The sequence below is a fragment of the Helicobacter fennelliae genome, assembly GCF_900451005.1.
Lineage (GTDB): Bacteria > Campylobacterota > Campylobacteria > Campylobacterales > Helicobacteraceae > Helicobacter_B > Helicobacter_B fennelliae.
Genome location: NZ_UGIB01000001.1, coordinates 631,385 through 689,055 on the forward strand (window position 1 = coordinate 631,385; position 57,671 = coordinate 689,055).

51 protein-coding genes, 2 tRNA genes and 1 pseudogene (2 of these 54 running past the window's edge) are annotated in these 57,671 nt (G+C 38.0%); 27 read left to right on the forward strand and 27 right to left on the reverse strand.

Annotated elements, in window-relative coordinates; translation table 11 throughout:
- The 3 genes from purH to DY109_RS03090 form a co-directional block, all read left to right on the forward strand.
- On the forward strand, positions 1–967 hold the 3' portion of the coding sequence (purH, locus tag DY109_RS03080) for a bifunctional phosphoribosylaminoimidazolecarboxamide formyltransferase/IMP cyclohydrolase (protein ID WP_023950145.1). 563 nt of this gene lie to the left of the window's left edge; 967 of the gene's 1,530 nt are visible here — the last part of the coding sequence; the start codon falls outside the window, past its left edge; the stop codon is at positions 965–967.
- Between the two features lie 51 nt (positions 968–1,018).
- A complete protein-coding gene (locus tag DY109_RS03085) occupies positions 1,019–1,591 on the forward strand; it encodes a YceI family protein (protein ID WP_112058158.1) in 573 nt (190 codons plus the stop codon).
- Between the two features lie 506 nt (positions 1,592–2,097).
- On the forward strand, positions 2,098–2,541 hold the full coding sequence (locus DY109_RS03090; RefSeq protein WP_023947405.1) for a hypothetical protein: 444 nt from the start codon (positions 2,098–2,100) through the stop codon (positions 2,539–2,541).
- Positions 2,542–2,656: 115 nt separating this feature from the next.
- Here DY109_RS03090 and DY109_RS03095 read toward each other — a convergent pair whose 3' ends face one another.
- The 5 genes from DY109_RS03095 to DY109_RS03115 are packed head-to-tail and all read right to left on the reverse strand — an operon-like array spanning position 2,657 to position 5,632.
- The gene (locus tag DY109_RS03095) at positions 2,657–3,505 is read right to left on the reverse strand and encodes a glycosyltransferase (protein WP_244916628.1); all 849 of its coding nucleotides are present in this window, start codon (positions 3,503–3,505) and stop codon (positions 2,657–2,659) included.
- The gene (locus DY109_RS03100) at positions 3,450–3,869 is read right to left on the reverse strand and encodes a glycosyltransferase (protein WP_115737761.1); all 420 of its coding nucleotides are present in this window, start codon (positions 3,867–3,869) and stop codon (positions 3,450–3,452) included. Before DY109_RS03100 ends, DY109_RS03095 begins: the two co-directional genes overlap by 56 nt.
- The gene (locus tag DY109_RS03105; RefSeq protein ID WP_023947401.1) at positions 3,866–4,246 is read right to left on the reverse strand and encodes a dihydroneopterin aldolase; all 381 of its coding nucleotides are present in this window, start codon (positions 4,244–4,246) and stop codon (positions 3,866–3,868) included. Before DY109_RS03105 ends, DY109_RS03100 begins: the two co-directional genes overlap by 4 nt.
- Before the next feature lie 18 nt (positions 4,247–4,264).
- Positions 4,265–4,921, reverse strand: a complete 657-nt coding sequence (gene plsY, locus DY109_RS03110; RefSeq protein ID WP_023947399.1) for a glycerol-3-phosphate 1-O-acyltransferase PlsY — start codon at positions 4,919–4,921, stop codon at positions 4,265–4,267.
- Between the two features lie 27 nt (positions 4,922–4,948).
- The gene (locus DY109_RS03115) at positions 4,949–5,632 is read right to left on the reverse strand and encodes a lysozyme inhibitor LprI family protein (protein ID WP_023947397.1); all 684 of its coding nucleotides are present in this window, start codon (positions 5,630–5,632) and stop codon (positions 4,949–4,951) included.
- 244 nt (positions 5,633–5,876) lie between these two features.
- On the opposite strand from DY109_RS03115, the gene DY109_RS03120 reads away from it, so the two are divergent.
- Positions 5,877–5,952 (forward strand) — tRNA-Lys (locus DY109_RS03120).
- Positions 5,953–6,021: 69 nt separating this feature from the next.
- On the opposite strand, the gene cysS is transcribed toward DY109_RS03120, so the two are convergent.
- Together cysS and murJ are read right to left on the reverse strand one after the other, a co-directional pair.
- Positions 6,022–7,461 (reverse strand): cysteine--tRNA ligase, encoded by a 1,440-nt coding sequence (gene cysS, locus DY109_RS03125; RefSeq protein ID WP_023947395.1) that lies wholly within the window; start codon positions 7,459–7,461, stop codon positions 6,022–6,024.
- A gap of 29 nt (positions 7,462–7,490) precedes the next feature.
- Positions 7,491–8,936: a murein biosynthesis integral membrane protein MurJ gene (gene murJ / locus DY109_RS03130; RefSeq protein WP_023947393.1), complete on the reverse strand. Its 1,446-nt coding sequence runs from the start codon at positions 8,934–8,936 to the stop codon at positions 7,491–7,493.
- A gap of 63 nt (positions 8,937–8,999) precedes the next feature.
- Between murJ and DY109_RS03135 the strand changes: the two genes are divergently transcribed.
- Positions 9,000–10,859: a hypothetical protein gene (locus tag DY109_RS03135; RefSeq protein ID WP_023947391.1), complete on the forward strand. Its 1,860-nt coding sequence runs from the start codon at positions 9,000–9,002 to the stop codon at positions 10,857–10,859.
- Entirely contained in the window at positions 10,859–11,434 is a 576-nt protein-coding gene (gene ruvA, locus DY109_RS03140) for a Holliday junction branch migration protein RuvA (RefSeq protein WP_023947389.1), read from the forward strand. Before DY109_RS03135 ends, ruvA begins: the two co-directional genes overlap by 1 nt.
- 167 nt (positions 11,435–11,601) lie before the next feature.
- Here ruvA and DY109_RS03145 read toward each other — a convergent pair whose 3' ends face one another.
- The 4 genes from DY109_RS03145 to dnaA all read right to left on the reverse strand — a co-directional run bounded on the left by DY109_RS03145 (position 11,602) and on the right by dnaA (position 16,882).
- On the reverse strand, positions 11,602–11,853 hold the full coding sequence (locus tag DY109_RS03145; RefSeq protein ID WP_023947387.1) for a superinfection immunity protein: 252 nt from the start codon (positions 11,851–11,853) through the stop codon (positions 11,602–11,604).
- Positions 11,854–11,855: 2 nt separating this feature from the next.
- Positions 11,856–14,174 carry a DNA topoisomerase (ATP-hydrolyzing) subunit B gene (gyrB, locus tag DY109_RS03150; protein WP_023947385.1) on the reverse strand — a complete coding sequence of 773 codons (2,319 nt, stop codon included), beginning with the start codon at positions 14,172–14,174 and terminating at the stop codon, positions 11,856–11,858.
- 82 nt (positions 14,175–14,256) lie between these two features.
- A complete protein-coding gene (gene dnaN / locus DY109_RS03155) occupies positions 14,257–15,357 on the reverse strand; it encodes a DNA polymerase III subunit beta (protein WP_023947384.1) in 1,101 nt (366 codons plus the stop codon).
- A 199-nt stretch (positions 15,358–15,556) separates the two neighbouring features.
- On the reverse strand, positions 15,557–16,882 hold the full coding sequence (gene dnaA, locus DY109_RS03160) for a chromosomal replication initiator protein DnaA (RefSeq protein ID WP_023947382.1): 1,326 nt from the start codon (positions 16,880–16,882) through the stop codon (positions 15,557–15,559).
- A 132-nt stretch (positions 16,883–17,014) separates the two neighbouring features.
- On the opposite strand from dnaA, the gene ruvC reads away from it, so the two are divergent.
- Positions 17,015–17,494 (forward strand): crossover junction endodeoxyribonuclease RuvC, encoded by a 480-nt coding sequence (ruvC, locus tag DY109_RS03165; RefSeq protein WP_023947380.1) that lies wholly within the window; start codon positions 17,015–17,017, stop codon positions 17,492–17,494.
- A gap of 14 nt (positions 17,495–17,508) precedes the next feature.
- On the opposite strand, the gene DY109_RS11850 is transcribed toward ruvC, so the two are convergent.
- The 6 genes from DY109_RS11850 to DY109_RS03195 form a co-directional block, all read right to left on the reverse strand.
- Positions 17,509–17,790 (reverse strand): DUF5989 family protein, encoded by a 282-nt coding sequence (locus tag DY109_RS11850; RefSeq protein WP_034549434.1) that lies wholly within the window; start codon positions 17,788–17,790, stop codon positions 17,509–17,511.
- Positions 17,791–17,966: 176 nt separating this feature from the next.
- Positions 17,967–18,398: an SxtJ family membrane protein gene (locus DY109_RS03175; protein ID WP_023947374.1), complete on the reverse strand. Its 432-nt coding sequence runs from the start codon at positions 18,396–18,398 to the stop codon at positions 17,967–17,969.
- The gene (locus tag DY109_RS03180) at positions 18,395–19,657 is read right to left on the reverse strand and encodes an SGNH/GDSL hydrolase family protein (RefSeq protein WP_023947372.1); all 1,263 of its coding nucleotides are present in this window, start codon (positions 19,655–19,657) and stop codon (positions 18,395–18,397) included. The genes DY109_RS03175 and DY109_RS03180 overlap by 4 nt, the downstream gene beginning before the upstream one ends.
- A gap of 16 nt (positions 19,658–19,673) precedes the next feature.
- Entirely contained in the window at positions 19,674–20,051 is a 378-nt protein-coding gene (locus DY109_RS03185; protein WP_023947370.1) for a hypothetical protein, read from the reverse strand.
- Positions 20,038–22,269, reverse strand: a complete 2,232-nt coding sequence (locus DY109_RS03190; protein WP_023947369.1) for a carbamoyltransferase family protein — start codon at positions 22,267–22,269, stop codon at positions 20,038–20,040. Before DY109_RS03190 ends, DY109_RS03185 begins: the two co-directional genes overlap by 14 nt.
- Positions 22,226–22,471 carry a carbamoyltransferase N-terminal domain-containing protein gene (locus DY109_RS03195; protein ID WP_023947368.1) on the reverse strand — a complete coding sequence of 82 codons (246 nt, stop codon included), beginning with the start codon at positions 22,469–22,471 and terminating at the stop codon, positions 22,226–22,228. The genes DY109_RS03190 and DY109_RS03195 overlap by 44 nt, the downstream gene beginning before the upstream one ends.
- Before the next feature lie 295 nt (positions 22,472–22,766).
- On the opposite strand from DY109_RS03195, the gene DY109_RS03200 reads away from it, so the two are divergent.
- The gene (locus DY109_RS03200; protein WP_023947367.1) at positions 22,767–23,102 is read left to right on the forward strand and encodes a hypothetical protein; all 336 of its coding nucleotides are present in this window, start codon (positions 22,767–22,769) and stop codon (positions 23,100–23,102) included.
- A gap of 129 nt (positions 23,103–23,231) precedes the next feature.
- On the forward strand, positions 23,232–23,540 hold the full coding sequence (locus DY109_RS03205; protein ID WP_023947366.1) for a hypothetical protein: 309 nt from the start codon (positions 23,232–23,234) through the stop codon (positions 23,538–23,540).
- A 355-nt stretch (positions 23,541–23,895) separates the two neighbouring features.
- Here DY109_RS03205 and DY109_RS03210 read toward each other — a convergent pair whose 3' ends face one another.
- From DY109_RS03210 to DY109_RS03220, 3 genes are all read right to left on the reverse strand, one after another.
- Positions 23,896–24,663, reverse strand: coding sequence for a hypothetical protein (locus DY109_RS03210; protein WP_147291161.1), 768 nt, complete (start codon positions 24,661–24,663; stop codon positions 23,896–23,898).
- A 10-nt stretch (positions 24,664–24,673) separates the two neighbouring features.
- Complete coding sequence (locus DY109_RS03215; protein WP_023949317.1) at positions 24,674–25,501, reverse strand: prephenate dehydrogenase; 828 nt, start codon at positions 25,499–25,501, stop codon at positions 24,674–24,676.
- 255 nt (positions 25,502–25,756) lie between these two features.
- Positions 25,757–25,833, reverse strand: a tRNA-Arg gene (locus DY109_RS03220).
- Positions 25,834–25,990: 157 nt separating this feature from the next.
- On the opposite strand from DY109_RS03220, the gene rpsU reads away from it, so the two are divergent.
- Entirely contained in the window at positions 25,991–26,203 is a 213-nt protein-coding gene (gene rpsU / locus DY109_RS03225; protein ID WP_023949316.1) for a 30S ribosomal protein S21, read from the forward strand.
- Between the two features lie 385 nt (positions 26,204–26,588).
- Here rpsU and thiD read toward each other — a convergent pair whose 3' ends face one another.
- From thiD to DY109_RS03255, 6 genes are all read right to left on the reverse strand, one after another.
- Complete coding sequence (thiD, locus tag DY109_RS03230; protein WP_023949314.1) at positions 26,589–27,419, reverse strand: bifunctional hydroxymethylpyrimidine kinase/phosphomethylpyrimidine kinase; 831 nt, start codon at positions 27,417–27,419, stop codon at positions 26,589–26,591.
- A 242-nt stretch (positions 27,420–27,661) separates the two neighbouring features.
- Entirely contained in the window at positions 27,662–28,180 is a 519-nt protein-coding gene (locus DY109_RS03235) for a hypothetical protein (RefSeq protein WP_034550184.1), read from the reverse strand.
- 129 nt (positions 28,181–28,309) lie between these two features.
- Complete coding sequence (locus tag DY109_RS03240; protein ID WP_023949311.1) at positions 28,310–29,830, reverse strand: restriction endonuclease subunit S domain-containing protein; 1,521 nt, start codon at positions 29,828–29,830, stop codon at positions 28,310–28,312.
- Positions 29,831–29,929: 99 nt separating this feature from the next.
- A complete protein-coding gene (locus DY109_RS03245; RefSeq protein WP_023949310.1) occupies positions 29,930–30,580 on the reverse strand; it encodes a hypothetical protein in 651 nt (216 codons plus the stop codon).
- 96 nt (positions 30,581–30,676) lie between these two features.
- Positions 30,677–32,788, reverse strand: a complete 2,112-nt coding sequence (locus DY109_RS03250) for an N-6 DNA methylase (RefSeq protein WP_023949309.1) — start codon at positions 32,786–32,788, stop codon at positions 30,677–30,679.
- Between the two features lie 84 nt (positions 32,789–32,872).
- On the reverse strand, positions 32,873–34,834 hold the full coding sequence (locus DY109_RS03255) for a saccharopine dehydrogenase family protein (RefSeq protein WP_023949307.1): 1,962 nt from the start codon (positions 34,832–34,834) through the stop codon (positions 32,873–32,875).
- A gap of 152 nt (positions 34,835–34,986) precedes the next feature.
- On the opposite strand from DY109_RS03255, the gene ileS reads away from it, so the two are divergent.
- The 13 genes from ileS to DY109_RS03315 all read left to right on the forward strand — a co-directional run bounded on the left by ileS (position 34,987) and on the right by DY109_RS03315 (position 50,730).
- Positions 34,987–37,782, forward strand: a complete 2,796-nt coding sequence (ileS, locus tag DY109_RS03260) for an isoleucine--tRNA ligase (RefSeq protein ID WP_023949305.1) — start codon at positions 34,987–34,989, stop codon at positions 37,780–37,782.
- A gap of 159 nt (positions 37,783–37,941) precedes the next feature.
- The gene (gene hisH / locus DY109_RS03265) at positions 37,942–38,559 is read left to right on the forward strand and encodes an imidazole glycerol phosphate synthase subunit HisH (protein ID WP_023949303.1); all 618 of its coding nucleotides are present in this window, start codon (positions 37,942–37,944) and stop codon (positions 38,557–38,559) included.
- A 123-nt stretch (positions 38,560–38,682) separates the two neighbouring features.
- Complete coding sequence (locus DY109_RS03270) at positions 38,683–40,302, forward strand: hypothetical protein (RefSeq protein ID WP_147291162.1); 1,620 nt, start codon at positions 38,683–38,685, stop codon at positions 40,300–40,302.
- A 118-nt stretch (positions 40,303–40,420) separates the two neighbouring features.
- A complete protein-coding gene (locus DY109_RS03275; protein ID WP_023949299.1) occupies positions 40,421–41,014 on the forward strand; it encodes an HAD family hydrolase in 594 nt (197 codons plus the stop codon).
- A 312-nt stretch (positions 41,015–41,326) separates the two neighbouring features.
- Positions 41,327–42,580 carry a hypothetical protein gene (locus tag DY109_RS03280; RefSeq protein WP_023949295.1) on the forward strand — a complete coding sequence of 418 codons (1,254 nt, stop codon included), beginning with the start codon at positions 41,327–41,329 and terminating at the stop codon, positions 42,578–42,580.
- Positions 42,573–43,091 (forward strand): hypothetical protein, encoded by a 519-nt coding sequence (locus tag DY109_RS03285; protein ID WP_023949294.1) that lies wholly within the window; start codon positions 42,573–42,575, stop codon positions 43,089–43,091. Before DY109_RS03280 ends, DY109_RS03285 begins: the two co-directional genes overlap by 8 nt.
- 25 nt (positions 43,092–43,116) lie before the next feature.
- Positions 43,117–43,449: a hypothetical protein gene (locus DY109_RS03290; RefSeq protein WP_034550182.1), complete on the forward strand. Its 333-nt coding sequence runs from the start codon at positions 43,117–43,119 to the stop codon at positions 43,447–43,449.
- Complete coding sequence (gene mshL, locus DY109_RS03295; RefSeq protein ID WP_023949292.1) at positions 43,446–45,032, forward strand: pilus (MSHA type) biogenesis protein MshL; 1,587 nt, start codon at positions 43,446–43,448, stop codon at positions 45,030–45,032. Before DY109_RS03290 ends, mshL begins: the two co-directional genes overlap by 4 nt.
- 23 nt (positions 45,033–45,055) lie before the next feature.
- On the forward strand, positions 45,056–45,739 hold the full coding sequence (locus DY109_RS11855; RefSeq protein ID WP_023949291.1) for a hypothetical protein: 684 nt from the start codon (positions 45,056–45,058) through the stop codon (positions 45,737–45,739).
- Between the two features lie 322 nt (positions 45,740–46,061).
- Positions 46,062–47,120 carry a GspE/PulE family protein gene (locus DY109_RS03300; protein WP_235148597.1) on the forward strand — a complete coding sequence of 353 codons (1,059 nt, stop codon included), beginning with the start codon at positions 46,062–46,064 and terminating at the stop codon, positions 47,118–47,120.
- A gap of 154 nt (positions 47,121–47,274) precedes the next feature.
- Positions 47,275–48,207 carry a glycosyltransferase family 9 protein gene (locus tag DY109_RS03305; RefSeq protein WP_115737763.1) on the forward strand — a complete coding sequence of 311 codons (933 nt, stop codon included), beginning with the start codon at positions 47,275–47,277 and terminating at the stop codon, positions 48,205–48,207.
- 189 nt (positions 48,208–48,396) lie between these two features.
- A complete protein-coding gene (gene nrfH, locus DY109_RS03310) occupies positions 48,397–48,870 on the forward strand; it encodes a cytochrome c nitrite reductase small subunit (RefSeq protein WP_023949287.1) in 474 nt (157 codons plus the stop codon).
- Positions 48,871–48,900: 30 nt separating this feature from the next.
- Entirely contained in the window at positions 48,901–50,730 is a 1,830-nt protein-coding gene (locus tag DY109_RS03315; RefSeq protein WP_023949286.1) for an ammonia-forming cytochrome c nitrite reductase subunit c552, read from the forward strand.
- 136 nt (positions 50,731–50,866) lie between these two features.
- Here DY109_RS03315 and DY109_RS03320 read toward each other — a convergent pair whose 3' ends face one another.
- The gene (locus DY109_RS03320) at positions 50,867–51,544 is read right to left on the reverse strand and encodes a hypothetical protein (protein WP_023949284.1); all 678 of its coding nucleotides are present in this window, start codon (positions 51,542–51,544) and stop codon (positions 50,867–50,869) included.
- Positions 51,545–51,824: 280 nt separating this feature from the next.
- On the opposite strand from DY109_RS03320, the gene DY109_RS03325 reads away from it, so the two are divergent.
- The 4 genes and pseudogenes from DY109_RS03325 to DY109_RS11865 all read left to right on the forward strand — a co-directional run.
- The gene (locus DY109_RS03325; protein WP_023949280.1) at positions 51,825–52,520 is read left to right on the forward strand and encodes a Bax inhibitor-1/YccA family protein; all 696 of its coding nucleotides are present in this window, start codon (positions 51,825–51,827) and stop codon (positions 52,518–52,520) included.
- Positions 52,521–52,676: 156 nt separating this feature from the next.
- A complete protein-coding gene (locus tag DY109_RS03330; protein ID WP_115737764.1) occupies positions 52,677–53,702 on the forward strand; it encodes a restriction endonuclease in 1,026 nt (341 codons plus the stop codon).
- A 46-nt stretch (positions 53,703–53,748) separates the two neighbouring features.
- A pseudogene (locus DY109_RS12315) lies at positions 53,749–53,973 on the forward strand (DEAD/DEAH box helicase family protein); the annotation flags it as partial.
- 81 nt (positions 53,974–54,054) lie between these two features.
- Positions 54,055–57,671 carry the 5' portion of a type ISP restriction/modification enzyme gene (locus DY109_RS11865; RefSeq protein WP_244916629.1) on the forward strand. It continues 532 nt past the right edge of the window, so 3,617 of the gene's 4,149 nt are visible here — the first part of the coding sequence; its start codon is at positions 54,055–54,057; its stop codon lies beyond the right edge, outside the window.

The following is a 57,671-nucleotide window of genomic DNA, read 5'->3' on the forward strand; positions in this document are numbered from 1 at the left end:
GCGATTTTACGGTGGATTTGGTGAGGAAGTCTTTATCTCCGGAAAAAAAGTATTTCAAACGCGATATGGCGAGAATCCTCATCAGCAAGGGGCGTTGTATGAGTTTGGGGATTTTTGGAGACATCTTGATGTGCTTAAAGGCGAGCTAAGCTTTAACAACCTCACAGACATCAATGCCGCAATAAAAATCGCAAGTAGTTTTGGGGACGCAAAAGCGACTTGTATCATCAAGCACGCTAATCCATGCGGGTTTGCGATCAAAGAGAATCTAGTAGAATCCTACAAGCACGCCCTTATCTGTGATAGCATAAGCGCGTATGGGGGCGTTGTAGCGGTAAATGGAATCATTGATAAAGATTTAGCACTTGAAATCAACAAAACATTTATTGAAGTTTTAATCGCTTGCAATATCACAGAAGAAGCCCTCAAAGTCTTTGAGGACAAAAAACGAATCAAAATCTGCATAACCAAACAGCCCACACTTAAGCTTCCTGATGATATGTATGACTTCAAGCACATTCAAGGTGGCTTTGTGTATCAGCAAAGTGATACTATCAGTGATGAGGAGCTATCAAACGCCCAAAACAAGGGCACACACAAAGCAACCCCAACCCAACAAAAAGATTTAGAAATCGCTTACAAAATCGCCGCGCTTACAAAATCTAATTGCGTGGCGTATGTGAAGGATTCTGTGCTTGTGGCGATTGGAATGGGTATGACAAGCCGAGTTGATGCCTCAAGAGCGGCATTAGCCAAAGCCAAAGATATGGGTATTGATATACATGGTGCTGTGCTTGCAAGTGAGGCATTTTTTCCATTTAGAGATAGTATAGATTTGGCTGCCAAAGCTGGTATAAGTGCTGTGATAGAGCCGGGCGGAAGCTTAAGAGATGAGGAAGTGATACAAGCTGCAAACGAGCATAATATAGCCATTTATTTTACTCACACTCGACATTTTTTGCATTAGTTTTTTTAGGTTATAATAGTAGAATCTCAAATTTAAAAAAAAGGAAAAACAATGAAAAAGGCATTTTGTATATTATTCGTTTTTATGGGACTTTTGGGGCTTAATGCTGCGACAATAGACACAGCTGGAGCAAGTGCTGGATTTAGTGCGTTTAAAACAGCAAAAAAACTGAAAGTCGATGGCACTTTTGATAATATCACTTTCAAATTTGGTAAGAAAAATGACTCGATTGCTTCGACATTAGAGGGCGCGAGCGCGACAATGGAAGCGATGAAAATCAACCTCAATGATGAAGCCAAAAACACAAGCCTTAAAAATTCTTTTTTCTCTCAATTCAAAAAAGACAAAAAAGGCAGACAGCTGATAAAAGTTACTTTTAGAAATGTGATAGAGGGTGAAAACACAGGAACTATACTCGCTTCAGTTTCTATGAATGGCAAAAGCCAAAAAATCCCTATGCAATACACTATCCAAGATGGCAAAATCATGGCTAAAGGTGTGATTGATGTGCTAGATTTTGGGCTTAGTGAAGCATTTGCCAAGCTTGCAAAAGCATGCAAAGATCTCCACGAAGGGCTTACTTGGACGCAAGTAGAGATTTATTTCACTGCACCTGTGAAGTAATAATCACACGCTAGAATCTAGAATAGATTCTGGTTTGATTCTTTAGACTCTTCGCTAATGCTTAAGACATGACGGGTAAGAGTGCGTCAAAACAATAAGAATCTAGACTCTACGCAAACACAAACAATATCATAGAATCTAAACCTATCTCAAATGTAGCTTTGAAGCTCTGCACAAATCGCGGTCATCAAAAAAAGCATAAAAAATTTTAGATTTTATTCTAGATTTTAAAGGAGATTTTGAGGTTTTGCGAGGTTTTGGCTAGCAAGTGCAAAGATAAGCCAAAAGCTCTCATCGCACAAATAAGCCAAAAGCAATTCCGCAAAATTTGCCAAAAAGCTAGGATTTAGATTCTAAAGATAAATCTTACCAACTAACTCTCCAAAACCTATAATCTAGCCTCATAATCCTCAAACCCAAAACTACTCTGTTAAAAATGCGTCCAAAAAAGCAAATTTTTGTCTTATTTTTGGTATAGTTGCATATTTATTTTACAAGGAGCGTTTATGCTTGCAACATTTTACCCTTATATCCTTACGTTGCATTTGTTTTGCGCAATCTTTTTTGTAGGCTTTTTGTTTAGCGATGTTGTAATTATTAGTGCGGTATTGCGCCGTCTAAAGCCTGAAATGGCAAATGAGGTGCGCAAGATTCTAGGAAGTCTTGAAACTAAAATTATGCCCCCTTGCTTTTTGCTTCTGATTTTAAGCGGTGGTATGCTACTAAGCAATTATGTAGGTGGCGATCATGGGTGGTGGCAGAGCACTTTTCAAAAGCTACTTTTACTCAAAGTCGGGGTTGCTGGCTGTATCTTTTTGCTTGTAACGTTTTCGCTTAGTATGTTTTTTGTGTTTAAAAAGCCAAACCCGCTTGGCAAATACACACACCCTCTTGTCTTTACTCTAGCGTGCATTATTGTAGTGCTTGCTAAATTTATGTATGTTTTTTAGCTTTATTGTCTCTTACTAATTATCAAAGCGCACGACAATAGCGAGCCTAGAGCTAAGTTTGCAGTTAATTTGGTTTGGACTGAAAACAAGAATCTAAAAATCCAAAAGCAAAAACTTAAGAGCGAGAATCTGAAATAACCTCCTCGATAAAATACCGCGGACGCTTTTTGGATTCTAGATAAATCTTGCCGATGTACTCTCCCATAATCCCCAAACTCAAAAGCTGCACCCCGCTAAAAAAGCACATCAAAATCAATGTCGAAGCCCAACCATAAATAGCCTTTGTCGTAAAAATTTTGATAAACAAAACATACCCGCCAAAGCACGCAGACACCATGAAAAACAAAACTCCAAGCACGCTCACTATACGCAATGGCGTGATGCTAAAACTTGTGATTCCATTCCACGCAAAAGAGAGCATTTTTTTCAAAGAATATTTTGAAGTGCCAGCCAATCGTTGCTTCACATCAAAATACACCTTATCCTGCTTCAAGCCCATTTGAGCAATAATCCCGCGCAAAAATAAATTACTCTCATTATATTGTCTTAGACTTTGTAGTGCCTTTTGACTCAAAAGCCTATAATCAGCGTGATTTTTGATAATCTCAATACCCATAAGATGCATAATCTTATAAAATCCTAAGGCTGTGTATTTTTTGAATACAGAATCTGTGGCTCTATCGTTTCTAATACCAAAGACAATATCCGCGCCAGATACAAATTTTTGGATAAATTCATCGATTTTTTCTTCATCTTGTTGCAAATCCCCATCAATGCTTATCACGCAATCACACCGCTGATATGCAAAATTTAACCCCGCAAGAAGAGCATTTTGATGACCGCGATTTGTGCAGAGCTTCAAAGCTACATTTGAGATAGGTTTAGATTCTATGATATTGTTATTGCTTTTAACGCGTTTGGGGGGGGGGGCTATAAGAATTAGAATCAAAATTAAAAGAATCATTATAACCCAAAGAATATACACCAAAATAATTATTTTCATCATTATGTGCTTTTGTTTGCGTGTGTAGATTTTGGATTTTGTGTGCCTGCTCTTTTGTGAGAGTTTGGTTTGTAGGGGTTTGAGGCGATATGAGTCGCTCTAAAATACTCCAAGTAGAATCTTTGCTTCCATCATCGACAAAAATACAAAAACTATCTTCTTGAATCAAACAAGAATCAATCAATCTCTGAAGCTTGGCATTAAGCGTGTGATAGGTTGTTTCTATGATTTCTTGCTCGTTATAGCAAGGCACGACAATGGCAAGCTTTGGGACTACTTTTAATTTTATCGCTACTCTCAAAGCTTTATTTGAATGCTTTTTCATCTTTCTTTATCCTTTTGTTCTTTGCTATTTTTGCTTCTTTGTCTTTTGGTATATTGTCGTATGTCTTTAATGCCTACAACACAATCTTTGAGTATGTCAGGTTTTTTTAAGGTGAGCTTGATTTTAATTACTTCTTTAAATTGCGCAGAAATCGCACTCGCAACTGCTTCAAACGCCTCTTCTAAAAGATAAAATTTACCACAAAGCAATGTAGTGCTTATAATGTCTTTAAGCTTGACATAGTCCAAAAATGTATCGTTGTATTCATAAGTTATGGCTGCTTTTATCTGAAGGCTTTGTGCATTCTCACGCTCAAAATCTAACATACCAATAATTGCTTGCAAAGTGAGATCTTCTATCACGATTGTATATTTCATTATCTTGCCTTATTTGCATTAAAGCACTTTAGATTCTTGTCCTTTAAACAAACGCATAATATTTGGAATATGCGTATAAAGGATTATAATGCCAATGATAATTAATGGCACATGACTATGGATTTGAGCGATTACATTGATAGAATCTGGAATCGGCAATGTATAAGGCACGATAAATGTCAAAGCTATCCCGCTTAGCACGCCAAGCAAAGATGAAAGTGAAGAAACCTTAAACACTTTCCCTACGATCCCCCACACTATAAGCCCCAAAGCCCCCTCGATAGGTATAAGCAAAATCACTGAACCAATCGCTGTGGATACACCCTTCCCGCCTTTAAATCCCAAATATGGACTATAACAATGCCCAATAATTGCCAAAATCGCTATCATCCATTGCGCGCCATAAGTAAGCCCGCAAATCTTTGCTGCCAAAACGACAAGCATTCCTTTGATCGCGTCCAAAATCAAAGTCAGCAAAGAAAACACCTTTGCATTTTTTGGATCTTTATCTTTGAGTGCTCGATATACATTTGTAGCACCGATACTTCCTGAGCCGACTTTTTGTAAATCAATCTTATAAAATATCTTTGTAAGAAGCACCCCAAAAGGAATCCCCCCAACCAAAAAAGCCACAACATAAAATACAACATTGATGTAATTACTTAGTATTTCCATTTATTCTCCTTATCCTTGTTTTGTATTTTATTCATTTTCGCATTCTGCGCAATACTGATTCTCAAGAGCTGTTATCCGCTCTATATAAGCTTTATTTAAGCATTCTAAATCAGTTTCGCAATCATCTAAAGCCCGTAGCCAATCTTGCTGCTGCTGCTTGAGAATCTTTCGTTTTTTGTAATCAAGATTTTTCATAAGCTCATTATATAAATCATTTAGCACAATATCATAATACGCTATACGCACATCATCAGCGTTATTGCAAATGATAGTTTCATTTGGGTTTTTGGCTTTTTTGCAATCAAAAGTCGGATACACTTTATTTTGCTGATAGAGTGCTTCATCATTGATTTTGTCTTTATAGCAGGTGTTTTGCTCTACAAACAAATACGGCGTCTCGTAATTTTGGATATTTCTTTGCTCTGTCTGAAAAATAAGCTCACAATCCTTATTCAAAGCTTGCGCTTGCGTATAGCTTAAAAGTTTTAATGTAGTTTTTGCCTCTGGCAGAGATTCTCCAAACTTCATAATCTCCAATTCGCACAGATTTTCCTTGCAATTTGCAATACTCAAATAATAATCCCCAAAACTCACCCATCGCCCCTGCCAAGCCGAGCGGAACTGCACATCGCCATACAAAAGCCCACAAAACACAAAAAATATGAAATATATTTTTTTTATTCTTATCATTTTTTTTATCTTGTTTTTCATCTTGCCCTCATATTCACAAAGGTGCTTATATTAGCATAAACTTACTTTAAAGATTCTATCTTTTGATGATTTACTTTTAAATGATTTGTGCTACTTGGCTTTATGTGCGATAGATGCAAGACATTTTAATTATACCCTAGAATCTAATCAAACGCCTTTCACTTTGCCATTTGAACTCATGCCACAAAATCACACAAAAGATTTTATCCTACTTTCAACTTCTCTTGATATAATTCTTTGGTTTGGATGCGTAGCTCAGCTGGTAGAGCAACTGACTCTTAATCAGTGGGTCCAGAGTTCGATCCTCTGCGCATCCACCAATACACTTATACACTTTCTATTTCTACAATTACAATACCATAATGTCATAAATTCTACAATCCACGCGTTTATTCGACTTTTTCCCAAATGCACCCATCAATCGTATCGCTAAGCGCAATCCCTTGCGTATAAAGCTCCTCACGGATAGAATCTGCAAGAGCGAAGTCTTTATTTTTCTTTGCTTCTAATCGTTTGTTGATAAGATTTTGGATATATTGCTTTTGCTCATCGCTTACACCATGCTGAAAATACAGCACCTCATCACCGCCACCTATACCGAGCAATTCTTCTACAAATTTGATATTGTCTATAATCTGATTTTTGAGCTGTTTGTCTTTTGGTGCAGAATCTAGCTTTGCATTTGCACTATTTAGCATTTCTTCCAAAATACTCAAGGCTTTAGAGATATTCAAATCATCACTCATCGCTTCTAACATAGCATTTTTGAAGCTTTCATCTGCATAAGATTTTGCGTGAGATTCTGTGTTAGATTCTGCTTTGGATTCTGTGCTTTTGCCTACGCGTTTTTTGAGGCGGTAGATTTTGTCAAGTCGTTTTTTGGAAGCGATCAAATCCTGCTCGTTAAAATGCAATATCGCACGATAATGCACGCCCAAAAGATAATTTCGCAAAATCTCACCACTATAAGCTTTAAGCGCATCTTTAATAAAAAAACTATTGCCTAATGATTTACTCATTTTTTCGCCATTGATATTAACAAACCCATTATGCATCCAATATTTTGCTATTTCTCTATCTGTCGCACAGCGCGTCTGAGAGGCTTCGTTTTCATGATGAGGAAAGAGCAAATCAGCTCCTCCAGCATGAATATCAATGCTAAATTCTGTATCTTTATATGCCAAATACTCCTCAATCATCGCTGAACACTCAATATGCCAGCCCGGACGCCCTTTGCCTAAAGCACTTTCATATCCTATATCATCTGCGCCTTTATATACCTTCCATAATACAAAATCCCGAGAATCTTTTTTATGTTCATCATTTTGGATTCTCGCTATATTTTCATCATCAATCCCCCTTCCGCTAATGCTTCCATATTTGTCATCTTTTTGGACATTTAAGTAAATATCGCCGTTTTCAAATGTATAGGCAAACCCTTTATCAATAAGCTTTTGGATTAAAGTTGTGATTTCAGCGATACTTTTAGTCGCCTCTGGTGCAATATCTGGCTCTTTGACTTTGAGACTAGCCATATCATGCAAATACGAAGCCATATAATGCTGTGTAAGCTCTTGTATTGGGATTTTGGTTTGGATTGATTTTTTGATGATTTTATCATCAATATCTGTAAAATTTTTGACAAAAATCACCTCATAGCCACTCAAAACAAACACTCTACGCAGTATATCAAATACTATCGCGCTTCTAGCATGCCCTAAATGCGCATCATCATAAACGGTTGGACCACAGACATAAATCCTAACTTTTTTTTCTTTGATAGGCACAAAATCTATTTTTTGTTTCAATCGACTATCATAAATTTTCATCTCTATCCTTTATCCTTGCTTTTGTTGCATTATCTTGGGATCTTTACAAACATAAGCCAAATGCTTAAAATCACTATCTCTAGCAACGTCGCGCACAAAATAAGAATAATGAATTTTTGAGCTTTGAGTATGTTATAAAACTTCGTTATACCAAATGCTTTTATTGTAAGAAAGAATAACACAAATCCACTTAAACTTCCAGAAATAGCCAGCCCAAAAGCACCAAATGGATACATCAAAATAAGTGAGAAAATCACCCCAACAAAAAGCGAAATCGCTGAAATCTTTGCGGCTAGAGTTTGCTTCATATACGAATACAAATAAAGTGAAAAAATGCGAGAAAGCCCAAAAGGCAAAAGTCCGATCATATACGCGCTAAAAACTTTTGCTGTGATAGCAGTATCTGAACGACTAAATTCGCCATGCTCATACAAAAGCCAAATGATTTGCTCACTTAGCATAATCCCGCCAATCGTGCAAAATAAAAGCATAGCAAATAAAAACCAAAACGACTTTTTCATCGCTTCTAAGGCTTTGTCCTCTTGCTTTGCTTTGATCATTTTTGCCACCATCGGAAAAAGTGCGCTAGAAATAGCAATAGCAAAAATCGCCAAAGGAAGTTGAAAGATTCTGTTTGAATAATACAAATACGAAATCGATCCGCTTGCAAGAAATGAAGCCAAAATCGTATCGATAAATGAAGCAAGCTGTGCTGTGGAGCTTCCTATCATCGCCGGAAAAAATTGCTTAAAAAAACTTTTGAGATCATTTGTGATTTGTGAGGCTAGAATCTTAGATTTTGCTGAAGTCTGAAAAAAAGCCAATCGCAACTCTTTGAAGCCACAATAAAACAAACGAAAAAACCCTAATGTATAAAGCGGATAAAAATGCAAGCACACTTGCGCGACACCACCGACAAGAACCCCATAACTCAAATAATACACAACTTGGAGCGAGTCTTTATCTTTGGCAATAAATAGCGCGCTAATCATAGCGATATTAAGCAAAGCTGTATTATACGCACTCACCCAAAAACTATGCTTATACTGCAAAAGTGAGCTCAAAAAAGTAACAAAAAAAACAAGTATCAAATACCAAAAATTAATCACGACAATGGGTTTTGCCATCTCTATCATAGAATCTGAAAATCCCCAAGCTAAAAGCTTTGTAAAAAACCCGCTAAATATCACGACTAATCCACTCAAAATAAGCAAAATCATCGTAAATATCATCAAAACAACAACGCTAAATGCACCTTTTTTCGAGCTTGCGATGAAATTTGGCAAAAAGCTTTGTGTAAAAGCCCCCTCACCAAAAATCCGCCTAAAAAGATTAGGAAATTTAAATGCTGCAAAGAAAATATCACTATACATTCCAGCCCCAAGAATGTAAGCAGTGCTTAAATCTCGCAAAAATCCAAAAATACGTGAGCAAAAAATACCACTACTATTGGTTAAAAATATCTTTTTTAGCAAGTTATTCCTTGAATATTTTTTTTAAAATACTATACTTAATGAATTTTACCTAGAGAGAATCTAATGGCGGATTTTACACCTTTTATGATTCAAGATTGTTTAAATATATCTGATGAAATCCAAAAATTCTGCAAAACCCAGAATTTAAATCCCAGCCAAATTGATTTCAAACTTGAAACGTATAGAATCTACCTCAAAATAGATTCTGTGCCAGCCACCCAAAACAAAAACCAAAATAACAACACTCAAAATAACCAAAACGCCCAAAATAACACTCCAAACACGGCTTTAAGCGAGCAGGAATTAAAACAACTTGATCAAGATATGCAATTTAATCAAACAGGATTTGAAATTAAACAGCATTGTGATGTGTATTTTTTTCCTAAAACGATCCAATACTTTGTCCATATAGAAGTCTCGCCTGATTGCGATAAGGTTTTTTTGAGCTTTGATGATGCGTTTATTTTCGTTGATGATCCAAAGTTTTTGCTCCAAATCCATAATGTCATAGAATCTCAAATGGCATATCATGGAATAATCCTGCGCCAAATAGAGCAACAACGCGCACTTGTAGAAGAGATTTTGCAATCAATCAAGCAAGATCCTAAAAAGAAAAAAGAAAAATTTTGTATCAAACAAACATCTGTTTTTAAGCCGCTTAAAGAAGCGTATTTTGAATTTTTACTTCTGAATAAATGGGAATCCACTTATGGTAAATCTCCCCAAAATAGCGCATTTGCCATAAATATAGATGATGTGATAGGAATCTATCATAAGCAAGATTCTGGAGTAAATGGTAGAAATCTCAAAGGAGTGTATATCAAAAACATACCCGCTCAAATCAATCAAGAAATCGTGCAACACGATACACAAACCATACAAATCAAGCAAAGTGCAAGCAAAATCGAGTATGTCGCTAAGATTCAAGGCTATGTGAGGCTTTATGAAGGGAAATTATTTTTCTGGACAAATAGCTCACAACCAATGACTATAAATAATACACCTTGCTTGCTTGGCGGTATAGAATCTGGAATGACTCTTGAAATCAGCACACAAAGCGATCATGATGATGCGCTTGGCGAAAATATGCATATCGAGGCAAAAGAGATTAAAATCACAGGCTGTATTGGCAGGAATACATTTTTGCGCGCAGAAAATGTATTTATAGATGGCTCAACACATCAGACTTCACAAATTTTTGCCCAAAGTGCAAAAATCTTTACACATAAAGGAAAATTAGAATGCAATGAATGTGTGATTAAAAATTTAGATTCTGGAATCATCAAAGCAAATAGCATAAAAGTCTTTCGCTCTAATGGTGGCAGAATCCATGCAAAACAAATCATAGTCGGAATCCTAAAAACAAATAATAAAATTTTCTTCTCCCAACTTTTGCAAATCCAAAAAAACGAAGGCGAAAAAAATGAACTCACAATTTGCATAGACGGCGATAAACAAAGACAGCAACTCATAAAAGATATACTCTATCGTATCCGACACAAAAAAATCACCATCAAAGCACTCACTGCAAATTTTGAATATTTCAAGCAAGAATACGACAGAAACAAGAGCTTTTTACACAGCCTTGAAGGACTTTCTCAAGAGCAAAAGAAAATGTTTTTAAAATACCCAAAAGCCCTCGAGCAATTACATTTATACCAATATCACATCGGCATATTACAAGCACTCAAAACACAAATTATCCTCACCAAAAAATATATTTTAAAGCTTGAGCAACAACTCATTGAAGTCGAAAATCATCTAAAAAATGCTAAAATTCTCACTTTATCAAAGTGGAATTATGATAATTACGCGATTTTAAAAACCCACTTTCCCAAAAAAATAGATAGATTTCTTTTTTCATCAGGAACAATCCAAAATTTAGGTGTCGATGAAGAAAGATCGTATTTAAAGGTATTATGATGATTTGTGGATTAAAAGGCATTGTTTGCAAGCTTGAGCCAACGCGCATTGAGCTTGATGTCAATGATGTGATATATGAACTTGCTGTGAGTTTGCAAACAAGCTCAAAACTCAAACTTGATGATAAAATCCATATCATAACCACGCAAATTATCAGAGAAGATGCACATTTGCTATTTGGATTTTTAGATTCTGTCGAAAAGCTTACATTTGAGCGACTCCTTAAAATAAATGGCGTAGGTCCTAAGGTCGCTTTGGCGATTTTGAGCACATATAAGGCAGAATCTTTTGGCGAGATTGTGCGTAATAAAGATTTGCAATCACTCCAAAAAGTGCCGGGTGTAGGAAGCAAAAGTGCTGGAAAGATTCTGCTTGATTTGGCGGGGTTTTTTTCAGAGATTTTAGATTCTACGCAAAGCACACAAGATAAACAATCACAATCAAATATCCACAAAGACGCCATACTCGCGCTAGAGAGCTTAGGCTATAAAACAAATGACATCAAAAAAATCCTCCCTCAAATCAAATCCACCCAAACAAGTGAAATCATCAAAGAAGCATTGAAATTATTGTGAGATAAGATTTCTAATCAAGACTATAAAGTAGCCTACATAGAATCTAAAAGCTAAAAATTCATACTCACTCCACTTTTAAATTGTATATTTTGCTTACTTTCATAATTTCATACATATTAAAAAGCCAAAAGAAGTATTTTAGAGAAAAATACATTTATTTTTTATCGTTATTTTTTTATCGCCATGATTAATGCCACACACCAGCCTAAAATACTCCACCCAAAAAGAAAATTCACCAAAAACACTGCAAGTTTGTCTGTGCTTTTGCGGATAATAGCAATACAAAATGGCATAAAATAAATAAATATACCGAGCAAAGCACACAATACAAAAACAAACACAGCACCATAATCAGTTGTATTTGTAAGGATTTCTACGCCATCTACAACGATAACTTTTGTCGTCTCAAAATTTATCATTTTTATATATCAAGATGTTTGACATCTTTTGCGTGAAGTTGGATATATTCGCGTCTTGGCTCGACTTCATCGCCCATAAATAGCATAAAAATTTTGTCCGCTTCCTCATCACTTGGTAAAGTTACGCGTAATAACGTGCGATTTTGAGGGATCATTGTCGTCTCCCAAAGTTGCTCTGGATTCATCTCACCTAAGCCTTTATATCGCTGAATGTCCGCTCCTTTTTTCGCTGATTTTTCTACTTCTTCTAGCAAAGTGAGAGGATCTTTATTTTTTAAGAAGTTCAAATCTCTTTGTATGATTTTGTTATAAATATACTGCGCTTCCTCAAAAAAGTTATTTGTAAATAATTCCTCATCGATTCTAATTTCAATTAAACCTGTTTTTGTCTGAATATATAAAGTAATAGAATCTGTTTGGATAACTTTGCTTAAGATATTGCATTCAATAGTTTGCAAGAAATTCTCTATTTTTTCATACATTTGCTCAAAGCTAAGCGATACATAATCTGGATTCTCGATTAATAATCGAATAATATCAATCATTGCATATCGTTTCTCAAGCTCTTTGAGGACAGTGCGATAATGCGAAATGTATTTTAAAATCTCTAATAATTCTTTTGTGCCTAGTCCTTCAAAGGTAAAATTCTCTATACCATTTTCGATCAAATACTCACTCAAAGCTTTTTCATCTTTGAGATAGATTTCTTTTTTGCCCTTTTTGAAGCGATAGAGTGGAGGTTGCGCGATGTAAATATGTCCATTTTCAATCAATGGCTTTAAATAGCGATAAAAAAATGTCATCAAAAGCGTTTGAATATGGCTTCCATCGACATCAGCATCAGTCATAATGATGATTTTGTGATAACGCAATCGCTCAAGATTAAATTCCTCTCCAATCCCGCACCCAAAAGCCGTAATCATATTTTTGATTTCTTCTGATTTGAGGATTTTATCAAGTCGCGATTTTTCTACATTTAGGATTTTTCCTCGCAATGGCAAAATCGCTTGATATACTCTATCTCTTCCTTGTTTGGCAGATCCACCAGCAGAATCTCCCTCAACAAGATAAATTTCAGATTCTAGAGGATCTTTACTTTGACAATCCGCTAATTTACCCGGAAGTGTGCCAACTGAAAAATTTTCTTTTTTGCGTGTAAGTTCGCGAGCTTTTTTCGCTGCTTCTCGCCCGCGCGCTGCCAAAAGAGCTTTTTGCATAATAATTTTTGCTTCATTTGGATTCTCTTCAAAAAACTTTGTAAGTCGCTCAAATGCGAGCTTTTGGACGATTGGCTTGATAAATGAACTTCCGAGCTTGCCTTTTGTCTGCCCTTCAAATTGTGGATCGATAATTTTTGTTGAGACAATCGCAATAAGCCCCTCGCGGACATCATCACCAGTGATTTTTGTATCTTTTTCTCTTGCATTTGCGTTTGCATCGATATAGTTTATAATCGCCCGACTTAGCCCCGCTCGAAATCCAGCCTCATGAGTCCCTCCATCGGGTGTTCTGATATTATTGACAAAGCTTAGGACTTTTTCATCAAAGCCTTCATTATACGCAAGCGCGATTTCAACTTCTGTCTCTTGCTCATTACCTTTGAAGCTCAAAATAGTCGAGATAAAAGGCTTTTTATTGATATTTTCAATAAATTGCACCAAGCCATTTTCAAAATGATAGCTTTCCTCAAATCCTGTCCGCTCATCTTTAAAATCAATCGTAATGTTTTGATTCAGATATGCCATTTCTTTGAATCGAGTGATAAGCGTTTCATTATTGAAGTCCAAAACCTCCATAATCTCGCCATCAGGAAAAAACTCTATCGTTGTGCCTCGCTCATTTGTCTCACCGATAATCTCTAAATCTGAAGTTGGAATACCCTTTTGAAACTCTTGGCGATAGATTTTGCCATTTTTTTTGATTGTCATAATCAAATGCTTTGAGAGCGCATTAACGACAGAAACACCAACCCCGTGCAAACCTCCTGATACTTTGTAAGTATCATTATCAAATTTACCACCTGCATGAAGAATAGTCAAAACAACCGTTGCTGTTGGAATATGCTCTGTGGGGTGCATATCAACCGGAATCCCGCGACCATTATCCTCGATAATCACGCTTCCCTCACTTGTGAGCGTGATTTTTATCCTATCACAATACCCAGCCATTGCCTCATCGATAGAATTATCCACAACTTCATACACCATATGATGCAATCCATTGATATTTGTATCTCCGATATACATTCCCGGACGTTTTCTAACAGCCTCAAGTCCTTTTAAAACTTTGATATTTTGCCCGGTATATTGTTTTTCTTCCATTTATTTCCTTTAAGATTCCTTTGATTTTAATTACGCACTTATTTAAATATTCAAATCAATTTTGAATTGTTTGAAGTAGAATCTAGCACAATACAGGCATAATAATCGTTGAGTAATTATTATCTTTCAAAAGAAAAGGTGTATTTGGCTCATTGATAAAAATACTAAATTCACTCGAATCTATATGCGCGAGAAAATCTAAAATATATTTAGAATTCATACCAAGTGTAATAGGCTCTGTGATACTAAGTGGAAGTTTGATTTGTGTGTTTGCAGATTCTGATTCATCAATATTCATTGATTCAAATGTGATTCCCTCACTTGTGAACGTGATTTTGACATTTGTAGAGAGTGAATTAATAAGTCGTATAGATTCTATGATTTCTGTTTTTGGAAATTTAAGCTCTATTTTGAAATCTTTTGGAATGATTTTTTCATAATCTGGATATTTGCCATTGATGAGCTTTGTAAAAAATATATAGTTATGAGATTTGATAAAGAGTATTGTTGTAGAGAAATAAATCTCAAAATCTTCATAAAAGAGTTTAAAAATCTCGCCAATGGCTCTTTTTGGAATGATAATTGAGAGCTGAGAGCCGATAGATTGCGTATCATGGTGGATAATAGCCAAACGTCTTGTATCTGTTGCGACAAAATTACAATGATAATCTTTCACATCAATGAGCGTTCCTGTAAGCTCCATTTTTTGGTTATTTGTATCAGCAGCAACGGTTACTTTTTTAAGTGAATGGATAAAATTTTGCGAATCAAGATTGATTTTTGTTTCGTTTGAAGATATTTCAGGAAATTTTGTAGAGCTATTAAATTCAGCAGCATTGAATGTTTTGAGTTTAAACTTTGCTTCTCGTGGGTGTGTTTGCTTGACTATGAGCTCGCTTTTTTCATCATTTGTTTCTAAGATTATCTCGCCTTCTTTGAGGTTTTTGACGATGTCTAGGATTTTTTTGCCTTCTACTGTTGCAATTCCGTCTTCTATTTTGTTAAGAATGTCGATTTTTGATTGGATTCCGATTTCATAATCTGTGGCTTTAAGGAGTAATTTTTCGTCTATGGTTTCAAGGTAGATATGTGAAGTGATATTTGTTGCGTCTTTTTTATCTAAAAATGATTGAAAATTATTAAGGATAACTTCAAAGTTACTTTTATTGAGTGTGAGTTTCATAGATTCTCCTTTTTTATAAAATTTTAGTATGTAGTAGTAATTGATGTGAAAAAGTGAAAAATCTCTTAAACTTCGTATTGGACGAGAAACAAAGAGTATTTATTTTTTCATTTATTTTTCACACGACTTCACGATTTTGCGTTTGATTCTGTCAATTTGAAGTTTGTATTGTAGCAAAACTTCAATAAATTTATATAGTTTATGCTTCATTTTGCTCATTTTGTATTTTGTTTTTCAAATCATTGACAAGTCGTTTGAGGTTTTCATCGTTTTTGATTTTTTTGCTGATTTGTGTGTAGGCTTTGCTTATGGCACTATGGTCTTTCATATTGAGCTTTTGGGCTAGGATTGCCATTGAATTCACCGCTGAAGAAAGCGTGCGTGTGAGGTAGATTGTGATATGTCTTGCTTGTGCGATTTTTGATACTCTTGATTTGCTTGTGATTTCGCTTGGTTTGATATTGAGCTCTCTGGCGATAATGTTTATGATTTTTTCGAGTGTGATTTCTTCGGAATGCTCTTTTTGGATTTCTTTAAGTGCGTTTTTTGCCATTGGTATGTCTATGGGTTGGTTTGCGATTCCTGCGTTGAAATTAAGCTTTCCTATGATACTTTCGATTTGTCGCACATTTTCGCTGATATTTTCTGCCAAAAAATTAATCACATCCTTATCCATATTGATTCTATTATCTTGGCATTTTTGCATGATGATCCGAATTTTTGTCTCAATTTCTGGTGGGGTGATTTCAATAAGCATTCCACCCTCAAATCTCGATCGCAGACGTTCTTCTAGCCCGATGATTTGCTTTGGGGCTTTATCGCTTGTCATTACGATTTGTTTTTGGGTTTTGTATAATGCATCAAATGTATTAAAAAACTCCTCTTGAAGCTGGTTTTTACCTCCCAAAAACTGAATATCATCAATAAGCAAATAATCACAATTTCTATAAATATCTCTAAAAGTATCCATTGTGTGGGTGTGATGAAGATGTTTGAGGTAATCATTCATAAATTCCTCTGTCGTGATGTAGATGACATTTTTATTATGCGCATCGACATAATTTCCAATGGCATTTAAAAGGTGCGTTTTGCCAAGTCCTGTCCGCCCATAAATAAGCACTGGATTAAAAGCTTTTCCTTGTATTTGGGCTACTTTTTGAGCGACGATAAAAGCGTGATTATTGCTCTCCCCTACGACAAAATTATCAAAAGTGTATTGCGTGAGAAGCAGGCTTTGCTTTTTTGTTTTTGAGTTTTTTGTTTTTGAGTTTTTCACATTATGCTTATCTTTGGTGATGTTGATTCTGATTTCAGGCTTGATTTTTGTAATGGTTTCAAAGATGTGAATAATTTTTTCGGCGTATTTGGATTGTATCCATTGAGCGATATAAATATTTGATACAAAAAACACTGCTAAATCCGTCTTTGACGAGTTTTCATCATATATCATTTGTGATATATAGGTATCAAAATCATACGGAGTTACCTCTTCTTTTATGCGGATAAGCACTTCGTCCCAAATCATTTCAGCTCCAAAAGTTTTTCACATTATGAGTGATTGTGATGTGAAAAATATGTGAAAATATGATATTCAATCATTTAAGATAAAATTATGATTCTAATAAAAAGTACATTAAAAAACATTAAATGGACGCAGATGAATATTTTGGGTATCGATCCGGGAAGTAGAAATTGTGGATATGCAGTGATCTTAAGTGAGGGCAGGACATTAAAGCTTTTAGAGGCTGGGTTTATTAAGATTAAAGAGAGAGATTTACAAAGTCAGATTCTAGAATTTGTCGAAGGCATTGATTTGGTGCTCCAAACGCACAAAATAGATTCTGTGGCGATTGAGGATATATTCTTTGCTTATAATCCTAAAACCGTCCTCAAACTCGCACAAATGCGCGGGGCAATCAGTTTAAAGATTTTGCAAGAGATTGGAAATTTTTATGAATACACGCCATTGCAAATCAAAAAATCACTCACAGGAAAGGCAAAAGCTACAAAAGCCCAAGTTTCATTTATGGTGAAGCGATTGCTTGGGATCAAAGGTGAAATTAAGCCGCTTGACATTACCGATGCAATCGCTGTGGCGATCACACATTCACAGCGAATGAATTTAAAATCACATTAGAATCTAAAATAATCTTAGAAAATTGTGTAAATAAATGGCGCGACTGCACTGCCTTGCGCTAGCACGATGAGCGCACCAAGGAAGAGCATTACTAAGATAAGCGGAAAGAGCCAAAATTTCTTACGCATTTTTAGAAAGCGCCAGAGTTCTTTGACGAGGTTCATTTTTACTCCTTTATGTTTGGTTAAAAGTGCTTGGCTTTTTGCGCGCTTTTGCGGAATTGTGCGCAAAGATTCTCGGTCACGGACGGCTAAAGTCCGCTTCCTCAATCTTTGCTTCAAAACCCACAAAATCATCGCAAAATCCTTCGCACTTGAATCCTTTGCAAAATATAATTTTGCGCGCAGATTCTTAGAATCTTAAGCCGTCAATGACAAAAATACATAGATTCAGAATCTGCGTGTTTTTAGCGTAAGTGATCGACGCAAAGCTGTAGCAATCGCCAAATTTAGCCAAAAAGACAATGCATTGGTTAGAATTGTTCCCGCATTGAGTGCATCTCTCCCTCTTTCCTATCAATAAAATAACTCTGCGCGTCTAGCTCAAAGTGCTGAGCTAAGCAATCACGTCTCATTACTCGAAACACAAGCCCAATTGGCGTGAAAATCCCAAAAAACAGCACAAACAAAATAGTGCGCGAAATGCAAAAGCCCATAATCTCGCCAAAGATGAGCCACGCGCGATACAGCGGGCGAAGCGGGGCAGGATAAAATAAACAAGCTACGCATAATCCAAAAAGCACAAGAAGCCAAAGACGTACCTGCGCACCTTTGAGTAATGGCGTGAGCGCGAAAACAAGGCAGATCCCAGCCCAGATTCCTAAAAACATACGCAGATCTTTTACACTTACATTTTTGTGCCAGATCTGCGCAAAATGGTTTTTCATAGCTTTTAGCGCGCTCATTGTGAAATCCTTGAATTAGATTCTAAATGTGTAGAATCTAAAACGCCAGAATCTGCGCTAGATTCTATAAATTGTGCGAGTGATTTTGCAAAGAGGCTATTCATCAGCGCATTTGGGTGCAAATCGCAAGCGTGAATGGCGTATTTTAAGCGATTTGTCGCAAAATCATTTATCATAGAGCTTGCAAAAAAGTAAGGAAAATCTTGATTTTTGAGCCACTCTTTTATCGCTCGCTCATCTTGTTTTTCACGTTCATCGCTTAAATTATGAGAATCTATGAGGATAAAGTGCAACCTTGTGCCTAATTGCTCTTGCAATGTTTTATCCATCTCACTTAAAATCCCAAAATATAAGTCATTGTAAGTTTTTTTGGGCTTGTAGCGAGGTTGTAGATACATAAAGAAATAGCTTTTTTTGAGTTGATAAAAGAGCTTGTTTTTGAGTTTGCTCCAAAGATTTTTTTCTTTATTTATCCATTCAATCTTGCCATCGCTAAGGCGGAATCTAGGGGCATTTCTATCCTCCCAAGGGCTAAATCCATTTGCACGCTCAATGTGTTGTGGAATACTCTCATAAAAAGCTATGATTTTTTGGCAATCGTTTGTCTGCTCTTGCACTGCAGTGCTTTGTAACAACGCAAGGGCTTGATGAGGTCCATATCCGTGGAATCCAAGGTTAATGATTTTGTGTGAATGCTTGAGATATTCATTGAGGTAAAATCCAAGTGTTTCATCGCCTTGCACGCCCTCACCAGTAGTAAAACTATCTCCAAAAAGCACGATACATTTTTGCGAATTAGCATTTGAATTTGGCGTTTTGCGATAGCCATTTTCTCCACTCTCATATATCACATCATAAATCACTTCATCTCCGCTCATTCTTTTTGATTGGGCTTTTGTATTTGGGTTTGCTTTATAGCCTGTGATAAAATCGCGTGCTACATAATCAGTATTGTAGTTTCCAAAGGATTGCATTTGGCATTTATTGGTGCTTTGTGGTTGGTGAAAATACCCCCAAATCTCGCCTATACACAAACATAATGGAATAATGCTTATATATGCAAAGAAAAGTTTATGTTTTTTTGCACGCAAAAATGCAAGGATTATTACCACAAATAAACAAAGCTCAATCCAAAAATAAGGAATGATAGAAAACTCATAATTGCGCAAAAGCACGCCATCGAGTTTGAGTATTACCGCACTGAGTGGCACAAGTAAAATGAGCCAAAAAAGTGGGTTTTTGAGAAGTGATTTTTTCATGTTAGAACTCCTTAATTTAATGCAATTTAGCTTTTTGGTATAGCGCTTGCCTTTTTGCGACTTTTTGTGGAGCTCGCAAATTTTGCGCTACGATAGACTTCATTGTCTTATCTTGCGCCAAATTTGCATCACAACCCCAAAAATTCATTAAAAATTCTTCGCGCTTTGTGCTTGGATTCTCAGGATTTACAGAATCTAGCAATTCCTTATCACAAATCTTGGAATCGCCTTGTGTGCTAGGAATCTGTGTTTTGTCATTGCGAGCGGACTTGTCCGCGTGGCAATCCATTTTTTGACTTTTAGATTCTGTATTTTGGATTGCTTTGGCGTTGCCTCGCAATGACAAACTTCCCGCGTCGTTGTGAATCCAAAAATCACCCCTAATCCAGCTCATACGATTCCTTCAAATCACGATATTTGCGCACGTTTGCCTCGCTTTGATTTTCCTTATACAGCACAAAGTCTTCAATCACAAGCATATCCATTTCACAGCCCATAAAGCACGCAAAACTATGCTCAGGCGTGCAGACAATGGGCTCTCCACGCACATTAAAGCTTGTATTGACGAGCACAGGGCAGTTTGTGAGCTTGTAAAACTCACTCAAAAGCGCGTAGTAGCGTGGGTTTGTCTCCTTATGCACGCTTTGAATGCGTGCTGAATAATCCACATGCGTAACGCTTGGAATCTCGCTGCGAATGCAGTTTAGCTTCTCAATCCCAAAGAGCTTTTGCTCCTGCTCGCTAATCTTTTTGCGCTTAGATTCCGCCACAGGCGCGACAAGCAGCATATATGGCGAAGTGCAATCAAGCTCAAAATATTCGCTCAAATGCTCGCTCAGCACGCTTGGAGCGAAGGGGCGGAAGGATTCGCGGTATTTTATTTTGAGATTCATCTGCTTTTGCATTGTGGTGTTGCGCGCATCGCCGAGGATCGAGCGCGCGCCCAAAGCGCGAGGACCAAACTCGCTTCTACCCTGATGCCAGCCTACCACCTTACCTTCACTTAAAGCCTTTGCGGTGCGCTCTAAAACTTGTGAAAATGGCAGGCGCTCGTATGTAGCACCAAGGGAATTTAGCGCACTCTCTACTTCATCGTTATTGAAAGAGAGCCCTAAATATGCGCCGCGCATAGAGTCTGCCAAATGCAATTCAGCTTTGCGCGATAAATCACCACGCATCGCTTCTGCTTCACTGCGGCGCACGCCCAAATGCGCCTCATTCGCAGAATCTCTTTGTGGCAATTTCTCATCGCAAATCTTGGAATTGCTGTCCTCACGCGCTTTATTAATCTTTGTTTTAAAAAGCATCGCAGATTCTATGCTGTCTACGTCATTGCGAGCGGACTTTTCCGCGTGGCAATCCATTTTTTGACTTTTAGATTCTGTATTTTGGATTGCTTTGGCGTTGCCTCGCAATGACAAATCTACCGCGCCATTTTTGCTATAATCCACACCCCCGCAAACCCCTTGCTCGCGTAAATTTTCATAATAAAACCCAAGCGCGCAGCCTATCGCACTGCCCGCATCGCCGCTTGCAGGCTGTATCCAAAGCCCCTCAAGCACGCCCTCACTCTTTAGCGCCTTATAGATTTTGCCATTGCCCACGCAGTTTAGCGCCACGCCTCCGCTAAGGCAGAGATTTTTAGAATCCGCGACTTTTAGCGCAGTGCGCGCGAGTGCGAGCATTATCTCCTCAGTTACCGCCTGAATGGACGCGGCTAAGTCCATATGCTCTTGGGTGAGCGTGCCCTCACTATCGCGCTTTAGGTGCGAGAAAAGCGCATCAAAGCGCGCATTAGTCATCTTTAGCCCATAAGTGTAGGAAAAATACTTCATATTGAGGCGGAAGCTGCCATCAGGCTTGATATCGATAAGCTCACGTTTGATGAGCTCGGCATACTTGGGCGTGCCATAGGGTGCAAGTCCCATTACTTTGTATTCGCCAGAATTGACCTTAAAGCCCGTGTAGTAGGTAAATGCAGAATATAAAAGCCCCAGAGAATGCGGAAAATGCAACTCTTTTAGAATCTCTATCTTTGCACCCTCCCTCACTTTTTCGCCTTTGGCGATACTTGTCGTGCTCCACTCACCCACGCCATCGATGGTAAGTATCGCAGATTCTGCAAATGGGCTTGGATAAAACGCCCCGCTAGCGTGGCTAAAATGATGCTCGCTAAAGCGCAGACGCTCGATCACTTTTGCTTTAAACGCCTTGAGCTCTTGCTTGCTCTTGTGCGGGTAGAGCTCCGCATACAGCGCACTTAGCTCGCGGCTCAAGGTTTCTTTTAAAAACAGCTTTTCCTTAAGCCACACAGGAATTGCTCTAATAAAGCTAGCAAAGCCCCTTGGCGCGGTGGTGAGATAAGTCTCAAGCAGACGTTCAAACTTCAAAAATGGCTTATCATAAAAAACGAAGTAGTCGATAGAATCGAGTGAAAAGGCAGAATCTTTTGTAGAATTTGACTTGGATTGTGAGATGTGAAAATTGTTTGCAGAATCTGTGTTTATGGATTCTGCTTTTATAGGATTTGCTTTGGTAGAATCTTTTGAAAAATTGTTAGATTCTAGGCTAGATTCTGGACTTTTCTGCCCCCCCCCTAATTGGGTTTTCACACTTTAAAGCTAAAAAATCTAATGCACTTTTGAGAGCGAGCTTTGGGAAAGATTCATCGCCTTTTTTGCGAGAGAGTCGCTCTTCTTGGAGCGCGAAAAGTATCTCATCATCGCGCAAAATACACACTGCGCTATCATGATAGTAAGCAGAAATCCCTAAAATAAACATACGCACCTCGCAAATGTCAAATAAAGCCCGCATTATAGCACAGAATCAATGAATATTTGAAATGATTTGAGGATTTGTATTTTAGGTATTTACAGCAAATTTTAGGATTTAGATTCTAGTGTGGGTGAATTGAGTGAAAATGCTAAGAGAAAAATTATGTAAGCAAAAATGTGCTTTAAACTTACAAATAGCTTAATTTTTTATAAAATTGTTTAAAAAAGCTACATAGACAAAAAAACACTATTTTGATAAAAATGCTTTGCGACTAGAGGTGCGCTGTGTTATAAACTAAATTTGATTTTTGAATTCAATCAAGTAAGGAAAGATTATGAGAAAGTTACTTTTAGGGAGTTTGATATTTGCTGGAATGCTTAGTAATGTCGCGTATGCAGAAAATCAAGCGGGGAATCAAAATAATAAATCTAGCGTGCAAATAAATCAAACAAATGCAGATAAAAGCGGATTCTTAGGGTTTTGCAAAGGCAAATATCAGCTCACAGGGTGCTTTATCGGTGCGGAAGTGGGATTAGCATTTGTGGATAATAGTTTTTGGCTTGATTTTGGAAGTGGTGGTTATGGATCAAAATCAAGCATAGCCTTTCCTGTAAATCTTAACTTTGGGTGGCAAGTGGTATTTTCACGATTATCAAGGAAGTGTTCATAGTTTTTCAGGTTTGAGACTTAAAGCAAATATAGGCTATGCAAACTATAATACAAAGATTCCATTTATTGCGTATGGCAATGGTTCGGGAGATAGATTCAACAGTGCATGCTTTGTAATCATGGAGTTAATTTGAGCTATTTGCTTGATATAGTTCATGGAGGGAATCATACCTTTGGTGGTGATATTGGATTTGGAGTTGAATTGACAAGTATTTTTGGGGCAGATAATGTTAAAACTACGAATTCAAATAGCCCAAATCTAGATATGATTACATCAGGTTATACACAATTTGCGACAACTTATAGTGTTGGGTTACATTATTTTTATAAGATTCATCATCAATTCTTTTTGACTTATCAGTATAGATTTTATAGAAATAGTTCAACAATGGATATAAAAACAACAGATTTTAATGGTGGTTCTAATTTAATAAAATAGGCACACTTGCTGTAACTCCACACAATACAATTTTGCTTTCTTATGCGTATAAATTTTAGAATCTAGAATCCAAATTCTCTCTTTTTGCTTCTTTTTGCAGATTGCTTCGTTTGGCTTATCTTGTGTTATTTTGGCGACGCACGAAAAGTAGCGACTCACTTGGTTTTATCTTGCGCCAAACTTGCAAAACTACAAAAATAAGCTAAAAATAGAGAATTTCTTAATGCTTGCTTGCGTTTGCATAGAATCCTAGATTCTAGAATCTGGATTATCTAAATTATTTTGGTTTTACCTCGCAATGACAAAAAACAACACAGAATCTAGTTTGGATTTTGGGATTTTTTGTTTGCTTCACTCATTTAAGTAATGACGAAGTAGATTCTGGATTGTCGTGCTTTAGGGAGTCTTGGGTTATTAATGTATCAAATGCTTTTGAGTGTCTTAGCATTTCTCTTATGCTTGCGTGGTGGAATGGCGCACAAAGCGCGGTATTAGAATCTGCTAAGGGTATGGATTTTCGCGCACCGCCGATGAGTGCTGAAATATTTGGGCGATTGAGATGTTTTAGGTGATCTTGTATGTAGAGATTCTCCCAAAATTCTATACCTTGTGGTCGATGAATCGCATTGCGCCCGACAGGATCGAGCGTGATAAGGGCGCGAATGTGATTTGAGTCAATCGCGCAAAGTGCCTTGATGATATTATTTGCCCCCCAGCTGTGCGCGATGATAGTAAGAGAATAGCGCAATGGATAGATTCTAGGAAGCAGCTGCACCCAAAGCTGTGTAGAATCATAAGTGCTATAAAGCTTGATCGCCCCTTTGGCGCGAAAGGAGAGAAAGTTTTTGAATACGCATTGATGTATAGAATCCATAAACCCACCGATAAAAATCACGATGTGCTGCACTTTATTGGGAGAATCTAGATTCTGCATAGAATCTAAAGAATCTAAATGAGAATCTAAATCCACAGAATCCAAACATTGCGCATTTAATGCGTGACTTTGTATGTAATTTAGATTCTGCGTGCTTTGCAGGATTTGCGTCAATGGCAAAAAGCAAGGCGGAAATACAAAAATCGGCTTATACAAATACTCAAAACAACGCCACATCGATAATCTCAAATCCTAGAATCTACAAAAAATCATGCAAAGTATTTGCCTTTGCCATCCATTTGACAAGCTCTTCCCAATCCTTGTTTTGCAAGAGAGTTTTTGCTCGCGCGATTTCTTTTTCAAAGCAATCAATGCAATCAAGCAGATTCTCTTTGTTTTGGATAAACACATCACGCCACATGATAGGCGAGCTTTTGGCAATCCTGCTCATATCTTTGAAGCCTCCGCCAATGAGCGCGAGAATGTTTTGAGGCTCTTCTTGCGATAGGACGGTGTTTGCCAACGCAAAAGAAATAATATGCGGAAGATGAGAGATGAAAGCGATATGTTTGTCGTGATCTTTAGAATCCATTTTGATAATCCGCATACCGATTTCTACGAAAATCTGCTTTGCCAAAGCGACTTGAAATTCGCCGCTTTGCTCAATGTCTGTAAGGATTACGATTTTTCCGTCAAATAGCCCTTGAAGTGCGGCATTTGGACCGAAATTTTCAGTGCCACTCATCGGGTGAGCGCACACGAAATTTTTTCTAATTTTTTTGGGAATGGACGCGATGATTTTTTCTTTTGCGCCACCTAGATCGATAATTGTCGTGGTTTTGGCGATGGTTTTGAATTGTTTGATGACTTGTATCATCGCTTCAAGTGGTGTCGCAAGAAAGATTACATCGCATTCTTGGATCTGATTAAAATCCACGCATTCATCAACAAGCCCAAGAGAAAGTGCCTGCTGGCAATGCAGAGGATTAATATCAAACCCAAAAATGCGCTTAAACATTTTTGTCTCTCTTAGTGCCAATCCCATACTTCCGCCGATAAGACCAAGCCCAATGATGCCTGCTTGCATGATTGCTCCTTTTGATTTTTGTTTCAATTCTCGTTTTATGACGAAAAATAGATTCTAGATTCTGATATTTTCTATACACAAATATACACAAAGGGGTGCAAAAGGTTTAGATGTAGAAAATTATAGCAGAATCTAAAATGCGCGATTCAAATAATAAGACAATGAAGTGAGGCAAAATAAGCAAAATAAGAGTTCAAAATATAGAATCTTTAAATAGGATTAATGTATAGAGCGGACGGAAAACAAAGTGAAAAATGGCGTGCTCGGAGGGATTCAAACCCCCGACCTACAGGACCGCAACCTGTTGCTCTATTCAGCTGAGCTACGAGCACAAATAAATCATTACACATAAAATAAATTGTATGCTGATATAAAGCTAAAGATTCTAGCCAAGAATGCTTTAAAATTAATTTAAAATTTATAAAAATTGCTATAAAATAGCGTGCCTTTAGGATAAGGTAAATATTTTTAAGAAAGTAGGTGATGAGAATGCCCGGCATTAAGGTGAGAGAAGGCGAATCTTTTGATGAGGCGTATCGCAAATTCAAAAAGCAAACCGATAGAAATTTGGTTGTAACTGAATGCAGAGCGCGCAGATTTTTTGAGAGCAAAACAGAAAAGCGCAAAAAACAAAAGATCAATGCCAAGAAAAAAATGCTCAAAAGACTTTATATGTTGCGACGTTACGAGTCAAGATTATAATAAATGCCCTTTTTGGGCGTTTATGGATTGCTTCTATTTTATCTATTCAATTTATTCATTAGCTTACGCATACATTATTTTGATATTTATACATTTCAGATATTTTTGGCAGATGTTTTGGTGTTGTGGATATTTTTATACATTTTGTAAGACAAAAACGATTAAATACACAAAAATCAACTAAAGATAACATTTAGACTTATTTTAATGTTTGTTATAGTGCAGATTGTAAAGCTTTGTAGCCCTTTGTGGAGTTACCGCTTCACAAAGGGAATCACTTCGCCGAAATTCACCGAAAGTAGTAACGATTTATGTTTCATAAGGCGACGCACGCAAAGTGCGACTCACTCGTTCGTTTTGCAAAACCCCAAATTTATTCAAAATTCTAGAAGTTCTTTACGCTCTTTTTATCTCCATAGAATCTATAAAAATGATTTGTCGGACCATTACCCTTGCCAAGGTTAAGAGAGTGCAAAATTGCTCCAAATACATATTCTTTGGCAAGTTTAATGGATTGTTTATAGGATTTTCCAAGGGCGAGATTTGAGGCGATTGCGCTACTGAGCGTGCAACCCGTGCCATGAGTGTTTTTGGTGGCGACCTTTGGAGCAGAAAATATATGAAACTCCTTGCCATCGTAAAATACATCATCAGCATTGCCTTCTTTGTGTCCGCCTTTGATGAGGATTGATTTTGCGCCCATTTGGTGCAAGGTGAGCGCAGCTTTTTTCATATCATCGATCGTGCTGATCGCAAATCCGCACAGCTCACTTGCTTCGGGTAGATTTGGCGTGAGAATATCAGCAAAAGTCAGCATAGAGGACTTAAACTCTGCGCGTGTAGATTCTGGCATAAGCGGGAATCCATTTTTGGCAAACATCACAGGATCGATGACGATGTTATTTGGCTTGTAGGTTTTTAGATTTTGAGCCACGCATTGAATGATCTCACTTGAGCCTAGCATACCGATTTTGATAGCTTGTGGGGGGATATCCTCAAATACCGCCTCAAACTGCTCGTCAATGGATTTTGTCGGCACATCAAAGCTAGAGATCACGCGAACGGTGTTTTCGGCAACGATGCTTAAAATCACGCTCATACCAAAGAGATTGTGCGCGCTAAAGGTTTTGAGATCGGCTTGCACGCCCGCTCCTCCGCTACAATCGCTTCCCGCCACGGTCAAAATCGGAATAAGCTTTGTCGTCTGTGCGTTCATTTATTATCCTTGTTTTTATGTTTGTTGGATTTGTTTGTTTGGGCTTTTAGGCGTTTTTGCGCGATTGTAGCAGATTTTGGCTTAATAATACGCAAAAGCGTGAGAATTTGCAGAATCTTAAGCCTTGCAAGAATCTAAAAGATGCAGGTTTGGTTGCTAGATCGTTGCTAGAATCTTAGTTGATTTGTTAATCTGCAATAATGCGCCAAGATTCTAAAATCTTAGCAAAGCTATATCTTGCATTAGCTGGGCTTGTTGAGGGCAGGAAGTGGATTTGCAGGGGGAGTAGAATCTAGTTTGTGATTTTTGTCATTATTGTAAGCAAAATTATGAGCAAAAGTGCGGGCTTTGTGTGGCGATAGAGAATCTAAAACAAGCCCCCTCATTTTGCAATATTTTAAAAATAGCTCTTTAGCCTTTGTGCCATTTAGCGCAAGCGTGCGGATATTTGAGGTTTTTGAAAGTGGGCGCACGGAAATGTTTAAATGCGGGTATTTGGTGGCTATGCACCCTATGTTGTCATTCTTGTGGAGTGAAGAATCCATATTGTCATATTGAACGTTAGCGAAATATCCACACTTTGATTTTTTGGATACTTCGCTACGCTCAGTATGACAAGGGGAAGGCTCGTTATGGCAAGCTGTTTTATCATTGCGAGCCGACTTGCCCGCGTGGTAATCCACCACGCCGTCATTGCGAGATTCTGCGGTAGCAGAATCGTGGCAATCTATTTGGTCTTTTGGATTGCTTCGACTTTTCAAAGCCTCGCAATGACAAATGAGATTTCCCCTCTCTTGCGGATGGGATTAAGGGTGTGGGTTTCTTTTTTGTTATATTGAGGTTTTGTAGAAACCAAAATATATAGCAATCCAAAATGTAAATTCTAGATTCTACGCTTGGTTTGCAGGGGTTTGTATGTTTTGCTCGACTTTGACTTTGGCGTATTCTAGTAAATCTTTTGATTTTGCGCGCAAAGTAAAAGATTTTTGAATTTTTAGGGCGATTTGTTCTTGCGTGGCGGGATTTATCTTGGGGATTAGGATATTTAAAATATCATTGCTTGAAATATTTGTCTGCACTCCACCTGTGCCGATTCTCTCAAATTGCAATTTGCAAAAAATAGAATTTAAAAGCAAAACTAACACATCGCCACTAAAATCTTTGATAGAAATTTTTAAAATTCGCTGATTTGTCATTGCTTCTATATTTTCTTTAATTAAACAAGAAAGTCCTATACTACCAGACATTGAGATTAAAATATCGCCTTGCTTTACTTTATCTTTTGGGCTTAATTTTTCGCATTGTTTTTTAAGATAAACAGCGTTACTCATATCTAAATCTGCGTTTTTAATATTATTGATTCTAATGAGTGCTAAATCTCCATTTTCTAAATAATCATCACTAGAAAAAGCAAATCCACCAGAATAATTTAAAACCAAATTTTGCAATTTACAATATCCGCCTTTATAGTCTTTGATTTTAGTTTCCATTAAATCATATTTGCTTTGATAATACTCGCTATCTAAACGCCCGCTTTTATAGAGGCTTTTTGAAAGTGGGCGCACAGAAATGTTTAAATGCGGGTATTTTTTGCTTATGTCGTTTATGTTTGCTAGCTCGCTTGGCTTTTTTGCTTGCAATGATGATTTTAACAAGGATTTGAGTGGATTTTTAAAATCTAGCTCTAATTCTTTATACAAAAGCTCTTGCGCCTCTTTGTAAAGCCTTTTGGAGTCTTCTAATGCCTTATGTGAATCTTGGACTAACTTTTGGATTTCTAATTGAAAATCTTGCGAAAATTGCGGGATTAAAAAATTTTTTATGGTTGGCAATGAATTATAATTGATGATATTGTTTGCAACTTCCCTTACTTTTTGAAATGTAAAATATTTAGTCATCATAAAAACATATAAAAAAGCGGGATTTATATTTTTAACTTGCAACTTAAAAACAGAGCCATTAAAAATCATTTTTTCGCTTGGTTCTTCACTGATAAACAAAACACTATCAGCATCATCCACATAACCTTTTACCAAAAATAAAATGTCATTCTTATGAATCTGATAACGCTCTTGAAAATAATCATAAGGCACTTTTACTAAATTTGAAATTTCAAGGCTAAACTCTCTTATATCTTTACCTCTCACCAAAGATAAACCATTTTCTAAATAATCATCGCTTTTTGGTAAAATTCCATAATATCCACTTGTCATTAAATTTTCTAATTTTGTAGAAATTTTGGACAATAGATTTATTTTCTCTAAATACTCTTTTTTAAAATACTCACTATCTATGCGTTTGCTTTCGTTGTCTTTATTGACCTGTGAGAGCGGGAGAATGGCAAGCTCTAAATGCGGATATTTAGCTTGTAAGGATTCGTTTAGTGATTGATTTAGATTTTGACTTTGCATTTACTTGCCTTTTAAGGTTATTTTTAAGATTTTGTGTTATAATTATGCTGTTTTCTAGGCGGGAACTTTTCCGCCACTCTTTCTCTCTAAAATTTTTCATTACACATTTTCTCCATAAGTTATCAATCTTTTATCAAAACTAGCGATTAAGTCATTTAGAAAATCTATGATTTTGTTTGGCTCTATGGCGATATATACGGATTGATTGTATTTGTTTGTGATTTTTACATTTAGGCGTGGATAGCCGTTATCTGTGAATTTGTAAAGATTTTCAAAGTGAAATGCGCGGTTTCGTATTAGGCGAAAAAGTTGCAAAATCGCGCTCACTTTGTAGTAATTCGTAAAGTGCATATCGCGATTGAAGCGATTTTTATTTTTGAAATAATATTTTTTAAAATCTAGATTCTCTAAAAAATCTTTGTGAAAAATTGTATTGTGGATTTTGTAAATTTCAACAAGCCTTACCCAAAATCCTAAACTTTGCGTAGAGATAAATTTATCGCGCTTATGGGTTTGAAACTCACCCTTTGGCTCTAATTCGCGTGGCAGGGATAAAAGCCAATCTTGGCTTTGCGCGTTTGTCATAAGTGTATCGATGCGATTTCGTAGCACGATTTCTAAAATGCCTATTTTGTGTGAGATATTGCCAATAAGGGCTAAGTTTGCCTCGTGTTCGCGTGTGTTTGTGTAGTCATCTAGTCGCGTGGCAGAAAATAGTATTATAAGTTTGTCGCGTGAAATTTGTGTCATTTAAGATTCCTTAATGTGTTTATGACTTTTATTGCAGTGGCGCATTTTAGCTAAAAATCTTGCAAAGATTGCTACGCGCCCTAAAATTATCATAATCTATTCTCGCCAAAAACTTAAATTTTCGGCTCTTGCAAAGTCGATAAAGGCTTCTGCTATGCCGTCCTGCGTTAAGCCATCGTGGTTAAACAAATCGTGTTTTATGATTTTATGCCCGTGAGAGTCAAGCACAAACTCGCCGTTTGAATCTTTTAAGTAGATTTTCTCGCCTGAGTTATCCTTGCTAGGCTCGCTCATCGTGGCAAAGAAAATGTTGTAATCATCACATTTTGGGCATAGCTCTTTGCCATTTTCATCGATGCCGCCGTATTTTTGCAAAAATAAAACACTAGTTTTCGTGCCTGTGTGTGGTTTAAAGACATTGCCGTGTAAGCCTACAACCGCTAAAATCCGCGCACGCTCTGCTATAAATTCGCGTATGTATTTGTCGCTAGAATTATTAAATCGCCCTTGTGGCAAAACGATAGCCATTCTCCCGCCATCTTTTAACATATTTAAGTTGCGCTCGATAAATAAAATATCACGGCTTATCTTTGCCTTGCCTAGCTCGTAGCTTTTGTAGAGATTTTCGTTTGTGATGTCCCCTGCAAATGGGGGATTTGCCATTACTATGTCAAAGTGAAATTTGGAGTAATCTTTGGCGTATTTTTCATCGCCATATTGTTTGGTATCTGCGCAAAGTGCTTCAAAGTTTTCAAATCCTGCGCTATAAATTTTCTCCCATTTGCCGACTTTTGCATCATTTTTCCATTGCTTGTAATGCAAAGAATTGAGTAGCAAGACATTAGTTTCGCCATCGCCTGCGATTTTGTTTAGCAATCTGCCTATGCGGACACTCTTTTTGTCAAAATCTATGGCAAAAACATTTTTGACATAATCAATCTGCGCTTGGGTTTTCTCAACCGCGCTTAATAGGTTTTTGCGGTGTGGATTTAGCTTGTTCCACACATACATAATACAGTGCATAGGAAAGCCACAGCTCCCACTTGCCGTGTCGATAATCTTTTCGTTTGCGTGTGGATTTAGCATTCGCACGCACATATCAATCACATAACGAGGAGTGAAATACTGCCCTTTATCGCTCTTTTGTCCTTTAACAACAAGATATTCAAAGGCATCATCAATCACTTCAAAATTTGAATTAAAAAGCTTAATATCTTGCAAATACGAAACGCTGATATTTAGCTCCTCCGTGCTAAGCTCAAAGCTCGAATCGCTCTCAAAAATCCCGCTCCACTGTGCCTTTGCCTCGCTAAAAAGTGTATTTAGCCGTTTTCTAAACACTTCATCGCTTTCATCTTGTCTTTGTGCGCGAAACTCTAAAAAGCGAAATTTAGAATCATCAATACTTTTGATAAAATCTGTAAATTCTTTGTAAGAATTAAAACTTGTATTTTCCGTAGCAAAGGCGATTCTATCAAAGTCTTTGCTGGATTTTTGCTCATCATAAAGTTTGGTAAAGATGAGCTTAAAGATTTCCTCAAAGCTATCCACGCCCGAATTTGCCAAAATCACATCTTCAAAATCTGTGATGATTTTTTTGAGCGTTTTTGTTTGGAGTTCATCGTTTATGTAGAGATTTTTAAGCGTGTATTTGGTGTTTAGAAAATCTTGCAAACTTTGTGTGGCGTTTGGGATATTGCTTAACTTTTCTAGCTTGGTTGTTTTGTAGTTTTTGTCCTCTTTGTTGTGATAAAATTCCTCAATAGAATCGCCATTACACAACACACCTATGGGCGTATTTTCCCATCGCATATAGGATTCTAATTGCGCGTAACCGTCTTTTACTTTGGGTTTTTTTACTTCCACAATGATATATGGACTACCCTTTTCATCACACACTAAAATATCTATGCGCTTTTTGCCCTCTTTTTCTCCTGTATCGCGCCCTTTTTGCACGGCGACTTCAACTTTGATTCTGTCTTTTGGATAGTTATATTCATTGATGAGTTTGTCAAGATAAAGCTGACGCACGACTTCTTCTGGGCTTAATCTAATATCGTTTTGTCTTACAAGACAAGGAATATAAAAAGAAATTTTACCGTTTTTGTCTGCTTTTTGCGTGATTTTGCTTTCCAAACTTTCAATGGCTTCTTTGCTGAATAAATCAAGCTTATAATCGCTTTGTCTTAAAATTTCATTTAGTTTCATTGTGCTCCTTCGTTTTATCGTTGGCTTGTTTAAAAGTCGCGATTTTATCTAAGGGACGCTTAGATTCCTCTATTTTGTTTCTTCTTATGGTTTCTTCCTCCCATCTTCTAGCACTTTAGATTCTCCATTTGGCTTTATTTCTAGCACGACATAGGGCAAGCCTTGTGTGTTTAGCTCGCACATAAATGGGTCTGGGTCGTTTTGCTCCATATTCCATACGCCCGCACCTTTATTGGAATCTAGCCCTTGTTCTTCCCCGCCTTTTGGCATGTCTTTGTTAAGCTCTAGGCGCGCGGTAATGTAGGATTGTGCTGTAAGTGTTTTATCTTGTGGATTGCCACGCATTGAAGCATCCGATGCACTCCCCAAAAAGTCGCTACAAGCTGAATTTATAGACGCATTTTTAGGCGCGTTGATTCCCCATTTACCTTCGCATATAAGCTTCGCGCCAATCATCGCTGGCACGCCTGTGGTGTAGCTCACCCCTTGCGCATTGACTTCTTTGAAGCAAGCCTCATGGTCGCAAATGTTGTAAATATAAATGATGCGCTCTTTGCCATCTTTGACGCCCTTTATGTAGCAGCCAATATGCGTTTGCCCCTTTGTGCGGCTAGCAAGGCTTGCTGGGTCTGGCAAAAGCGTTTTTAGCACTTGGATAGGCACAATTTTGCGCCCATTGTGCGTAACCTCATCGACACGCAAAAGCCCGATATTTTCTAAGCATTTCATGTGTGTTAGGTAGCTCTCGCCAAAGGTCATAAAAAAGCGGATTTTCTGCAAACCCTTAATATTGCGGATTAAGGATTCTAGCTCCTCATGATACAAGAGGTAGCTGTTTTTTAACCCCACCTCAGGGTAATCCCATTCTTTCATGAGGGCAAGAGGTGCGACATCGCGCCACTCCCCACCTGCATACTGGAGCTTGTCTTTTGAGCCTAAATCACCGCGCCTTAAATCCGCTTCACTGCGGCGCACGCCCAAGTGCACCTCATTCGCGGCTTCTCGTTGCGATGATTTATCCTTCAAAATACTGCGCTCCTGTGTATCCTCTTTTAGCCCACATTTCTCACTCAAAATCTTAGAATTTGCACTTGATTCTGCGTCCTCCTGCAACTTTTGCGATTCCCTCTCCAATCTTGCCCGTTCTTTTTCCCTCACTTCTGCTTCCCAATGCCTCTCTTCACGCTCAAATTTGCGATAAATAGAATCTTGCTGCAAGTCTGGGTTAAGTGCTAGATCAGATTCTGCCACAAGCGTGGGATTTTCTCCTAGATTGCCACGACTTCCTGCGGAAGTCTCGCAATGACCATTAGATTTTGAGGATTCTAAGGATCGAGATGAGAAAGCAGGGTTGTGCGGGCTTGAGCGAGGAGATAAGACTTTAGAGTCTATCGACGAAGCAAAAGCCAAACTCCCTGCTTTATCGCTCAATACTGAATCCTCTTTAACCCAATAGCGCGCTTTAGAGCTTACTTCTCGCAAATTAATCTCTGGATTAAAATTTGTCGCAAAGGCATAGCCATGATCGCCCGCGTTGCAATCCAAAATATCGATGCTATGAATTGCATCAAAATAATGCTTTTGCGCGTAGGCACAAAAGACATTGGTTACACCCGGGTCAAAGCCACTGCCAAGCAGGGCAAAAAGCCCAGCACGTTTAAAGCGCGTGTCATAAGCCCATTGCTCCTTATATTCAAAATGTGCGCTATCTGGATGCTCGTAATTTGCGGTATCAAGATAATGCACGTCGCACTCAAGGCATGCTTGCATAATGCTTAAGTCTTGATAAGGAAGTGCCACATTTATCACCAAGTAAGGCTTCACCCGCCGTATTAATGCCTTAAGCGATTCCACATTGTCCGCATCCACTTCCTCGTATTCTATCTCGCCTAGCCCCTTAGCGCGGATAGATTCCGCTATCGCTTGGCATTTGCTTAGCGTCCTGCTGGCTAGCACAATGCGTGAAAACACCTCCCTATTTTTCGCGCATTTATGCGCGACTACGCTACCTACGCCACCTGCCCCGATTTGTAAGATTGTTGCCATAATATTCTCCTTATCTTTTGTTTTGGGTTCAAATTTAAGCTTAAGCTGTTATTTTAGCAAAACTAGATTCTGCATTTTGGCTATCAATCCTTAATCTTAAGCAAATTTTGAGTAAAATCGCAAGTTATTACCACATCTTTAAGGATTACAAAATGGATTACAAAGACACGCTTTTGCTTCCAGACACAAGCTTTCCTATGCGAGGAAATCTCCCCCAAAACGAGCCTCCCACTTATAATCAATGGAAAAATAACACTGCTTATGAATTGATGAAATCTCATAGGCGCAATGTCAAACAAAGCTTCAATATCCATGATGGTCCTCCTTATGCAAATGGCAATATCCACATCGGACACGCGCTTAATAAGATTCTCAAAGACATCATCGTGAAGTTGCATTATTTTAGCGGCAAAAGTGTGCGATATACGCCCGGCTGGGATTGTCATGGATTACCAATCGAGCAGCAAGTCGAAAAAGCCTTAGGCAAAGAAAAAAAAGACGCCCTGCCAAAAAGCAAAATACGAGAGCTCTGCCGAGAGCACGCAAGAAAATACCTCCAAATCCAAAGCGATGAGTTTCAAAGCCTTGGGGTCATCGGGGATTTTGTCAATCCATACTTGACTATGGATTTTACATTTGAGGCAAATATTTATAGGGTGCTTTGTGAAGTAGCCAAAAAAGGGCTTTTGTGTGAGCGATCAAAGCCGATTTATTGGAGTTGGGCTTGTGAGACGGCACTAGCTGATGCGGAAGTGGAGTATAAAGATAAGGTTTCAGATTCTGTGTTTGTGGCATTTAGACTTGATGAGCAAGCGTGTAAAACGCTTGGGATTGAGAGCACACAATCTCACCCAAAAGCTGTGATTTGGACGACTACATCTTGGACTTTGCCGGCAAATCAAGCCATAGCAATCAACCCAAACGCGCGCTATGTGCTGACACAAGAGGGGCTCATTTTTGCAAAGCCATTGCTAGAATCTATGATACAAGAAGGGCTAAGCAGTGGCGAGATTAAGCGAGAGTTTGACGCAAAAGAGCTTGAGAATCTAAACGCCATAAATCCGCTCAATAACCGCAAATCGCGCATAATCTTAGGCGATCATGTCTCAATGGACGGCGGAAGCGGGCTTGTGCATACAGCACCAGGACATGGCGAAGATGATTATTATGTTTGCTTGAAATACAACATAGAAGTGCTTATGCCTGTCGATGACAAAGGGCGATTTAGCGAGGATTTGCGCACTTTTGGGCTTGTGGGTGAAGAGCTACAAGATGAGCTTATCGGAATGCATATTTTTAAAGCGCAAGATAAAATCCTCTCTGCACTCGGAAGCAATCTCCTCAAACATACCAAAATCACGCATTCTTATCCGCATTGTTGGCGATCTCATGAGCCAGTGATTTATAGAGCGACAAAGCAGTGGTTTATAGAAATGGATAAGCCATTTTTGCATGGCAAGAGTTTGCGAGAAGTCGCGCTAGAGGCGATCGGGCAGACAAGATTCTATCCTGCAAGTGGAGAAAATCGCATACGATCAATGATAGAAAATCGCCCTGATTGGTGCATTTCAAGACAGCGCGATTGGGGTGTGCCTATCGCGTTTTTTAGAGATAAGCACACGCAAGAAGTTGTTTTGGATTCTGAGGTGTTGGATCATGTGGCGTTGATTTTTGAGCGATATGGTTGTGATGCGTGGTGGGATAAGCAGACACATGATTTGTTGCCACCTTCTTGGCAGGACAAATCGCAGAATCTTGAAAAATGTAATAATATTTTAGATGTGTGGTTTGATAGCGGTAGCACTTGGTTTGCGGTATTAAAAAGCGGAATCTATGATGCGGGGGCTTGTCCTGCTGATATGTATTTGGAGGGAAGCGATCAGCATCGCGGGTGGTTTCAAAGCTCGCTTTTGCTCTCTTGTATCCTCACAGGCAAAGCACCTTATAAAAGTGTGCTTACGCATGGTTTCACAATGGACGAAAAGGGCGAGAAAATGAGTAAATCTCGCGGAAATGTTATCGCACCTCAAGAAGTGTTGCGCGATTATGGAAGTGAGATTCTGCGATTATGGGTGGCATTAAGCGATTATCAAAACGATCAAAAAATCTCCAAAAATATCCTTAAACAAGTAAGTGAGCAGTATAAAAAAATCCGCAATACGATTCGATTTCTTATGGCAAATACAAGTGATTTGCAGAATCTAGTCAAGCGCGATGAGCTAGGGCTTATTGATCGATATATCCTTGGGCGCGCCAAAGAAGTATTTGCGCATGTGCGCGTGCTTTTTTTGGAATATGATTTTGTCAATGGCTTGCAGATTCTGCAAAATTTCATCACCAATGAAATAAGCGGAATCTATCTTGATTTGTGTAAGGATAGCTTGTATTGCGATGACAAGCAGTCTTTAATTCGCAGGGCGCACCAAAGTGTGATGGTGCTTATGCTAAGTCATCTTTGTCATATTTTGGCACCTATCCTAACTTACACGATAAATGAAGCCCTTACGCATAAGATTCCGCTTCTCAAAGCGCGCAATGTCTTTGAGCTAGAGTCGCTTGATTTGGAGATGTATGATGTGGATTTGGAGGGTGTGGATTTTGCAAAACTTTTGGCGATTCGCTCTCACTTTAGCGAAGTTTTGGATTCTCTCAAAAAGCAAAAATCGCTAAAATCAGGGCTAGAGCTTTGCGTGAAGGGAGACTTTATGGGAGCTCAAAAGGATTCTATGGATAAGGCATTGCAAGATAAAAAATTTAGCGAAATGGTGGCAGAATGGCTGATTGTGAGTGATTATGAATGCGGAGAGAAAATTACAGATTTTATGCTTGGGGATCAGACATTTGGCGTGTATAAAAGTAGCGGGCATAAATGTCCGCGTTGCTGGCGGTATATGGCAGAATCTGAAAATGAGCTTTGCGCGCGCTGTAAGGGCGTGATAGAGAAGTGATAAAATAGAGCGGTGATAAAAAGCTAGAATCTAGGTTGTTTTAGAATCTAGAATCTAATCTAAATTTGGAATCTATTTGGATTCTAGCTCTCACCATCAAGCTAAAGCAATCTACAAATTTACCCAAAAGCTAGAATCTAAAACACAAAAAGGCAAAATATGATAAAAATCGGACTGATCGACTATGGTGCGGGCAATCTAGGAAGTGTGCGCAATGCGTTTGGGTTTTTGGGCTATGAGGTTTGCCTCGCACAAAGTGCGGATTCTCTTTCTTCTTTTGATAAGCTTGTTTTGCCCGGCGTTGGCGCATTTGGCGATGTGATGCAGATCATCAAAGACAAAGGCTTTGATGAGGCGATGAGAGATTATGCCAAAAGTGGGCGGTATTTGCTTGGGATTTGTCTAGGAATGCAGCTTTTGTTTGAAAAAAGTTATGAGTTTGGCGAGCATAATGGGCTTGGGTTTTTAAGAGGCGAGGTTGTGCCTTTTGCTCATGCGCCAAAGATTCCGCACATCGGTTGGAATCAATGCTTTTTTACACCAAATGGCGCGCAACACAAGCTTTTGGCGCAGCTAAAAAATGGTGAGTATTTATACTTTGTGCATTCATTTCATGCAAATGTAGCACAATATAGCGATGAGTTACTGATGTGCTGCGAATATGGCGATAGATTTCCAGCTATTGTAGGTAAAGACAATATTTTGGGGATCCAGCCTCACCCTGAAAAATCACACAAAGCAGGCTTGCAGATTCTACAAAATTTTATACAACTTTGAATTTTTAAGATAGAATGCGAATTTTGATTTTGAGATGAAAGGAGTGTTAATGAGTGATAAATTGCTAGACTTTGTCGGGGGGGGGGCAAATATTATTGGCTCTTTGTAGCTATTTGTGCTTTTTTGATTGTTTATAAATCAAGTATGCCATTTGTGAGTGGAGATGATATTTATTTTTATGGCATGCTTTTGACTCAAGGTAGTCTGTGGCACGGGCTTGGTATGGATATGGGGAGATTTTTTCCACTTGCTGGGTGGAATCATAGCCTTGTAGCTGCTTTTTCGATTAATCCTTATGTTTTAATGCTTGGCAATGCTTTTATATTTGTGATTACAGCGATTTGCTTTTATGTTTTGGGACGCAAGATCGGCGCTCAGCCAAAATGGATTCTACTCTTTCTTGCAATATTTGCCCTTAGTGTCGGGTATATCAAAATAACTACACAAATTGTCTTTCCTGAACTCACGCAAATTATGTTTCTTTGTTTGTTTTTAGTCTGTGCGTATTATTTTTATAGTGCATGTGCTACAAATGCTTTTTGGCATTGTATCGTATTTGGGGTATTGGCTGTGTGCTTTGGTAATGCCTGTCTTTATCTCAAAGAAGTGAGTTTGGTGTTTATTGGTGGGTTTGGGGCTTGTCATTTGGTATTGGGCTATATCAAGTTTGCAAAAGAGCGCAAATTTGGCTTGCAGAATCTACAAAGCCAAATACTTAAAGATTCGCAAACTCTGCATTTCTCAACATCTACTTGCATATTTGATAGTGTGCTTATTTTGTCTGCTTTGATATTTTTGGGATTATATGCGTATTTTACGGCTAATGCTTCAAGTAGCTATGCACAATTGAGCGTTTTTAGCCCTTTACGCACATTGATTGTTTCTGTGTTTGCTACACCTATGCTTAGTATTGCTTTGCCTTGCATGATTGTTTTTAGATTCTATAAGATTATGTGGAAAAAGGACACAATCTCTGTATTTTGGGATAGCGTGGCATTGATTGCGATGGCATATTTTATAGCATTTTTGGTGCTAGGAATGGCAAGTTTTCATTATTTTATGCCTGCAACTATTTTGGCTTGTTTGTATGCTGTATTTATCATAAAGCTTTATGGCAAGAATCTCAAAAATAGTTTTATCGCTTGGATTCTAGGTATTTTGGTTGGTTTTATTTTGATTGCAAATACCATTCCTCAAGGTGTGCATTATTTTAGTGTCAATAAAATCCAAGCCAGAAACACACAAGAGACGATGGATTTTCTCGCTTCATATATCACAAAATCTCCAAAAAAAGTTACGATATATTTTGATGGATTTTGCAGAGGGCTTGATAAATGTTATTATTCCTGGCAGTATAAGGCTATTTTTGATATTTTGCCTTTGGTTTATGGTGTGGATAATTTTGATATAAAATCCAAAGAATCAAATGGCAAAAACTTCACGCTTCAATCAAGCTCACCTTTAAGCTTTTTTAATTCAGATGATGTGAGCGAGCCACAAAGTGGTGATTTGATTGTGCTAAGTTATTTGAGTGAAAAGCCTATGGATAGCGATTATATTGACTCCATGATAGCACATAATGAATTGCTCTTTGCCACACATAATAGTGGCTATATACCTGCGTATAATCTCATGAGCTTTGGTGCTTTGGTGTTGCAGCATTTTGGTATCAAACATTCGATGAGTAATTTTGGCAATCCTTTGCGATTGCCATCGCAGATGTATGTGTTACGCGTGCGTTAAATCGTGCGTTAAATTATGTTTGCATAGAGGCTAGATTCTAGCTTTTAGATTCTAGGGATATTATTTGCTTTTTGCTAGAATCTCGCATTGAGATATTGGCATATTAAGGTGGCAAGTTATGAATATCGCATTTTTTGACTTCGATGGCACAATCACTAAACAAGATAGTTTGTTTTTGTTTGTGTGTTTTGCTGTGGGGAGAAAGAGACTATATCTTGGGCTACTCTCGAAGTTTTGGGTATTGCTTGGGTATATGTGTGGATTGTATAGCAATACCTACGCTAAGCAAGAGCTTATGCGATATTTTTTTGGTGGGTTGAAGCAGAGTGATTTTCTTGCGTTATGTGAGGCGTTTTTGCCTACTTTGGAGTCGATCCTTAAAAGTTCTGCAATCAAGCGCATACAATGGCACAAAAATCGTGGCGATGAGGTTGTAGTCGTGAGTGCGAGCTTTGAGGCATATCTTTTGCCTTTGTGTAAAAAGCTAGGAGTGGCTTGCATAGGCACAAAGCTAGAATCTAAAAATGGCATTTTAAGTGGTAATATCGCTGGGGAAAACTGCTATGGAAGCCAAAAAGCAATCAGAATCAAAGCCAAATATAATCTCGCGCAATACACCAAAATCTATGCCTATGGCGACACAAAGGGCGATACGCAAATGCTTTTACTTGCCACTTCTGATGAGTATAGATTTTATAGATTTTTTCATTAGGGTTTGTTTTATAGAATCTAATTTCTCTTTTTGCTTCTTTTTTAGGGTAAGAATGTAGTAATCCAAAATCTATTTTTAGATTCTAGAATTTGATTCTAGAATTTATAGAAGTAAAAAAATTTACCCCCATGAGAGCCAAAAATGAGAAAAATATACACACAATATATCAAACAATTTATCACCTTCCATCGCCCTAGCAAAAGAATTAAGATAGAGTATGGTATTTTCAATTTAGATTTTGCATTTTTTAATTAACGCAATCAATAGGGAGTTTAGAGGGGAGTTAAGAGTGAGAGCAAAAGCGGGCAGACGATGAAAAATCCTAGAAAATACCTTGTTTTTGTCGGTGATAGGACAAAAGACAATCAAAATGCAATAAACAATAAAAGTGAGAGGTTGGATTTTGAATTACAAAAAGTCAAACCAAAAAACTCTCACATCACGATTGCTTCGATAGGATTTTCTTCACTCATCACGACAAAAATCGAGCATTTTTCCTCGCCTTATGCCCAAGATATGACAAATGCGCTATATCATCATTGTATCCAAAATGGCGTTTTTAGCCCTGATGAGCAATATATACTCACTTATGCAGAGCTTGCACCCAAGCATTATCAAGTCTTTGGTATGCGACTTTGTGATGCAAAAGCCCAAATGCTTATCCCGCATATATTTTTGCCATTAGCACTAAAGAATCCTCATGGTATTTTTATGATTGAGAATTGGCTTTGTCTCTATCAAGATAAACAGCTCGTGTATGATTATTATTGCAATGATTTGCACGATCTCTCAAGCTGTCTTACTTTTTTGCGCACAATGTATGATATACAGGGTGATATACTGATGTATAAAGGTGGCTGGATAACTCAAGCACAAAGTTTGCAGGAGCCGCAAGATCCGCAAGATTTACAAGAGCCACGCGCGCAAGAAGCCTTGCTTGATGTGCAATACAAAGAAATCCAAGAGAGCATAGAGAGATTGAGTTTAGATTTTGGGGCATTGGCTTTGGAGCAAAAAGTAAAGCTTACCCCACTTTATAATGACTCACACAAAAGCATTTATCACACCAAAAGCTTTTGGAATCTCATCAAAATCGTAGGCTGTTGTGCCACCATAGCACTTTTTCCGCTTGCAAAAGCACTCTATGCGCACCATATCCACACGCAAGCACAAGAAATGGCACTTTTTAATCAACAACTTCAAAGCACCCTTGCTACCAAAAAATCTACACTTTCGCAATTACCACAAAAAATCGCTACAATCGATCAAAACATCACGACCTTGCAAAATATACACACTAAATACATTCCACGACTAAAAATACTCTCCTATATCTCAAGTGTGGCAAGCAGAAATTTTGCGTGGATTACGAGATTTGATCTTAAGGGTGATTTGGAGCGGGGCGATGTAGTCGTTGAAATGGGCGTGCATTCTCAAAAGCAAGATCATCTCTCAAAGCTTGTGTATGAGTTTGAGCGCGCCAATGAAGTGCAGGTTTTGGATTTTGAAAGCATAAGTGAAGATGCGTGCAATGCAAAACTTGTGCTAAGGTTTTTCAATGCGTAGGGCATTTTTTAGGCTTGATTATTTTCTCTCTCAAAAAACCAAACGCGAACAAATGATTATATTTGCTCTTCCTATTCTTATATTTATAGGAATAATTTTTATATTTATAACTCCACATATTGATGAGATGTATCAGCACAACAAAGCCTTGCTTGATACCCAAAAACAGCTCGCTTCTACACTATCAGAAGCCAATACTGATTTGCTTTTACAAGAGCTTGATACAACCCTTCAAGACAAAAAAGGATTGTTTGAGCAGCTCAAAGCCAAATCCACAACAAATCAAGCCCTGCTTACAGCCCTATCACCATTGACTCAAAATATCAACACAACAAAGCAGAATCTATTTATTTATGCAAGTGGCGATGTGGATATGCTTGAGGAGATTTTAGAGGAGATTGAAAAGCGGCATTTTGTATTTATCGAGAATCTCAATCTCAATGCGTATTTTTCAAGTGATTTGGAGATGAAATTTGAGGTGATGAATTTTGGCGAGAGATTTTGGAGATGAGAAGTTTTGGTGTAAGAGGTTGGAGATGAAGTGCATAGTGTGTGGTTTGCATAGCGCGTATGGCGTGCTTATTTTGCTTTGTGTAGCAAGTTTTGCATTTGGCTATGAAGCAGATTCTCTTTTGCGATCCCCACTTCAAGAAAATTACAGAATCTATGCAGTGTTTGGGCAAAAAGAAATGGATTTGCAAGTTGAGGCGGTTTTAAACAATAAAGCCCTCATACACAATAAATGGTATCGCGTGGGCGACAAAATAGGAACTTTTTATCTTCAGCATATACGAAGCGATGAGATTGTGCTTATAGACAAAAAAATGGAGCAAAAAATAATCAAGCTCAAAAAAGGAAACCTGCGATGATAGGGCTTGTGAATGGATTTGTGCGGGGTGTTTTTGTATGTTTGGTATGTGTGGTGGCTTTGTTTGGGGAGGTTTGTGGAGGTAGGGTTTTTACGCTCTCAAGCAAGCCAAATCTCAATGCGCGTATGCTTTTAGAAGAAATCGCCTTTGAATGCGCCCTTACATTGTCGTATGAATACCGCGCTCAAGAAGCCCTTGATACGACAAAAGTGATTTTTAATTTTCGCGACAAAAAAATCTCAGACATTCTCTCAATCATCGCAAAATCAAGCGATACGCATTATGAAATAGAAAATGAACTCATTAGATTCTCGCACCTTCAGACAAAAACCTTTCACATTAACTACATCTCAACTGCGCGCGTAGGAAGTAGCAATACAGATGTCGTCTATGGGCAAGAATCCCAATCCCAATACCTCAATCCCTACCAAAATCAAATCATCAATCAAAACTATCAAAGCCCTTATGATGACGCGCAAGCAAAAGCCCTTCATCAAGGAACGCAAAATCCAATGTTTGGCAAAAGTGGCACAAAAATTTATTCTATTGATGAGCTAAATTTTTGGGGTGAGCTTGAAAATGAGCTGATTCCAATCATTTATCAAGAAGAAGATAGCTACAACCCAAAGCACCCTAGAATCATCATCAACAAAGGAGCTGGACTTATCACAATCAGCGCGACAAACGCACAACTCAAACGCGCAGAAGAATACATTGATATGCTTAAAGAGCGGCTTAGCAAACAAGTGCAAATTGATGTGCAGATTTTCACAATCGATCATTCTGATATAAACACAACAGGCATTAATTGGGGCAAACTCTATGAGCTTGGTATCAATACCCAAAGCACAAACCCGCCACTTCTAAGCGCGCAAACAGGCGGGTTAAATTATGGCGTGTATTTGTTTGGGCAGAATCTTTCAATCGGGCAAATTATTCAGTTTTTGGGAGAATATGGCAATATCAAATCTATCTCAAATCCAAAAATTATTACACTCAATAATCAGCCAGCTATAATTTCCGTGGGCAATGTTTTGCGCTATTCGCAAAGTCTTATCTATCAAACCTCAACTAATTCAAGCACGATCCAAAATACAGGCTATCAGTATCCAAGCGTATTTAGCGGAGTTTTGCTTGATGTAACGCCATCAATCAAAGGCAATGAAGTGATTTTAAAAATCAACCCCTCAATCACAGCGACAAAAGATTCTTTTATCGAGAATCAATCAAGCGCGCTCTCTGCCCCGCCTAATCTCTCAACAAATCAGCTCTCATCAATCGTGCGTATTCAAGATAAGCAAAAGGTGGTTTTGGGAGGATTGATAAGCGAAAATAGCACAATCACGCGCAAAAAGATTCCGATACTTGGCTCGATTCCGGTTTTGAAATATCTCTTTTCATACAAAAAAACAATCAAGCAAAAAAGAGAAATGGTTATTGTCATCACGCCAACAATTATCACAGATTTTACTGAAGCAGAAATGCCAGCGTTAGAGGAGTTTGCAGAGGATTTTTCACAAGAGCAATCGCAAGAAAAAGTGCAAGAAAAGCCACAAAATAAATCACAAAAGAACAAAACATAAGACAAAGTGAAACAAGCAAAAATATGAAACAGCACATTATAAATCTTAAAAATAATCTCAAAAACATAAATAAATTTGGTGGATTATCGGCTAGATTCTGCGTATATTTGGGTTTTGTGTATGGGGTTTTTGTGAGCGCGACAAAGCATACAAAAATCTTTGCCAAACATCACATTCCGCAAATCCTTATTGCCTGCTCGTTTATCGTGGGATTGATAAGTGTGTTTGTGTTTGGCTACAAAGTCGGCACAGAATCTAGCCTAGCACAAAGCCACATAAAGCATTCATTTGCTTTTATGCAGGCTATGCCACGTGATATGATCCAATCACAAGCCACCCAATATCTCCAACAACGTCAAACCCAAAAAACTCCACAAGATCTGCAAGAGATTCTGCCACTAGCCCCGCAAACACCCACAAACAAAGCAGAATCTAAACCCATTATGCCTGCATTCAATCAAGATGAAAGTATAATAAGCGGAAATCTCACTTATCATAATGCACTCTCTATCGCAAGAAATAATCTCAATAATGGCGATTTTAATCGAGCGAGAATCTGGATTTATCGTGCATATCAGATTGAAAGCACCAAAGAAGTATGGGATTTGTTTTTGCGCTCATATCAAGAAGATAGCCATACCAAAAACGAGCAAAAACTCCAAGCTACAAAGCTCTATCATCAAGCAAAGCGGTATTATGGATTTTAGAATGGATTTTGACAATAGTGCGCATGATGAGATTTTGGGGGTTGATTTATGGAGCTTCTGCCCGCATAAAGCATTGAGTGATTTGCTTTCTTTTGAGCTTGCAAGTAAGCTTAGAGCCTTTGTGTATAGCGTTGATGGGCAGACTTTGTGTATTGTTATGCAAAATCCTTTTGATGAGAAAGCAAAACAGGTTTTATTACATAAATTTAGCCATTTATGCAAAAAAATCATCATAGCCAAAGAGAGTGGTTCGCATTTTGCGTGGATACTGCAAGCATTGCAATTTGTGGAGCGGTTTTATACATCTAAAGACATCTCACAAATGCTAGATTTTGTGCTGCAAGAAGGGATTAGATTCCAAGCAAGTGATATACATATAGAGACAAAGCCTGATTTTGCAAGCATTCGGTTTCGCATAGATGGCTATTTGCGCGAGATAGGCAGAATCTATTTAGAGGATTTCACACAGCTAGCAAGCAAGATAAAGCTAGAATCTAAACTCGACATCACAGAATCTAGACTTCCGCAAGATGGACGCTATAATCGCAACTTCAATGGCATAGATTATGATTTTCGTATCTCGTGCGTGCCACTTTTTGGCGGAGAATCCATAGTGATAAGGATTCTCTATAAGCATAATAAAACAATTACTCTGCAATCTTTAGGCATAAATCCACATATTTTAGAGCAACTCAAAATCGCTATCCAAAAAAAGAATGGCTTAATCCTTATCACAGGACCCACAGGAAGCGGTAAATCAACGACAATTTATGCCCTGCTTGAAGAGCTAAAAAGTCTGCAAAAAAAGATTATCACATTAGAAGATCCTATCGAGTATCAAATCAAGCTTGCAACACAAATCCAAATCAATCCTGATATTGGATTCTCGTTTGTTGAGGCGTTGCGAAGTGTATTGCGTCAAGATCCAGATATTATTATGGTAGGTGAGATTCGCGATAGGCAAACACTTGATCTCGCACTCAATGCGTCTTTGACGGGGCATTTGGTGATAGCGAGTTTGCATAGTAATGATTGTATCTCCACGCTTGATCGGCTTTTTGAAATGGGCGCACAGCATAGCATTATAGCAACAAGTCTGCTTTGTGTAGTCGCTCAAAGGCTTGTAGGGAGGCTTTGTCCGCATTGCAAAGTCGCGTTTGAGGGTGGCTTTGTAGCAAAAGGTTGTGAATCTTGCAATGGGATAGGCATAGTCGGCAGAGAAGTGGTGTGTGAGTGTATGTTTATCGATAAGCAAATGCGCGATCTCATCATCGAGCATAAATCCATACGAGCGCACACTGCAAATATCGCAACACTCAAAGATGATGCTAAGCTTAAAAAAGATATAATTGACTACAAAGAAATAGAGCAGATAGAATAATACAATAGCGTGAAATAGATTAAATGAGCGTAGGGGATTGGATTGCAAAACATCAAAAAAGCAAAAAAAGAGGCAAACAATAGAGCTGATACAAAAAAAATACATATTGGATTCTATCGTGCTGCTGCAATTGGTGATATTCTTATTGCGATAAATGCCATTTATGCGATTAAAGCAATCTATGCCCCCCCCCCCAATTCACTTAGTTGTTTATACAAATCTCTATGGAAAAGATTTGTTTAGTGGGCTTGATATTGATGAAATAGTCGTTATGGATAATATGTCTGCCGAACAGATACGCGCACATATAAACGCGCAATGTTTTAATTATTTTATCATGACACAGCCAAACCGCTGGCGGTGCAAAATAGTCGGCAATACAAATGCCAAAAACATCATTAGCTTCATCGCTTCAGGGAGTTGGTTTCGGCTAAATTTTCATAATATTTTCATCTCTAAGAGCTTTAGTAAGATTCCGCATTATCAGCGACTTTTAAGGCTTGTGAGGGAGATAAATCCTAGAATCTATGATGAGCGTATAAAATCCATTGACTTCTCAAATGCAAAACTCAAACCCAAAGCGCACAATATCAAAAACGCCAAAGACTTTCTCGCACAAATTCCTCAGAAAACAAAAATAATGCTAAATCCTTTTGTGCGAAGCACATTTAATAATCTCACGTTTGAGGGCTGGATAGAGCTTACAAAGATTTTGAGTGCAAAGTATTTAGATTTTGGCTTTGTCATTAATGCAAGCTTTAATGGAGGCAGGGAGATTCCGCACATCGCGGATAATGTGTATCTATTTATCAATAATGATGATTTATTTAATCTTGTTGCGTTGCTTGAAAATATGGATTTACTCATTGCTCCAAGCACAGGCACAATGCACTTTGCAAATAATCTCAATATACCAAGCATAGGGCTTTATTCAAAGACTGATTGTGCTTTGTGGGTGGGTGAAAATATGGATAAAAACCGCTTAGTTTTGCTTAATAAAACCACCAAGGAAATAACACCAAAAGAAGAAGAGCAAATCATACAAGAAGTATGCAAAAAGGTCGAGGAATTTTTCGCAAACCGCTAGAATCTATAAGAGCCCAAGAGTTTATACAGCAGAATCTAGCAGAATCTAAAAATCTAGATTCTATTTAATTTGTATTTACTTTAAGATTTTTTTCAATATTACAAAGCTATAATTTTGAGAACTAGCAAGATTCTAGTTAGGGAGTTACACAACTAAACAACAACACAACCAAACTAAAGGAAAGCACCAATGAACAAAAAAATGTCTATTGGTATTGTCATTGCAATTTTTATCGTGGGCTTTATTGTTGGAAATATCGCTTACAATCTCTATAACGCAAAGGTTTTGAGCTATTTAACAAGCGATTCTGCGGCATGCAATAACTGCCATGTGATGAATGAAGTCTTTAATGATCACTCCAAAAGCCCTCACAAAGATGTAGTGTGTATTGATTGCCATCTTCCGCATTCATTTATCGCCAAATGGATTGGCAAAGCGCAAAGTGGGCTAGGGCATGCATATTATTTCACTTTTGATAAAAATCTTCCGACACACTTTAGTGCAAATCAACACACAAAAAAATGGGTGCAGGATAATTGTATCCGCTGTCATGGAGATTATGCGACAAATGCGATTAACCCAACGACAAACAAAAATCACAGCCAAAATGCCCTAAATTGCGTATCGTGCCATCAGAATGTAGGGCATTTGCGGGATTTTTAATGTCAATTTCAATTCAATAAAGGAGAGCGTATGAATAAAAAATACTTGTGGGGATTGATTATAGTTGCCATATTAGTAGGCTTTGTGGCTGCTTATATCGGCGCAGATGTAGCTGAGAAAAAAGGCGAGCAAGTAGCTTTAAATACATTTTCGACTCAAGGGCTTAGCGATGATGATCCTCGCTTTGATGTATGGGGCAAAAATTTTCCTCATCACCTTGATATGTATCTTAGCGGTGCTAAAGAGCCTCTTGAAGCGACAGATTTTGGCGGGAATCTCTCATACAATAAGCTTGATAGATTTCCGCAACTCGTGATTATGTGGGCTGGATATGCTTTTGCCAAAGATTTCAATGAAGAGCGCAATCACTTTTTTATCCAATCCGATCAGATGAAAACAGGGCGCAATAATAAAGATTTGCTTAATGCTTCAGGATTGAAGGCATTTGGCGGACAACCCACAGCATGTATGAACTGCCATAGTGGTTGGACTCCATGGCTTATCAATAATGTCGCAAATGGTGATTTTACGACATTTAATAGCACAAAATATTGGACAATGATAAAAAATGTCCCACTCAAAGACAATCAAGCTCCAGATAGCCCAGAGCATACAGGACTTCATGGTGGGACAAGAATGGGGCTTACTTGTGCGGACTGCCACTCACCAACTGATATGAGTTTGCGCATTACGCGTCCAGCATTAGTCAATGCACTTGTATCGCGAGGCTATGAAGTAGATAAAGATCATGGGATCAAAGCCTCACGACAAGAGATGAGGACTTTTGTCTGCTCTCAATGCCATGTGGAATATTACTTTAAACCAACAGGCACAAAAGTCAAAGTCATGGGCGAGAGTATCGCTAATAATCCAAATGCAAAATGGCTTGATGGCACACAAAAAACTTATGAGCAGATTGATTATTGGCGAGGTGATAATAAACCAACTCAAATTGAAGTCGCAGGGCTTAACCTTACGTTTCCTTGGAGTGAATGGAAAAAAGGCGAGCCATTTAAAATAGAAATGCTTGATGAATATTATGAAAAAGTCAAAGATATTTTTCCTTCTGATTGGATACATAAAGATACAAAAGCACCGATGATTAAAATCCAGCATCCAGAAACAGAGCTTGCAAGTGGCGGAATCCACGCTCAAAATAATGTAAGCTGTGCAGATTGCCATATGCCTTATACAAGAAAGGGTGCAAATAAGCTTAGCGAGCACAACATAGGCTCACCACTCAAAAACATCAATGCTTCGTGCAAATCCTGCCATAGCCAAAGTGAGGAATATCTCAAGACGCAAGTCTCAAATATCCAAAATTCTATCGCTTCAATGCAAAGAAGTGCGGAATACGCGATTGTAAGCCTTATTTTTGACATCAAAAAAGTGCGCGAAGAAATGGGTAAAATGCCAAAATACCAAACAGACGGCAAGGCTGATGATGCAAAAATATCTAAAACTTTAGAAAAAGTGCTTGATTTACACAGAAAATCTCAAATGAGAGCGGATTTTGTCAATGCTGAAAACTCCACAGGATTCCACAATCCGCTTGAGGCTTCAAGGATTATGGGGCAGTCTATCGCTATGGCAAAAGAAGGACAGACTCTTTTGGTCGCACTTGCTGCAAAAGATGGTATCACAATCACGCCTTCAAATTTGGGATTCAAAGATATACAAAAATTTGCACCGGGTGAGTTGCGTTATCCAGTCGATATGGACGGACATAAAAAAGGCGATGCGTATTATGAAGATGAGCCAGAAGTAAATAAGGCTCCAGATAAAAAGCTCTTAGAGCTTGATAGCAACCTCTCTCCTTATAACTACTCAAAAGTAGATTCTCCTGTATCAGCGCACTAGAGCGATACAGAATCTCACACAAAATCCTACAAGCCAATCTTTGATTGGTTTGTGCTTCTATTATGCTAAAGTGTGGCAAAGACAAATATAAAAATCATTTAAGAAGGCATTAGAAAACATTAGAAAATATGAGAGTTTAGAAGATTTTTTGCTTTGGTAAAAAGCGAAGCCCGATACTCACAAAACCCATTTTTCCGCTAAAGGCATTGCCATAAGTAGAATCTATTTGCACAATGTCTTGCACCAGCCAAGTGCGTAGCCCAACTTGATACAAAAGCGGCTCAAATCGCGTATAGTAAGTCTCTGCGACAAGATATGTTTTTCTTTTGTAAAGCGCGATTTCAGCACCTATACCTGCTGTATATATGGAGTTTTTGAGCTCTGAGAGATTGTAGCCGACATTGAGGTGTGTTACAAGCCTTGCATCAAAAAATTCAACGCTTGCAGGGAGATAAAAATATATATCATCGCTTTTGCTTGTGGCGGAGAATTTGTAGAGATTGCCTACTGATATGCCTATGCCCCAGCCTTTTTCATCGGTATTGACAAAAAGCTTTTTGAGTTGAAATTGCGCAGAATGCGTTTGAATGCCAATCATTGCGCCGAGTGTGAGTTCTGTATTCCATAAGAAATTGCACGCAGGCAATGCCCAGAATTCTGATTGTTCATTGACTTTGATATAGCTCTCAAGCTGACAATGATGTCTATCAACAACTCTTGCATCATCTGTGAGAAATGGTCTTGCTGCATATACATAAGTTATACTAAGCAAAGAGCCAAGCAAATAGATTTTTGATATATGCAAAATTTTCATTTTGTCCTCCTTTTTATTTTCCTTTTTATCGTGTTTGGCTTGTTTTGTTGCCTTATTTGCTTATTTGGCGGGCTAATTGTAGCACCTTTGAGAATGTATCGCGCCAAAGACTTAGAGTAAGATTCTCATAAAGGTGTATATTTTAAACATTATTTGTATTTAGTATATTTTGTGTGTCATTATATGTGCCTTTGATTGCAGGTATCCTCTTAAGAATCTAATTAATACAATATTGTTAATTTTGCTATATAATACTCCACACCATTTTAGGAGGTCAATTATGGGACTATATGATAGAAATTACACAGCACAAGATAGAAACATCGGTGCAGTTGGAGCATTTGCTGATGAGAATGCGCTTGTTTCATTTGTAAAAACCACTTATAAATTTTTGGCAGCAAGCTTACTATTTGCGACAATCGGTGCTCTTGTAGGGTTTATGTATTTTGATGTGGTAACTCAGCCGGGCGTGCGTATCGGACTTTTTATCGCAGAAATCGCAACGTTATTGGGGCTTATGTTTTTGCGCTCTTCACCCGGGCTTAATGTAGCACTTTTGTTTATTTTTACGACTCTTACAGGCGTAGTGCTTGTGCCTTTGCTTGGGCTTGTGATAGCCAAAGACGGCGTAAGCGTGGTATGGCAAGCATTTGGAATGACTACGATTATTTTTGGTGTGATGAGTTTGTTTGCACTCAAGACAAAAGCTGATCTTAGCCAATATGGCAAAATGCTTTTTATCGCGCTCATCGTGATTCTTGTTTGCTCGATTATTAATATATTTTTGGGAAGCACACTTTTCCATACGCTTATCGCTGCGGGAATTGTAGTTTTGTTTAGTATTTATATCGCTTATGATACACAAAATATCGTTCGAGGACTTTATGAAAGCCCAGTGATTGCTGCTATAAGCTTGTATCTTGATATATACAATATCTTTACAGCACTTCTTTCTTTGCTATCAAGCGATGATTGATTTATCACCACATCACTAAATATCACTACAAACTTACACAATCGTGAGAATCTAAATTCTCACGATAACTCTTTGGATTCTTTTGGTTTTAATATTATTTTGAGTTAATCCCTGCTAAAGTTGTGCTTTAAAATAAATCACCAGTAAGGCAAAACTATGGATTTTGAAAGTATTATTCAACACCTTTATGCAGACAATCTTACAAAAACCACTATCGAGCAAGGCAAAAAATTTGAAAAGCTTATAAAAAAGATTCTGCAAATCTGCCCGCAATTTAGTAGCGAATACAAAGATGTGTATTTATGGAGTGAGTTTAGCGATAGATTTGGTATTAGAGCCAAAGATATGGGTATAGACATCATGATAGAGACTTACGATAGTAAATGGATAAGTGTGCAGTGCAAATGCTATGATCCGACGCACAAGTTAGCCACAAAAGATCTTAAAAACTTTCTAGGTATCAATACAATTTATAAAAATAGTGAATTCAATGGTAGTCAAGAGGTTTTTTGTGAGATAAGCCAAAAGCTTATATTCCATACTTGCAAGCAGATAAGCACAGACTTACCAAAAGCTCTAGCCCAGAGCACACATAGTCTAAGCAAGGAGCCAAAGATATGGGGGTATTTTGATTTAGAAAATCTAGATCTTGATTGGCAAAAGTTTGATATAAACCATATCGATTCTTTGCACTCCAAAGCCAAAAAAGCCCTTCGCCCTCATCAGATACAAGCTTTAGAATCCATAAAGCGACATTTTCTTGAATGCCAACATTCTCGTGGCAAAGTTATAATGGCTTGTGGCACGGGCAAAAGTTTGCTCTCTATCCGCACAATAGATTCTATGGTGCAAAATGGTGAGATAGCCTTAGTCCTAGCCCCAAGTCTTGCGCTTATCAATCAACTCATCAAAGAATTCTTTGCCCAATCTGAGACACTGCCTAAAGATTATGCCTTGCTTGCAGTATGTTCTGATAGTAGGGTTGGGCGAGATCAAAAATCCTTAAACAACGACAAAGATTCTGAGGATTTAAAAGAAGATGAATTGCTTATTCCGCCTACCACAGATTCTGTTACTCTAGCTAAAGTGATTGCCACAAAGCTTGATTTGCCACTCCGCACACAAGCCACAAATACCGATGATATAGCGTTTCTAGCCCCCCCCCCCAAACGAGCTTCATAGCTTAGATTCTCATAATCCAAACACTTCAAACAAACAAGATTCTGTAAATAAACCAAAAATTATTATATTTTCTACTTACCAATCAATCGATGTAATCATAGAAGCCCAAAAGCTATTCTCTCAGCAAATTAGACTCATCATAAATGATGAAGCACATCGCACCGCGGGCGTTCAGAAACTTGACAAAGATGGCAATACAAAAGATCTAAGTGTATGGCAAAAAACTCACGATAATGATTTAATCAACGCACAATATCGCCTCTATCTCACCGCAACCCCCAGAATCTACAATGACAAAACCAAAGAAAATGCTAGCAAAAAAGCTCAAGAAGTCGGAAATAATGAGGATTTATTGCTGTTTTCTATGGACGATGAAAAGTTATTTGGCACAACTATTTATGAGCTTAGATTCCATAAGGCTATCCAAGATGGGTTATTGAGTGATTATCGTGTGATTGTAAGTGTGATTAGCGAGAGTATGGCTGCAAAATATCTAGGTGAGATCACCAAAGCAAGAGAAAATAGTAAGCTTGACCTCTATGATGCAGGGCAGATGATAGGATTTGTCAATGCTATCAAGAAGCGCAAAATAACGTTTATTGACACAGACTATGGCACAAGCGAAGAGTATTTTGATGATGCTAAGCCTATGAGGCGGGCTGTGGCGTTTTATTCTACGATTAGAAATTCCAAATTTGCCACAGAGAATTTCAAAAAAATCTCTCACGATATAGAATGCAACCATATCGATGGCACACATAATGCCTATGAAAAAACCCAAAAGCTCCATTGGCTTGCAGGAGAAGATATAGAAGAGATAGAAGAGGATATAGAAGATGATGCAAGCGAGAGTCAAGCAAGCGATCCATCATGTCGGGTGCTTTGTAATGCTAAATGCCTAACTGAAGGCATAGATGTGCCAAATCTTGATGCGGTGGCGTTTTTTCAGCCAAGGGGAAGTGTGGTTGATGTGGTGCAGGCAGTAGGGCGTGCGATACGAAAAGCAGAGGGCAAAAGCTATGGGTATGTGATCTTGCCTGTGGTGCTTACAGAAGATGAGCTACAAAGCATAGATTCTGCCCTAAAAAGCAAAAAATTCAATGTGATTTGGGAAGCCCTCAAGGCTTTGCGAAGCCATGATGAGAGGCTGATAGATTCTGCTAGGATAAATGAAGTAGTTTCTGTGATTGGCGAAAGTGGTAGCGGGAGGGAAGCGATAGAAGCGACCCTTTTCACGCTCGATGAGCTTACAGAAGCGATGAAAAGCGTGATACCAAAGAAATTAGGCGATTTAGAATATTGGGAGCAATACGCCCTAAAAGTCGGCGATATTATGCGTAAGCTTAGCCTTCGTATAAAAGGCTTAACAGAGCAAAATCCAGACATCGCTAATCTTTTTTCACGATTTTGTAAATCTTTGCAGAGCAATCTTAATGCCAGCTTTGATATAGACGAGGCTATCACGCTCATCGCACAGCATATCATCACAAAGCCGATTTTTGAGTGTATATTTCCAGACTTGGACTTTAGCAGGTTTGATAAAGTAAGCCACGAGCTTGACAAGCTCTACACCACACTTCTAGATTTTGGGCTTGCTAGTGAGACAAAGATTTTAGAGGAGTTTTATACGAGTGTGCGTTCAAACGCAGAATTTGCCAAAAGCGATAAATCCAAACAAGAGCTCATCAAAAATCTTTATAACACACTTTTTAAAGAAGCATTCAAAAAAACCCAAGAAAAGCTAGGCATAGTCTATACACCAATCGAAGTGGTGGATTTTATCATCTATTCGCTAGAATTTGTGCTAAATACACACTTTGGCAAATCCTTAGGTGATACACATATCAATATCTACGATCCATTTACAGGCACAGGCACTTTTATCACGCGACTTATCCAAAGTGGCTTGCTAGATTCTAATCTATCTTACAAATACAAAAACGAACTCTGGGCAAATGAGATCACTTTGCTAGGCTACTACATCGCTCAAATCAATATCACTGCCACAATGCACCAAAGAATGCAACACCTAGCAGAATCTACAAACTCTCATTCTGAAGAAGTGCGAAGCGCAACTGAAGAATCCATAAATCCAGAAAAAGATTCTAAAATGCGCAACCAGTCATTGCGAGCAAGGCAGAAGCTAAGCGCGGCAATCCAGAATCTAGACGCTGACAATATGGATTCTTCGCTTTCTACATTCCCTCAGAATGACAACAATATCAGCGATGATAGCGATGACAAAAACGACAAGAGAGCAAGTGATTTTATCTTGCTTGATAATCTTTTATTTACCGATACATTTAGCTCATATACGCCAGATTCTAGAGGATTTCGCGGAGAAGTCAAACAGCTCAATCTCCAAATCCCTGAATACCTTGCCAAAAACTATGCCAAAATCCAAGAGCTCAAGCAAGCGGAATTTAAAGTGATACTAAGCAACCCGCCATATTCAGCTGGGCAAAATAGCGCAAATGATGATAATAAAAACACCTCTTACCCAGCATTAGAAAAACGCATAGCAGACACTTACCAAGCAAAAAGCCTAGCCACAAAGTCTAAAAACACAAGCTATGACACTCTTAAAATGGCTATCCGTTACGCTACGGATAGGATAGAAAGCAAAGGCGTAGTCGCCTTTGTAACAAATGGTTCTTTTATTGACAGCAATAGCGATGATGGTTTGCGGGCGTGTTTGCAGAGCGAGTTTGATTATATTTATATCTTTAATCTTCGTGGAAACGCAAGACTACAAGGCGAAGCTAGACAAAAGGAAGGTGGTGGAGTTTTTGGCAGCGGCTCACGCACCCCTGTGGCGATTTCTATTTTAGTAAAATGCGACAAGCAATCATCGCAAAATTCTTGTCATACTGACTTGTCTTGTCATACTGAACGTAGCGAAGTATCCAAAAACAATGACAGAGATTCTTCGGTCGCTTCGCTCCCTCAGAATGACAACAGAGAAAAAACTCAAAATGACAATAAAAAAGCAAAAATTTATTATTACGACATAGGTGATTATTTAGACCGCCAAAGCAAGCTTAATATCATTTCAAATTTCAAATCCATCGAGGGCATAGAAAAGGCGGGCAAATTCACGCTGATTACGCCAAATAAAGATTATGATTGGATAAACCAAAGGGATTATTCTTATATGAAATTTATATCTATGGGAGATTCGAGCCACAAGCTCAAACCACTACCTAAAATCAACGGCAAAATTCAACTTGAAATTTTTGAAATTTTCTCACAAGGTGTTGTAACAGGCAAAGATGCTTGGGCGTTTAATTTTTCAAAGGAAAATTTAAGTAAAAATATCCAACTCTGTCTTAATACTTACAACAGCGAAAGAGAAAAATTAGCACAAAATCCAAATTACCAACTTTCAAGCGATTTAACAAAAGTTACTTGGGGCGGAAGTTTGCGAAAAAGGGTGCAAAGTAATTATGAACTTCAATTTAATGAAAGCAAAATTAAAGAATGTTTATATCGCCCTTTTAATAAAGAGTGGATTTATTATGACAATGGCTATAACCATAGCCATTATCAGCTGGATAAAATTTATCCAGCTGATAATTATACAAATTTAGTTATTTGCGTGAATGATAGAGGTGGCGGCGAATTTGGCTCGCTGATATTAAATCAAATTTGTGATTTACATTTATTTTCGCAAACACAATGTTTCCCGCTGTATTATTACGAAAAAATCGAGCCAGACCAAGCAAAGAATTTGTTTGACAAAAGTGAAGTAAATGGCAATGACACTTACCGCCGCAAAGACGCCATAAGAGACGAAGCCTTAAAAGAAGTGCAAAAAATTTATAAAGATGAGAGTATCACCAAAGAAGATATTTTTTATTATATTTACGCGCTACTCAATCACAAAACTTATAAAGAAAAATACAGAGATAATCTAAGCAAAATGTTGCCAAGATTGCCATTTATGCAGGATTTTAGGGGCTTTGAGAA

Excerpts from the sequence above, each read along its gene's own strand:
- DY109_RS03085 (WP_112058158.1), top strand. The coding sequence starts at position 1,019 with ATGAAAAAGGCATTTTGTATATTATTCGTTTTTATGGGACTTTTGGGG.
- DY109_RS03090 (WP_023947405.1), top strand. The coding sequence starts at position 2,098 with ATGCTTGCAACATTTTACCCTTATATCCTTACGTTGCATTTGTTTTGC.
- DY109_RS03095 (WP_244916628.1), bottom strand. The coding sequence starts at position 3,505 with ATGATTCTTTTAATTTTGATTCTAATTCTTATAGCCCCCCCCCCCAAA.
- DY109_RS03100 (WP_115737761.1), bottom strand. The coding sequence starts at position 3,869 with ATGAAAAAGCATTCAAATAAAGCTTTGAGAGTAGCGATAAAATTAAAA.
- DY109_RS03105 (WP_023947401.1), bottom strand. The coding sequence starts at position 4,246 with ATGAAATATACAATCGTGATAGAAGATCTCACTTTGCAAGCAATTATT.
- plsY (WP_023947399.1), bottom strand. The coding sequence starts at position 4,921 with ATGGAAATACTAAGTAATTACATCAATGTTGTATTTTATGTTGTGGCT.
- DY109_RS03115 (WP_023947397.1), bottom strand. The coding sequence starts at position 5,632 with ATGAAAAACAAGATAAAAAAAATGATAAGAATAAAAAAAATATATTTC.
- cysS (WP_023947395.1), bottom strand. The coding sequence starts at position 7,461 with ATGAAAATTTATGATAGTCGATTGAAACAAAAAATAGATTTTGTGCCT.
- DY109_RS03135 (WP_023947391.1), top strand. The coding sequence starts at position 9,000 with ATGGCGGATTTTACACCTTTTATGATTCAAGATTGTTTAAATATATCT.
- ruvA (WP_023947389.1), top strand. The coding sequence starts at position 10,859 with ATGATTTGTGGATTAAAAGGCATTGTTTGCAAGCTTGAGCCAACGCGC.
- DY109_RS03145 (WP_023947387.1), bottom strand. The coding sequence starts at position 11,853 with ATGATAAATTTTGAGACGACAAAAGTTATCGTTGTAGATGGCGTAGAA.
- gyrB (WP_023947385.1), bottom strand. The coding sequence starts at position 14,174 with ATGGAAGAAAAACAATATACCGGGCAAAATATCAAAGTTTTAAAAGGA.
- dnaN (WP_023947384.1), bottom strand. The coding sequence starts at position 15,357 with ATGAAACTCACACTCAATAAAAGTAACTTTGAAGTTATCCTTAATAAT.
- dnaA (WP_023947382.1), bottom strand. The coding sequence starts at position 16,882 with ATGATTTGGGACGAAGTGCTTATCCGCATAAAAGAAGAGGTAACTCCG.
- ruvC (WP_023947380.1), top strand. The coding sequence starts at position 17,015 with ATGAATATTTTGGGTATCGATCCGGGAAGTAGAAATTGTGGATATGCA.
- DY109_RS11850 (WP_034549434.1), bottom strand. The coding sequence starts at position 17,790 with ATGATTTTGTGGGTTTTGAAGCAAAGATTGAGGAAGCGGACTTTAGCC.
- DY109_RS03175 (WP_023947374.1), bottom strand. The coding sequence starts at position 18,398 with ATGAGCGCGCTAAAAGCTATGAAAAACCATTTTGCGCAGATCTGGCAC.
- DY109_RS03180 (WP_023947372.1), bottom strand. The coding sequence starts at position 19,657 with ATGAAAAAATCACTTCTCAAAAACCCACTTTTTTGGCTCATTTTACTT.
- DY109_RS03185 (WP_023947370.1), bottom strand. The coding sequence starts at position 20,051 with ATGAGCTGGATTAGGGGTGATTTTTGGATTCACAACGACGCGGGAAGT.
- DY109_RS03195 (WP_023947368.1), bottom strand. The coding sequence starts at position 22,471 with ATGCGGGCTTTATTTGACATTTGCGAGGTGCGTATGTTTATTTTAGGG.
- DY109_RS03200 (WP_023947367.1), top strand. The coding sequence starts at position 22,767 with ATGAGAAAGTTACTTTTAGGGAGTTTGATATTTGCTGGAATGCTTAGT.
- DY109_RS03215 (WP_023949317.1), bottom strand. The coding sequence starts at position 25,501 with ATGCAAGCAGGCATCATTGGGCTTGGTCTTATCGGCGGAAGTATGGGA.
- rpsU (WP_023949316.1), top strand. The coding sequence starts at position 25,991 with ATGCCCGGCATTAAGGTGAGAGAAGGCGAATCTTTTGATGAGGCGTAT.
- thiD (WP_023949314.1), bottom strand. The coding sequence starts at position 27,419 with ATGAACGCACAGACGACAAAGCTTATTCCGATTTTGACCGTGGCGGGA.
- DY109_RS03240 (WP_023949311.1), bottom strand. The coding sequence starts at position 29,830 with ATGCAAAGTCAAAATCTAAATCAATCACTAAACGAATCCTTACAAGCT.
- DY109_RS03245 (WP_023949310.1), bottom strand. The coding sequence starts at position 30,580 with ATGACACAAATTTCACGCGACAAACTTATAATACTATTTTCTGCCACG.
- DY109_RS03250 (WP_023949309.1), bottom strand. The coding sequence starts at position 32,788 with ATGAAACTAAATGAAATTTTAAGACAAAGCGATTATAAGCTTGATTTA.
- DY109_RS03255 (WP_023949307.1), bottom strand. The coding sequence starts at position 34,834 with ATGGCAACAATCTTACAAATCGGGGCAGGTGGCGTAGGTAGCGTAGTC.
- ileS (WP_023949305.1), top strand. The coding sequence starts at position 34,987 with ATGGATTACAAAGACACGCTTTTGCTTCCAGACACAAGCTTTCCTATG.
- hisH (WP_023949303.1), top strand. The coding sequence starts at position 37,942 with ATGATAAAAATCGGACTGATCGACTATGGTGCGGGCAATCTAGGAAGT.
- DY109_RS03275 (WP_023949299.1), top strand. The coding sequence starts at position 40,421 with ATGAATATCGCATTTTTTGACTTCGATGGCACAATCACTAAACAAGAT.
- DY109_RS03280 (WP_023949295.1), top strand. The coding sequence starts at position 41,327 with ATGAAAAATCCTAGAAAATACCTTGTTTTTGTCGGTGATAGGACAAAA.
- DY109_RS03285 (WP_023949294.1), top strand. The coding sequence starts at position 42,573 with ATGCGTAGGGCATTTTTTAGGCTTGATTATTTTCTCTCTCAAAAAACC.
- DY109_RS03290 (WP_034550182.1), top strand. The coding sequence starts at position 43,117 with ATGAAGTGCATAGTGTGTGGTTTGCATAGCGCGTATGGCGTGCTTATT.
- mshL (WP_023949292.1), top strand. The coding sequence starts at position 43,446 with ATGATAGGGCTTGTGAATGGATTTGTGCGGGGTGTTTTTGTATGTTTG.
- DY109_RS11855 (WP_023949291.1), top strand. The coding sequence starts at position 45,056 with ATGAAACAGCACATTATAAATCTTAAAAATAATCTCAAAAACATAAAT.
- DY109_RS03300 (WP_235148597.1), top strand. The coding sequence starts at position 46,062 with ATGCTAGATTTTGTGCTGCAAGAAGGGATTAGATTCCAAGCAAGTGAT.
- DY109_RS03305 (WP_115737763.1), top strand. The coding sequence starts at position 47,275 with ATGCCATTTATGCGATTAAAGCAATCTATGCCCCCCCCCCCAATTCAC.
- nrfH (WP_023949287.1), top strand. The coding sequence starts at position 48,397 with ATGAACAAAAAAATGTCTATTGGTATTGTCATTGCAATTTTTATCGTG.
- DY109_RS03315 (WP_023949286.1), top strand. The coding sequence starts at position 48,901 with ATGAATAAAAAATACTTGTGGGGATTGATTATAGTTGCCATATTAGTA.
- DY109_RS03320 (WP_023949284.1), bottom strand. The coding sequence starts at position 51,544 with ATGAAAATTTTGCATATATCAAAAATCTATTTGCTTGGCTCTTTGCTT.
- DY109_RS03325 (WP_023949280.1), top strand. The coding sequence starts at position 51,825 with ATGGGACTATATGATAGAAATTACACAGCACAAGATAGAAACATCGGT.
- DY109_RS03330 (WP_115737764.1), top strand. The coding sequence starts at position 52,677 with ATGGATTTTGAAAGTATTATTCAACACCTTTATGCAGACAATCTTACA.